The organism is Lactimicrobium sp. (assembly GCF_036453465.1).
In the GTDB taxonomy this organism is placed as follows: Bacteria; Bacillota_I; Bacilli_A; order Erysipelotrichales; family Erysipelotrichaceae; genus Bulleidia.
Genome location: NZ_JAZHUW010000008.1, coordinates 1 through 57,671 on the forward strand (window position 1 = coordinate 1; position 57,671 = coordinate 57,671).

At 47.9% G+C, this 57,671-nt stretch carries 55 protein-coding genes, 1 tRNA gene and 1 riboswitch (1 of these 57 running past the window's edge); of the genes, 16 read left to right on the forward strand and 40 right to left on the reverse strand.

Translation table 11 applies throughout. The annotated features are described in order from the left end of the window. On the forward strand, window positions 1-198 hold a 198-nt coding region (locus SOI44_RS03250; protein WP_331347807.1), incomplete at its 5' end, for a hypothetical protein. Between the two features lie 151 nt (window positions 199-349). On the opposite strand, the gene SOI44_RS03255 is transcribed toward SOI44_RS03250, so the two are convergent. The 7 genes from SOI44_RS03255 to SOI44_RS03285 form a co-directional block, all read right to left on the reverse strand. Next, a complete protein-coding gene (locus tag SOI44_RS03255; RefSeq protein ID WP_331347808.1) occupies window positions 350-1,561 on the reverse strand; it encodes a MalY/PatB family protein in 1,212 nt (403 codons plus the stop codon). Window positions 1,562-1,672: 111 nt separating this feature from the next. Continuing rightward, on the reverse strand, window positions 1,673-2,605 hold the full coding sequence (locus tag SOI44_RS03260) for a lactonase family protein (protein ID WP_331347809.1): 933 nt from the start codon (window positions 2,603-2,605) through the stop codon (window positions 1,673-1,675). Between the two features lie 16 nt (window positions 2,606-2,621). Then, window positions 2,622-3,320, reverse strand: coding sequence for a CBS domain-containing protein (locus tag SOI44_RS03265; RefSeq protein ID WP_331347810.1), 699 nt, complete (start codon window positions 3,318-3,320; stop codon window positions 2,622-2,624). Continuing rightward, window positions 3,307-4,137: a haloacid dehalogenase-like hydrolase gene (locus SOI44_RS03270; protein WP_331347811.1), complete on the reverse strand. Its 831-nt coding sequence runs from the start codon at window positions 4,135-4,137 to the stop codon at window positions 3,307-3,309. The genes SOI44_RS03265 and SOI44_RS03270 overlap by 14 nt, the downstream gene beginning before the upstream one ends. Before the next feature lie 99 nt (window positions 4,138-4,236). After that, a complete protein-coding gene (locus tag SOI44_RS03275; protein ID WP_331347812.1) occupies window positions 4,237-5,598 on the reverse strand; it encodes a Sapep family Mn(2+)-dependent dipeptidase in 1,362 nt (453 codons plus the stop codon). A gap of 45 nt (window positions 5,599-5,643) precedes the next feature. Continuing rightward, window positions 5,644-6,399, reverse strand: a complete 756-nt coding sequence (locus tag SOI44_RS03280; RefSeq protein WP_331347864.1) for an exodeoxyribonuclease III — start codon at window positions 6,397-6,399, stop codon at window positions 5,644-5,646. Next, window positions 6,396-8,192: an aminopeptidase P family protein gene (locus tag SOI44_RS03285; protein WP_331347813.1), complete on the reverse strand. Its 1,797-nt coding sequence runs from the start codon at window positions 8,190-8,192 to the stop codon at window positions 6,396-6,398. The genes SOI44_RS03280 and SOI44_RS03285 overlap by 4 nt, the downstream gene beginning before the upstream one ends. A 118-nt stretch (window positions 8,193-8,310) precedes the next feature. On the opposite strand from SOI44_RS03285, the gene SOI44_RS03290 reads away from it, so the two are divergent. The 4 genes from SOI44_RS03290 to SOI44_RS03305 all read left to right on the forward strand — a co-directional run bounded on the left by SOI44_RS03290 (window position 8,311) and on the right by SOI44_RS03305 (window position 13,565). After that, window positions 8,311-10,362 (forward strand): P-type ATPase, encoded by a 2,052-nt coding sequence (locus SOI44_RS03290; RefSeq protein WP_331347814.1) that lies wholly within the window; start codon window positions 8,311-8,313, stop codon window positions 10,360-10,362. A 185-nt stretch (window positions 10,363-10,547) separates the two neighbouring features. Beyond that, entirely contained in the window at window positions 10,548-10,880 is a 333-nt protein-coding gene (locus SOI44_RS03295; RefSeq protein WP_331347815.1) for a hypothetical protein, read from the forward strand. A 565-nt stretch (window positions 10,881-11,445) separates the two neighbouring features. Next, window positions 11,446-12,252, forward strand: coding sequence for an NAD(+) diphosphatase (locus SOI44_RS03300; protein ID WP_331347816.1), 807 nt, complete (start codon window positions 11,446-11,448; stop codon window positions 12,250-12,252). Between the two features lie 2 nt (window positions 12,253-12,254). After that, window positions 12,255-13,565 carry an alpha-amylase family glycosyl hydrolase gene (locus SOI44_RS03305; RefSeq protein WP_331347817.1) on the forward strand — a complete coding sequence of 437 codons (1,311 nt, stop codon included), beginning with the start codon at window positions 12,255-12,257 and terminating at the stop codon, window positions 13,563-13,565. Window positions 13,566-13,574: 9 nt separating this feature from the next. On the opposite strand, the gene SOI44_RS03310 is transcribed toward SOI44_RS03305, so the two are convergent. The 15 genes from SOI44_RS03310 to SOI44_RS03380 all read right to left on the reverse strand — a co-directional run bounded on the left by SOI44_RS03310 (window position 13,575) and on the right by SOI44_RS03380 (window position 30,085). Further along, window positions 13,575-14,453, reverse strand: a complete 879-nt coding sequence (locus tag SOI44_RS03310) for an RluA family pseudouridine synthase (RefSeq protein WP_331347818.1) — start codon at window positions 14,451-14,453, stop codon at window positions 13,575-13,577. 1 nt (window position 14,454) lies between these two features. Next, a protein-coding gene (gene prfB / locus SOI44_RS03315) for a peptide chain release factor 2 (protein ID WP_277009949.1) occupies window positions 14,455-15,562 on the reverse strand; the annotation gives its coding sequence in 2 pieces (ribosomal slippage) (window positions 14,455-15,495 and window positions 15,497-15,562; 1,107 coding nt in all). Beyond that, window positions 15,562-17,931 carry a preprotein translocase subunit SecA gene (gene secA, locus SOI44_RS03320; RefSeq protein WP_331347819.1) on the reverse strand — a complete coding sequence of 790 codons (2,370 nt, stop codon included), beginning with the start codon at window positions 17,929-17,931 and terminating at the stop codon, window positions 15,562-15,564. The genes prfB and secA overlap by 1 nt, the downstream gene beginning before the upstream one ends. Window positions 17,932-18,000: 69 nt before the next feature. Next, entirely contained in the window at window positions 18,001-18,636 is a 636-nt protein-coding gene (locus SOI44_RS03325) for a ComF family protein (protein ID WP_331347820.1), read from the reverse strand. Further along, window positions 18,614-19,765 carry a helicase-related protein gene (locus tag SOI44_RS03330; RefSeq protein WP_331347821.1) on the reverse strand — a complete coding sequence of 384 codons (1,152 nt, stop codon included), beginning with the start codon at window positions 19,763-19,765 and terminating at the stop codon, window positions 18,614-18,616. Before SOI44_RS03330 ends, SOI44_RS03325 begins: the two co-directional genes overlap by 23 nt. Before the next feature lie 83 nt (window positions 19,766-19,848). Further along, window positions 19,849-20,490 carry a 2-C-methyl-D-erythritol 4-phosphate cytidylyltransferase gene (ispD, locus tag SOI44_RS03335; RefSeq protein ID WP_331347822.1) on the reverse strand — a complete coding sequence of 214 codons (642 nt, stop codon included), beginning with the start codon at window positions 20,488-20,490 and terminating at the stop codon, window positions 19,849-19,851. Window positions 20,491-20,556: 66 nt separating this feature from the next. Next, the gene (locus SOI44_RS03340) at window positions 20,557-20,841 is read right to left on the reverse strand and encodes a hypothetical protein (protein WP_331347823.1); all 285 of its coding nucleotides are present in this window, start codon (window positions 20,839-20,841) and stop codon (window positions 20,557-20,559) included. 3 nt (window positions 20,842-20,844) lie between these two features. Continuing rightward, the gene (locus tag SOI44_RS03345; RefSeq protein WP_331347824.1) at window positions 20,845-21,852 is read right to left on the reverse strand and encodes an ABC transporter ATP-binding protein; all 1,008 of its coding nucleotides are present in this window, start codon (window positions 21,850-21,852) and stop codon (window positions 20,845-20,847) included. After that, a complete protein-coding gene (locus SOI44_RS03350) occupies window positions 21,849-22,841 on the reverse strand; it encodes an ABC transporter ATP-binding protein (protein ID WP_331347825.1) in 993 nt (330 codons plus the stop codon). Before SOI44_RS03350 ends, SOI44_RS03345 begins: the two co-directional genes overlap by 4 nt. Window positions 22,842-22,856: 15 nt before the next feature. Continuing rightward, entirely contained in the window at window positions 22,857-23,759 is a 903-nt protein-coding gene (gene opp4C / locus SOI44_RS03355; protein WP_108775165.1) for an oligopeptide ABC transporter permease, read from the reverse strand. A gap of 10 nt (window positions 23,760-23,769) precedes the next feature. Beyond that, a complete protein-coding gene (locus SOI44_RS03360) occupies window positions 23,770-24,735 on the reverse strand; it encodes an ABC transporter permease (RefSeq protein ID WP_277645671.1) in 966 nt (321 codons plus the stop codon). Window positions 24,736-24,897: 162 nt separating this feature from the next. After that, window positions 24,898-26,547 (reverse strand): ABC transporter substrate-binding protein, encoded by a 1,650-nt coding sequence (locus SOI44_RS03365; protein WP_331347826.1) that lies wholly within the window; start codon window positions 26,545-26,547, stop codon window positions 24,898-24,900. Between the two features lie 297 nt (window positions 26,548-26,844). Beyond that, window positions 26,845-28,257, reverse strand: a complete 1,413-nt coding sequence (locus SOI44_RS03370) for a glycoside hydrolase family 1 protein (protein WP_331347827.1) — start codon at window positions 28,255-28,257, stop codon at window positions 26,845-26,847. A gap of 15 nt (window positions 28,258-28,272) precedes the next feature. Then, the gene (locus SOI44_RS03375) at window positions 28,273-28,929 is read right to left on the reverse strand and encodes an HAD-IA family hydrolase (protein ID WP_331347828.1); all 657 of its coding nucleotides are present in this window, start codon (window positions 28,927-28,929) and stop codon (window positions 28,273-28,275) included. Next, window positions 28,922-30,085, reverse strand: a complete 1,164-nt coding sequence (locus tag SOI44_RS03380; protein ID WP_331347829.1) for an alanyl-tRNA editing protein — start codon at window positions 30,083-30,085, stop codon at window positions 28,922-28,924. The genes SOI44_RS03375 and SOI44_RS03380 overlap by 8 nt, the downstream gene beginning before the upstream one ends. A gap of 44 nt (window positions 30,086-30,129) precedes the next feature. Here SOI44_RS03380 and SOI44_RS03385 point away from each other — a divergent pair, with 44 nt between their 5' ends. Further along, on the forward strand, window positions 30,130-30,441 hold the full coding sequence (locus SOI44_RS03385; RefSeq protein ID WP_331347830.1) for a holo-ACP synthase: 312 nt from the start codon (window positions 30,130-30,132) through the stop codon (window positions 30,439-30,441). On the opposite strand, the gene SOI44_RS03390 is transcribed toward SOI44_RS03385, so the two are convergent. The 5 genes from SOI44_RS03390 to SOI44_RS03410 form a co-directional block, all read right to left on the reverse strand. After that, window positions 30,428-31,537: a GGDEF domain-containing protein gene (locus SOI44_RS03390; RefSeq protein WP_331347831.1), complete on the reverse strand. Its 1,110-nt coding sequence runs from the start codon at window positions 31,535-31,537 to the stop codon at window positions 30,428-30,430. The two genes, SOI44_RS03385 and SOI44_RS03390, sit on opposite strands and share 14 nt — an antisense overlap. A 57-nt stretch (window positions 31,538-31,594) precedes the next feature. Further along, a riboswitch (cyclic di-GMP riboswitch) is annotated at window positions 31,595-31,670 on the reverse strand. A 92-nt stretch (window positions 31,671-31,762) separates the two neighbouring features. Continuing rightward, window positions 31,763-32,173, reverse strand: a complete 411-nt coding sequence (locus SOI44_RS03395; RefSeq protein ID WP_331347832.1) for a peptide deformylase — start codon at window positions 32,171-32,173, stop codon at window positions 31,763-31,765. A gap of 46 nt (window positions 32,174-32,219) precedes the next feature. Beyond that, window positions 32,220-32,951, reverse strand: coding sequence for an acyl-[acyl-carrier-protein] thioesterase (locus tag SOI44_RS03400; RefSeq protein WP_331347833.1), 732 nt, complete (start codon window positions 32,949-32,951; stop codon window positions 32,220-32,222). Further along, window positions 32,944-33,198 (reverse strand): acyl carrier protein, encoded by a 255-nt coding sequence (locus SOI44_RS03405; RefSeq protein WP_331347834.1) that lies wholly within the window; start codon window positions 33,196-33,198, stop codon window positions 32,944-32,946. The genes SOI44_RS03400 and SOI44_RS03405 overlap by 8 nt, the downstream gene beginning before the upstream one ends. After that, the gene (locus SOI44_RS03410) at window positions 33,195-34,532 is read right to left on the reverse strand and encodes a class I adenylate-forming enzyme family protein (protein WP_331347835.1); all 1,338 of its coding nucleotides are present in this window, start codon (window positions 34,530-34,532) and stop codon (window positions 33,195-33,197) included. The genes SOI44_RS03405 and SOI44_RS03410 overlap by 4 nt, the downstream gene beginning before the upstream one ends. Window positions 34,533-34,628: 96 nt before the next feature. On the opposite strand from SOI44_RS03410, the gene SOI44_RS03415 reads away from it, so the two are divergent. Further along, the gene (locus SOI44_RS03415; RefSeq protein WP_331347836.1) at window positions 34,629-35,984 is read left to right on the forward strand and encodes an FAD-dependent oxidoreductase; all 1,356 of its coding nucleotides are present in this window, start codon (window positions 34,629-34,631) and stop codon (window positions 35,982-35,984) included. A gap of 3 nt (window positions 35,985-35,987) precedes the next feature. Here the strand turns inward: SOI44_RS03415 and SOI44_RS03420 are convergent, their stop codons facing one another. Both SOI44_RS03420 and SOI44_RS03425 read right to left on the reverse strand, forming a co-directional pair. After that, complete coding sequence (locus tag SOI44_RS03420; RefSeq protein WP_331347837.1) at window positions 35,988-36,638, reverse strand: phosphatase PAP2 family protein; 651 nt, start codon at window positions 36,636-36,638, stop codon at window positions 35,988-35,990. Window positions 36,639-36,696: 58 nt separating this feature from the next. Beyond that, window positions 36,697-37,707, reverse strand: a complete 1,011-nt coding sequence (locus SOI44_RS03425; RefSeq protein ID WP_331347838.1) for a sigma-70 family RNA polymerase sigma factor — start codon at window positions 37,705-37,707, stop codon at window positions 36,697-36,699. A 230-nt stretch (window positions 37,708-37,937) separates the two neighbouring features. Here SOI44_RS03425 and SOI44_RS03430 point away from each other — a divergent pair. From SOI44_RS03430 to SOI44_RS03440, 3 genes are all read left to right on the forward strand, one after another. Further along, a tRNA-Pro gene (locus tag SOI44_RS03430) sits at window positions 37,938-38,011 on the forward strand. A gap of 76 nt (window positions 38,012-38,087) precedes the next feature. After that, entirely contained in the window at window positions 38,088-38,582 is a 495-nt protein-coding gene (locus SOI44_RS03435) for a VanZ family protein (RefSeq protein WP_331347839.1), read from the forward strand. 22 nt (window positions 38,583-38,604) lie between these two features. After that, window positions 38,605-39,465, forward strand: a complete 861-nt coding sequence (locus tag SOI44_RS03440; protein WP_331347840.1) for a PPK2 family polyphosphate kinase — start codon at window positions 38,605-38,607, stop codon at window positions 39,463-39,465. A gap of 31 nt (window positions 39,466-39,496) precedes the next feature. Here the strand turns inward: SOI44_RS03440 and SOI44_RS03445 are convergent, their stop codons facing one another. From SOI44_RS03445 to SOI44_RS03460, 4 genes are read right to left on the reverse strand one after another with little or no spacing between them, the layout of a single operon-like run. Further along, window positions 39,497-39,805: a PTS lactose/cellobiose transporter subunit IIA gene (locus tag SOI44_RS03445; RefSeq protein WP_331347841.1), complete on the reverse strand. Its 309-nt coding sequence runs from the start codon at window positions 39,803-39,805 to the stop codon at window positions 39,497-39,499. After that, window positions 39,786-41,264 (reverse strand): family 1 glycosylhydrolase, encoded by a 1,479-nt coding sequence (locus SOI44_RS03450; protein ID WP_331347842.1) that lies wholly within the window; start codon window positions 41,262-41,264, stop codon window positions 39,786-39,788. The genes SOI44_RS03445 and SOI44_RS03450 overlap by 20 nt, the downstream gene beginning before the upstream one ends. Next, window positions 41,264-42,580 carry a PTS sugar transporter subunit IIC gene (locus SOI44_RS03455; protein ID WP_331347843.1) on the reverse strand — a complete coding sequence of 439 codons (1,317 nt, stop codon included), beginning with the start codon at window positions 42,578-42,580 and terminating at the stop codon, window positions 41,264-41,266. Before SOI44_RS03455 ends, SOI44_RS03450 begins: the two co-directional genes overlap by 1 nt. A gap of 16 nt (window positions 42,581-42,596) precedes the next feature. Beyond that, entirely contained in the window at window positions 42,597-42,881 is a 285-nt protein-coding gene (locus tag SOI44_RS03460; protein ID WP_331347865.1) for a PTS sugar transporter subunit IIB, read from the reverse strand. Between the two features lie 283 nt (window positions 42,882-43,164). Here SOI44_RS03460 and SOI44_RS03465 point away from each other — a divergent pair, with 283 nt between their 5' ends. Beyond that, window positions 43,165-43,674, forward strand: a complete 510-nt coding sequence (locus SOI44_RS03465) for a DUF3284 domain-containing protein (protein ID WP_331347844.1) — start codon at window positions 43,165-43,167, stop codon at window positions 43,672-43,674. Window positions 43,675-43,681: 7 nt separating this feature from the next. Here the strand turns inward: SOI44_RS03465 and SOI44_RS03470 are convergent, their stop codons facing one another. The 4 genes from SOI44_RS03470 to SOI44_RS03485 are packed head-to-tail and all read right to left on the reverse strand — an operon-like array spanning window position 43,682 to window position 50,409. Next, a complete protein-coding gene (locus tag SOI44_RS03470; protein ID WP_331347845.1) occupies window positions 43,682-46,132 on the reverse strand; it encodes a PRD domain-containing protein in 2,451 nt (816 codons plus the stop codon). A 53-nt stretch (window positions 46,133-46,185) separates the two neighbouring features. Beyond that, the gene (locus SOI44_RS03475) at window positions 46,186-47,844 is read right to left on the reverse strand and encodes a hypothetical protein (protein WP_331347846.1); all 1,659 of its coding nucleotides are present in this window, start codon (window positions 47,842-47,844) and stop codon (window positions 46,186-46,188) included. Between the two features lie 2 nt (window positions 47,845-47,846). After that, complete coding sequence (gene ppk1, locus SOI44_RS03480; protein ID WP_331347847.1) at window positions 47,847-49,973, reverse strand: polyphosphate kinase 1; 2,127 nt, start codon at window positions 49,971-49,973, stop codon at window positions 47,847-47,849. A 4-nt stretch (window positions 49,974-49,977) separates the two neighbouring features. Beyond that, entirely contained in the window at window positions 49,978-50,409 is a 432-nt protein-coding gene (locus SOI44_RS03485; RefSeq protein ID WP_331347848.1) for a GNAT family N-acetyltransferase, read from the reverse strand. 95 nt (window positions 50,410-50,504) lie between these two features. On the opposite strand from SOI44_RS03485, the gene SOI44_RS03490 reads away from it, so the two are divergent. Continuing rightward, complete coding sequence (locus tag SOI44_RS03490) at window positions 50,505-51,344, forward strand: pyridoxamine kinase (RefSeq protein WP_331347849.1); 840 nt, start codon at window positions 50,505-50,507, stop codon at window positions 51,342-51,344. Window positions 51,345-51,346: 2 nt separating this feature from the next. Then, window positions 51,347-51,757 (forward strand): hypothetical protein, encoded by a 411-nt coding sequence (locus SOI44_RS03495; protein WP_331347850.1) that lies wholly within the window; start codon window positions 51,347-51,349, stop codon window positions 51,755-51,757. A 41-nt stretch (window positions 51,758-51,798) separates the two neighbouring features. On the opposite strand, the gene SOI44_RS03500 is transcribed toward SOI44_RS03495, so the two are convergent. Continuing rightward, window positions 51,799-53,034, reverse strand: coding sequence for an ATP-binding protein (locus SOI44_RS03500; protein WP_331347851.1), 1,236 nt, complete (start codon window positions 53,032-53,034; stop codon window positions 51,799-51,801). A 239-nt stretch (window positions 53,035-53,273) separates the two neighbouring features. On the opposite strand from SOI44_RS03500, the gene SOI44_RS03505 reads away from it, so the two are divergent. After that, window positions 53,274-53,807: a hypothetical protein gene (locus SOI44_RS03505; RefSeq protein ID WP_331347852.1), complete on the forward strand. Its 534-nt coding sequence runs from the start codon at window positions 53,274-53,276 to the stop codon at window positions 53,805-53,807. Between the two features lie 3 nt (window positions 53,808-53,810). Here SOI44_RS03505 and ilvD read toward each other — a convergent pair whose 3' ends face one another. Together ilvD and SOI44_RS03515 are read right to left on the reverse strand one after the other, a co-directional pair. Then, complete coding sequence (gene ilvD / locus SOI44_RS03510; protein WP_331347853.1) at window positions 53,811-55,568, reverse strand: dihydroxy-acid dehydratase; 1,758 nt, start codon at window positions 55,566-55,568, stop codon at window positions 53,811-53,813. Between the two features lie 20 nt (window positions 55,569-55,588). Beyond that, a complete protein-coding gene (locus tag SOI44_RS03515; RefSeq protein ID WP_331347854.1) occupies window positions 55,589-56,275 on the reverse strand; it encodes a FadR/GntR family transcriptional regulator in 687 nt (228 codons plus the stop codon). A 157-nt stretch (window positions 56,276-56,432) separates the two neighbouring features. Between SOI44_RS03515 and SOI44_RS03520 the strand changes: the two genes are divergently transcribed. Continuing rightward, complete coding sequence (locus SOI44_RS03520; protein ID WP_331347855.1) at window positions 56,433-56,738, forward strand: hypothetical protein; 306 nt, start codon at window positions 56,433-56,435, stop codon at window positions 56,736-56,738. A 33-nt stretch (window positions 56,739-56,771) separates the two neighbouring features. After that, window positions 56,772-57,671, forward strand: partial view of a PTS sugar transporter subunit IIC gene (locus tag SOI44_RS03525; RefSeq protein ID WP_331347866.1) — the 5' portion only. Its footprint extends 78 nt past the window's final position; the window shows 900 of its 978 coding nt (coding positions 1-900); its start codon is at window positions 56,772-56,774; the stop codon falls past the right edge of the window.

The following is a 57,671-nucleotide window of genomic DNA, read 5'->3' on the forward strand; positions in this document are numbered from 1 at the left end:
CAAGTATGTGATGAATCAAAGAAAGAATACGTTATCATGGCTGGAAGTGAATCAACTGGTGAAAAACCATCATTACACTATCATCTATGCAAGGAGCTAAAATTCACTGATTTGTTAATATGCCCATTACGAAAAGTTAATATTCCAGCACACAGAAAACCGATTAATCGTTTTAAAGGGATTGTGCTAACCGCATGATCCCGATTTTTTGTAACAGGCATAAAATATTTTCAAGGCATCCTTATCAACGGGAAAACCCGTCAGAAGACTGACGGGTTCTGCCTGCATCACAGAGATGCTATCTGCATTCAAAATAATACTTGAATTGCGGATTTTTTCAATGCTTTTCTTACTTTGTAAACACGTACTTCTGCAGACGGTTAAATGCTTCCTGTACGCGTGAAAGAGGAAGTGCCAGGTTCATTCTGATGCCGTATTCCCCATGGAAAGGTCTGCCATCCTGCCATGTCACACCTACATCCCAGCCTCTGTGCAATACTACACCAACATCAATGCCATGAGCTTTGCAGTATTCACTGCAGTCCAGGAAAAGCATGTAAGTGCCTTCCGGCTTGGCAACGGAAACACCCGGGAAGTTCCTATTGATGAAATCAACGGCATAGTCGACATTGCCGGTCAGTACCTGACGCAGTTCATCCACCCATTCCTGTCCTTCTGGCTTGTAGGCACCGATCAAAGCATGCATGGACAGCACATTCATGCTGTTGTAATGACAGAGAGATGCCTCTTTGAGCTCACGGTCACGCAGCCAGTCATTGTAAATGATGTGGTAGGAACCAATCAGGCCGGCAAGATTGAATGTCTTGCTTGGTGCATAGAATGCAGCCACATGCTGGCGGGCCCATTCATTGACAGACTGGGTTGGTGTATGATGATGGCCTTCCAGAATCAGATCAGACCAGATTTCATCCGAGATGACCCAGACATCATGATCCGCATAGACCTGCATAGCCTTTTCAATTTCTTCTTTGGTCCAGACACGGCCGCACGGGTTGTGAGGAGAGCAGAAAATAGCCGCATGAATATGATTTTCTTCAATCTTTCTGGCCATATCCTCATAATCCATCCGCCAGATGCCATCCTTGTCACGGTACAAAGGACTGTGAACAATATGATAGCCAGAATTGGTCAGAGAACCTGTAAAGCCAATATAGGTCGGAGAGTGCAACAGAACATTATCGCCTCTGGAACAGATGACATTCAATACCGAAATCACACCTCCAAGCACACCATTTTCATAACCGATATGCTTTGGTTCAAGTCCTTCAACACCATTACGCTGCTTCTGCCAGTTGATGATGCTGTTGTAGTATTCATCCGTCGGCTTGAAATAGCCATATGCCGGATGCTGGATCCGCTTTTCAAGCTCAGCAGTGATGGAAGGTGCAGTCGGGAAGTTCATATCCGCAACCCACATCGGAATGGCATCAAAGCCATCTTTCGGGCCAGCCGGAGCACCTTTGCCATCTTTGGAAAGACCATCTACTGCAATGGCATCCTTGCCATGACGGTCCATAATCGAAGTAAAATCATATTTCATAGCATTTTCCTCCACATAAGGCCTAGTATAGAAACACAAATCCTGAATTCAAATAGAAAAAGACAGAATTTCATCAAAAACTCAGAGAAAATTCTGTCCTTGCGAAGTTTTTCAGAAAACCAGGGACACTGCCTCAGGCACCTGCAGACGGCTTGTTTCAACACCCAATGTGCCATCTTCCTGAATTCTGAAGCATACCAGCTCATTGGAATACCGGTTGGCAGAAATCAGATATCCATCGCACAGATTGATATCACGGGGATGCTTACCGCCGCAGGAAACAACCTGCTTCAATACCGGCACATGATCCTTCAAAGCAATCACAGAAATGACATCCTTGGTGCGGGTTGACACATACAGATACTTTTCATCATCCGACATGCGGATGGCAGCCGTATCCCGTACATGCATTTCACCATTTGCCAATACCGGAATACGGTATTGCACTTTCCAGCTGTCACAGTCAATCACAAACAGCTCATTGGAAAGTTCTGAAACAAGATAGAGATATTTACCATCTTTGGTAAACACACCATGTCTGGGCCCGGTGCCCTGATCAAAACGGATAGATCCCTTTGGATCCAGGGTTACTTTGTCATACATCATGACCCTGTCCAGAAACAGACATGGGACAAGAATCGTATCGCCATGAACAAGCACCTGGTGGCAGCCTGCTCCATCGCGGATCAATACAGTATCAACCAGTTTCAGGCGGTTGTTGATGATCTGTAATACAGAGAATGTACCGGCATGGTAATTTGCCGTATACAGACGGTCGCCATCACACGTAATAAAGCATGATGTCCTGTCTTCATAGCTGATCGCATCCAGCTGGCGGCCTGCTTCATCAAACAGAGCCACACCGGAACCATTGGGGAAATCTCCCACACTGGCAATGCCATCTGCCCATCTTGTTACATATTTCGGATTCTCAATCTTCGCAAACAATTCTGCATCCTGCAGAATTCCGTCATTCAGCACAAAGGAATAAATTCCCTGTGCACCGGCACTTGTATATGTGCCTGCATAACCTTTTCTTTTCATGACTCTATTATAGCGCTTACACAAGCTCCCTGAGCATTTTCGGCAGATCCTGCACCGTCACAATGCCAAGCGGCTGCTGATCCCTTTCCCCATTTTCCGTAACGATGATCGCCATCGCCGCAGCACCAAGACGCAAAGCCTTCTCAAAGGAAGCCATGGCATCCATCACCTTTGCCCCACGGTTTAAAAACACAACCCGTTCCTTACGGCTGATCGAAAGAACATCCTTCACCTGCAGCGAAGCATCCCTGCCATCCATTGCCCAGGCACAGATCTCCTCCATCTGCAGAAGTCCTCTGTAGACACCATTTTCATAGACCGGCACCTTGGAAGAACCAAGCTGCTTCATCAGTGTATAGGCAGCCGGAATGGTATCCTGCAAAGAAACGGTTTTCACAGGTTTGCTGGCATATTGCAGCAGGGAATCATCACCCGTTAACAGCTTTGCCAGCCGCTCAATATCCTGTACCGCCTGATCGGTTGGCTGGGCAATGATCTCATTGCGGCTGTCACGCAGATGCACAATGGCATTGCGCAGCTCATTGAACTCCCGCAGCTCCTCCTGATGATGAGAAACAACCCAGCTGTGCTTTGCACACATCGATAACAGCTGTGAAAACGGAATATATTTCGTCTCTTTGGCAAGCGTACTCAATTCATGCTCGATCGTGGCATAGGCATCCAGAAAACGCCTGGCATTATCATTCTGAGGCATGGATTTCCTCTCTTTCCTTCAGCACATCATCGGCCTTCATGTGATCAATAATCATCTTCATCAGCCGCTCCATATCACCACCCTCACGGTAATCCGCATGGGCCATGAAATTCACCCGGCCATCATGAATCAGCTTATCAGCAACGCTCTTACTCTTGTCATACACGGCAATCGACTTGCCGCCATACAGCTTCACCAGCCGCATACATGGCACATCCGTAAAACCGTCTGCCACATATACCATTCTTTCAAACGGCACCGGTCTGACCCGGGGATCCAGATAATCATTCAGATCCGCATCATTGCTTTCATCCAGCACCTGCTTGTTAATACGGAAAATATACTGTGTCTTGGTCGTATAGTTCACAATTCTTGCCGGCCACTTGGCATCCCCATGTTCATCATAGTAATACCGGCAGGCATAAATACGCGTAAACCGATCCGCAATCGGCAGTGCCTCAATGATCTCACTCATGCCTGAGCTGATGATGTAATGCTCAATCTGAAAGCCAGCCTGCTTTCCATAATCATTGATCCGTTCAAACCAGGTCTCAACCCCCGGAAACAAGACCACATCTTTGCCAAGAGAAAGGAAATTTTCCTTCCGCAGCGGCATGCCTTCTTCCTCATATTTGCGTTTCAAAAGATACAGATAAGCAGAAATCGCATCCATGCGGTTGTTGATGGCAAGACGGGTTACTTCCGCCCAAAAATCCCGGGGATGATCATAGCCAAGCCGCGGAATCAGAGAATATTCCTCCATGTCCCGCGGAGACAGTGTTTTATCAAAATCGTATAAAATTGCAGCTTTTTTCATATGCTCTTCCTTTCCCTTCATCATACAAAAGGAAACGCAGAAAGAAAAGCCACAAAAAAAGAAGACCACAATGATGCGGTCTTCGATTAACGGTATATCTTACAGAGCTAACAGCTTGATGATAGCTGTGGCATAAATCTCTGCCTGTTTCAGCAATTCATCAATGCGCACCCATTCATTGGTATTGTGAATGCGGTAATCCTCATGCGGGAATGCACAGCCAAAGGCAATCGTATTATCAATACCCTTGGCATATGTGCCGCCGCCAATGACCAGCGGCTGGCTCTCGGTATCACCTGTGACTTCACGATACGCATCCAGCAGAGTTGTCACCAGCGGTGAATCCACCGGGAAGAACAGCGGCTCCACGGTATGCTTGATCTCAATCACACCATTTTCATCTTCCAGATGCTCACTCCACTGCTTGACAACCTGCTTGGCATTGAAAGTAACCGGGAAACGGATATCAATCGTTCCTTCAATCACACCATCCTTCATGCCAATGACACCATTGTTCAGTGTCAAAGCACCATATTCATCCTGGCAGGCAGCACCGGCTGAAGTACCATCTGTCTCCAGTCCGAAGTGGTCACAATAGAATTCCACAAACGGATCCTGGCATCCGGCTGCACGCAGCCCGCACATCAGATAGGAGATGGCATTGCGGCCAAGCTCCGGTGTGCTGGCATGGGCAGCCACACCAGTCACACTGATGCGGACATTGTCGCCCTCTTCATTCATCTCATAGGCAATCGAATTATTGTTGAAATAATCTTCCAGTGCCTTCTTGGAGAAGGTGCACTTCTTCAGAAGAATCATGCAGTTCTTGCATACAATATTGGAAACTGTACCGCCCTTGATATCCAGAATATCTGTCTTCTTAGAACGGTACACGGCACCAACCATGCCCTTTTCACCATAGACAAGCGGAAATTCACCATCCGGTGTAAAGCCATAATCCACACTGCCTTCCTTCTTGACATAGTAGGCAAGACCCTTGGATCCAGACTCTTCATTGGTACCCATGATCAGGCGGACACGCTTGTTCATAGGAATGCCAAGATCACGCACAGCCTTCATGGCAATCATGCTGGCCACAACCGCACCCTTGTCATCAGAAACACCGCGGCCATACAGTGTGCCATCTTTCTCTGTCATTACAAACGGCTCTGTATCCCAGCCATCACTTTTCGCAGCCGGAACAACATCCAGGTGGCCGACAATGCCAATCAGCTTCTCACCCTCGCCCATTTCCGCATATCCAATGTAATTATCCAGGTTGACTGTTTTAAAGCCATCTTCCTGCATAAAAGCAAGAGCTGTTTCCAGTGCTTTCTTTGGACCCGGCCCAAACGGTGCCCCATCTTCCGGTGTACCCATGGCAGAATTCACTGCCACAAGACTCCCCAGACGGCTCACCAGTTCATCGCGGTAACCCTCTATGACTGACTTTACGTCCATAACTTTTCCTCCAGAAAATACCCGTATATTATATGCAAGATGTTTCTAAAACTCAATTTGCAGGCCGATCGGGCAGTGGTCAGAGCCCGTGACAGTATCATAGATCACAGAATCTCTGACATTTGAGGCAATCCGGTTGGACACAAGGAAATAGTCAATCCGCCAGCCGGCATTCCTCTCTCTTGCCTTGAACCGATAGCTCCACCAGGAATACTTCACCGTATCCGGATACAGATGCCGGAACGTATCCGTAAACCCAGCCTCCAGCAGCTCGCTCATCTTGGCACGCTCTTCATCCGAGAAACCGGCATTATGATGATTGGAAGCCGGATTCTTGATATCAATCTCTTCATGGGCCACATTGAGATCACCGGTATAAATCACCGGTTTTGTTTGATCGAGCTTTAAAAGATGCGCTTTCAGATATCCTTCCCATTCCATGCGGTAATCCAGCCGGGCAAGCTGTTCCTTGGAATTGGGAACATAGGCACATACAAACCAGAAATCCGGATATTCCAGTGTAATCACACGTCCTTCTTTCGTCGTATCGCCATCGATATCATAAATCACCTGCAGCGGTTCCTTCTTTGCATACACCATCGTACCGGAATAGCCTTTGCGCTCAGCACTGTTCATATAGCGGAAATAACCGTCAAATGACATCGAATCATCGACCTGTTCCGGCTGCATCTTGGTTTCCTGAATTGCAAACAGATCTGCATCTGCCTGGGCAAAGAAGTCAGAAAAGCCCTTCTTCATGCAGGAACGCAGGCCATTCACATTCCAGGAGACCAGCTTCACAGTTCTCTTGTCTGTTTCTGAAGCCATTGTTTTTCCTCCTCATTCAAATATGGAGAAAGCGTATCATACACATGCTTATGATACACATTGATTTGCTCAGTTTCCTTACGATCCAGCAGACTGACATCTATAGCCTCACGGTCATACGGACATAAAGTCAGATCCTCAAAGTACAGCCACTGACCATAGAAGTTGTGTGTGCCTTTGCGCACCAGCAGCTCATTTTCAATCCGGATGCCAACCTTGTGCGGCAGATAGACACCTGGCTCATCCGTCACCACCATGCCATCTTCCAGAACAGCCGAAGGACGGGCAGCACTTGGCACACCCCAGCGCACGGCCTGGGGTCCTTCATGCACACCAAGCACATGGCCAACCCCATGGCCAGTGCCGCACTGATAGTCAATATCCTCATCCCACAGAGGTCCTCTGGCAAGAATATCCAGGTTGTTGCCGCAGGTGCCATACAGGAAGCGGGCACGTGCCAAAGCCAGATGCCCCTTCAGTACCAGCGTATACAGCTTCTTTTCCTCATCACTCAGTTTACCCAATGAAATCGTACGGGTAATATCCGTTGATCCATCACGATATGTACCGCCGCTGTCTACCAGCAAAAAACCTTGTGGCTTACATACCGCATACTGTTTTTCTGTGGCTACATAATGCATTATGGCACCATTTGCCTGATAGGCAGAGATCGTCGGAAAGCTTGGCTTCAGATAGTCCGGCTGTTCAGCACGCAAAGTATACAGATGATCCTGGGCAGACAGCTCACTCAGCATACCGGAAGCGGCATTGTCCTTCACCCATTTGACAAACTTCACCATGGCAATGCCATCTTTCAGATGAGCATGATGGATATTGGCAATTTCCACCTCATTCTTCATTGCCCTGAATAATTCGATAGGAGAATGCTGATTAAGGATGCGGTTATGGCCGGCACTCAGGGCATCATACAATTCCGCATTCAATGTGGAAAGATCTGCCCAGACAACCTGATTGGACAAGGATGAAAGATCAGACTGCAGATTTCCGTATGGCTTAACAGTGACACCCCAGCCGGCAAGATATGCAGAGACTTCAACACTGACTGCCTTTTCAGCCACATAGTAAGAAGCCTTATCCTTTTCAATCAGGACAAAAGCATATGGCACCGGTGTACACGGAATATCATCCCCGCGCACGTTCAATACCCAGCAGGGATCTTCCAATGCCGTCAGAACTAGCACATCAGCCCCATTGTCAGCCATTGCCTTTCTGACTCTTTCAAGACGTACACCGGCACTTTCACCAGTATATTTTTCATCCATGATAAATAACGGCTTTTCCGGCATGGCAGGACGGTCTTTCCAGATCATGCCAACCAGATCTTCACTCATATGCAAGGAGGCATGCCGGGGTGCCAGTGCTCTGCTTAAGGCAAGGGCAGCCTGCGCCGAAACCACATGGCCGTCAAAGCCAAGAATGCCATTTTCCGGTGTATTCTGCATCAGAAAGTCCAGCGGATTGGGCACGCCTTCCTGGCGCAGCCGCATCAATGTCACACCCGTGCCAGCCAGCTCCATCTCGGCCTGGGTAAAGTATCGGCCATCGGTCCAGAGTCCGGCAAAATCTTTTGTCACAATGGCACAGCCGGCATCACCGGTAAAGCCGGTCAGCCATGACTTGCACTTGAAATGATCTGCCGTATATTCCTGAGACAAGTGATCATCTTCATTTGGCACATAATACACATCAATGTTTCTTGCCTGCATCAAAGCACGCAGGGACGCAATTCTTTCTTGTATTTCCATTTTCATTTCAACCTCTAACGCCTTCCATTATATGCAAAACAAAGCAGAAGGAACATCACACAGCCATTGTCACGCCATCCAAAACAGCATATGATAAGGAACGCAAAGGAGAACACACGTGTCATCCTGTACAATAACATTCGCAGTTAATGCACTGTCCGTATCCGCCAGTGCCGATACGATACAAACACATCTCAACAAAGTAACAGGCATCCAGAAGGTAACAGTATCCACTGCCATCCGTACCATGGATGTCACTTTTGACGATGCCGTTATTGATCCTGATGGCATTATCAAAGCCATCCAGGCATGCGGCTATGATGCCTGCCTGCTGCATGAAGAAATACCAGACACTCTCAAAACAGAAAAGAAAACCGATTTGAAAACAATGCTGTCACTCAGTATTGCTTTAGCAGCACCACTGGCACACTTCCTTCCCCACAGCACTCTTTTTGTGATGGTCATCCTGGCTGTACTGCTCTGTCTGCAGAAAGAACAGGTTATCAACTGTCTAAAACATCTCAGGCAAAAACAATGGGATGACGCATCTGCAACTGCCATCCTTCTGCTGGCCTTTCTTCCTGTGATGCTCATTCTTTTCATCATCAAACAGCCTGTGAGCTCCCTATCCACCGCATGGACAGCTGTCCTTGGCATCCGTCTTTCCACGATGCATGTATTCCTTGATGCAGAAGAAAAAGAACAGGAAGCCTTCAAGCCGGAACCCCTGCATCAAAAAATCCATCTGTACAAAGACGGCCATGAAATCACCATCCATCCCGACAATCTCAAAGAGGGTGAGATCATCATTCTGCGGAATCACGATGTCATTCCTGCTGACAGTACAATTACAGAAGGCACCATCCGGATTGTACATATGCAGGAAACCTCGGAGAAACACACTGGTGATAAATTGTATGCCGGTGATACTGTCAGCCATGGCTATTGCACATGCAAGGTAGAAAAAACCGGCCGTGACACTGCCATTGCAAAACTCTGGCAAAAGACCAGAGACAATGGTGAAACCATCCCTGAAACAAGCCATTCCCTGCAGAAAAAGATCATTTACATAAGTACAGGAATGCTGTTGATTATCTTCCTTGTTTCACTGCTGGTCACAAAGCAGCTGGCAATCGCACTGACCGCATCCCTGGCAATAGCAGCCGGCATCTGTCCCTGTGCACTTTCCAAAGCAGTCCGGAAGACATATCTTTCCACAAGTCTGACTGCTGCAGAAAACAATCTCTTTTTCAAGTCAGCGCGCAGCCTGCAGAATGCAAACATCCAGACCATCTTTCTGGAACAGGATGATATTATCACGTCTCATCAATTGACAATCACAGACTTCATCCCAGGCAGGGATATTGATCAGAATATTATGGAAATGGATGCCGGGGATGCCATTTCTCATTGCCATGACAGCTTTGCAAAGGCACTGCAGGCCTATCTGCGCACCCAGAAACTGACAGCTGCCAGTGCCGGTGCTTTCTGCAGAATCAAAAAAGAAGGCAGTGAAAAAACCATTCGTCTCGATACACCTGCCGCAGTCAAAAAAGCACATATTGATACCAGTGTCTGGAATACACAGATTGACACATTGATCATAGACGGCAAAGATGTACGCCTGCTGCAGGATGGCAGCCATATCATCAGCATCATCGCCGCCAGAAAACAGATCCTGCCCCATGCAAAAGAAGCCATTTCATCCCTGCAGTCACAGGGCATGCACGTTGTTCTCTTTGTCCATGGCAGTCATGACTTTGCAAAGTACCTGCAGAAAGAAACAGGTGTGGATGAAGTACACTGCCAGTACAGCTGGATTCAGAAAGAACAGGCCATGACAGAAGAAAAAGAGCATGGGAAAGCATGTGCTTATGTATACAGTATTCCTCTTGCCAGACATAATGCAGATCTGTTGATCCGCATGCATGGCATGCAGGATGAAAGCAGCGATCTTATTATCCCAGGCAATGATCCTGCTGTTCTTCCTGAAATCTTTCAATACCAGAAACAGATGCAGCAGACCATTGAGAAAAAGCAGAAAGCTATTCTGTATTACCATGGCATCATCATAGCAGTCGGCCTGTTCTCTGCTATCTTTGTACACAGCCTTTTTGTGCCATACCTTCTCAGTATTGCCAATGCCATCTTCTTATCAACAAAACAATAAACACGCTGCGCGCTGATAAATATATGACAAGTATTAATGGAAACAGACATGCTTCTGAAGTAATGAATTATTTATTGTGCAAATAAAAGAATGCTTATCGGTATTTAACAAACATATGGCAAAATATCTACGATCTTTCCTAACTCCGACCAGTCAAAAGTATTAAAGAAAAGGAGATCATTACGATGTCAAAACTTGCAAATGAATATTCGCAGTTTCTTGAACAAAGAAAAAAAATTGAAGGGGATATCGACTATGATACCGATCCCGTTATTGGAAATATTGTATCGTTGATGACCTCTGATGTTCCTGCAACTATTAACTTTTTAAAAAACGAATGTACAGAAGAACAGTTTATCTGGCTCAGTGAAGTCTTTGATGAAATTGTCCAAAAAACGCAAAGCAAAGAAATGATTCAAGTTCTTCGCCAGCTCACAGAGAAATATCCTGCCGCTTCAAAAAAATATAATATTAAGTTTTTTATAGATAGTGCAGCAGATCATATTGAAAAGAAATAATAATATTCTTCGGATTAATTCCAGTCCTTAGAACAAATATCAATCATCAGAAACATTTGAAAAGACCCGCATCACACAATGCAGGTCTTTGTTAATCTGGAATGATGTAGAAGACGGTTTTCTGTATCCGCAGAAGAATATTCTTCTGATTTTCATCTGTGCAGCCGCTTTCGATCTCAGCCTTGATCTGCCTGCTGTCACACTGATTGTTTGCTAATCTCAGTCACTCATGACACATTGCGTGCCACTCTAACAAATGCATCAATTGTCAGACGAACCTGTCCATCGGTCTGTCCTCATGCAGACTTTCACTTTCTTTCATCCGGCTTATCCGGTCCATGATACCCGTATTCCGAAACCTTTCTGCACTGTTTCGAAATACTCGGACTAATATTCGAGGAGCACCTTCTTCATAAGCATTACCTCCGTTTCGATTGGGAATCCTGCTTTGATTTCTCTTGGTACTTATATAATAGCTTTCACCCCTCCTATTACCAGTCTTGTTTTGAAATTTTTGATCGTCTATTATATATATGTTGGCAGTATATAAGAGATGGAGGCATGAATGATACAGGATATCGCTCCGCACGTCATGCATAATGAATACAAGCCCCAAGATTCCCGGGCAGAAGACTATGTCTTTTCCTTTGATGGCAATAATGTCCATCTCAACCATGACAATCTTTTCTTCCAGGTAAAGGATCTGCCGGATCAGCGGCATCTGGACTATCTGTTCCGGATTGATGATACGGCCTTTTTTCTGGCTGACCTGCATGATCTGGCAGTATCTTCCATCAACACCTATAACCTGCGCACCATGGAACCAAAATGGCTTTCCTTTGCGGCCATCACCGGATGGCAGATCTATTCCTGGATGCAGATCAATAAAAGATGCGGCAGATGCGGCCACCTGATGGTCAAGGATACCAAAGAGCGTGCCATGCGCTGCCCCAGCTGCGGCAATCTTGTCTATCCCCGCATCATGCCGGCGGTTATTGTCGCTGTCATCAATGACAAAGGCGAGCTGCTGGTGACCAAGTATGCCCACGGCCGCTATCAGAAATATGCACTGGTAGCCGGCTACAACGAGATCGGAGAAAGCATTGAACAGACTGCCATCCGGGAAGTCAAGGAAGAAACCGGCCTGGATGTCGGCTCACTTACCTACTACAAATCACAGCCATGGGGTTTCACTTCCACATTGCTGTTTGGCTTTTATGCCCATGTCATTGGCAGTGATGCCATCACCATGGACACAAATGAGCTGCGGGTAGCGAGATGGGCAAAGCCGGATGATGAGATTGACACCGGCGGAGATGCCTCCCTCACCAGCGAAATGATTCATAACTTTATTTATGGAAAGGTCGGATGAATATGGATTTCAATCAGATTTTCTATCAGATCTACCCTCTTGGACTCTGCAATTGTCCTCATGAAAATGATGGTATTGTTTCCCACCGCATCCTGCATGTACTCGACTTTGTCCCCCATCTGCAGAAGCTGGGTGTTACGGCCGTCTGGTTTGCGCCGGTTTTTGATTCTGACAGACACGGCTATGATACCCGTGACTATCGTAAGATTGATGTGCGTCTTGGCACCAATGAAGACTTCAAACAGGTATGTGATACCCTGCACCAGGCCGGCATCAAGGTTGTGCTGGATGGCGTGTTCAACCATGTTGGCAGAGGTTTCTGGGCTTTCAAAGATGTGCAGGAAAAGAAGTGGGAAAGTCCATATTCCAACTGGTTCTGCATCAACTATAACGACACCTGGGCAAAAGATGGCTTCACCTATCAGAACTGGGAAGGCCATGATGAACTCGTCAAGCTCAACCTGCAGAACCCGGAAGTATGTCAATATCTGCTGGACAGTGTCGATCTGTGGGAAAAGGAATTCGGCATTGACGGCTTAAGACTGGACGTTGCCTACATGGTTGACCGCGGCTTTCTCAACCAGCTTCATGAACATGTGCAGCACTATGGCAAAGACTTCATGTTACTGGGTGAAATGATCGGCGGCGACTACAACGTCCTGCTTAATGACTGCCATCTGGATTCCGTGACCAACTATGAATGCCGCAAAGGCATATATTCTTCTTTGAACAGCCACAACTTGTTCGAAATTGCCTACTCCTACAACCGCCAGTTCGGCAATGATCCCTGGACACTGTACAGAGGCAGGCATCTGCTGTCCTTTGTGGACAACCACGATGTGGACCGCATTGCCTCTGTACTGCAGGATCCCCGTGATCTGCCGCTTGCCTATGCCCTAGTCTATGCCATGCCGGGTATGCCATGTATCTACTATGGCTCAGAGTGGGGTGCCCAGGGAAAGAAGACAAATTACAGTGATGATCCGCTGCGGCCATCCTTTGACAAGCCGGAGTGGAATGCATTAACAGATACCATCGCTGCCATGTCAAAGATGCGCCTGTCACACCGTGTCTTCTGTGATGGCGATTACAAGCAGATTCTTGTCAAGAATGAACAGCTCATCTTTGCAAGACATTCTGATGAAGGACAGCTCACCTTTGCCATTAACATATCTGATGCTCCGATCCATCTGGATGCAGGCTTCGGTGTCAGTGATGGCACGGAACTTCTGACAAACAAAAAGATCAGCTTCCAGAACGGAGTTGATCTTGATGGCAAATCTGCTTATTTCTGGTTTACACCAAACAACTGAGAACGCTGATCAGCGTTCTTTTTTGTTTAACAAAGCTTCCATGTCAGAGCGCAATGGTGCTTCCACATGAATCTCTTTGTGCGTAAAAGGCTGCTGTAAATCAATGCTGGCACAATGCAGTGCCGGAAAAGAAAGCAGCTGTGCTCCCCCATACAGTCTGTCTCCTACCAATGGATGATCAATCCAGGCAAAGCCAGCCCGGATCTGATGGGTTCTGCCGGTTAAAAGATGCACTTTCACAAGACTGAAATCTTCTGTTTCCTGAACCACTTCATAACATGTCTGACAAAGCTGGCCATCTGCAGAGATCACTCTGTCCTTGCGGCCTTCCACCTTCTTCAGCCGGTATTCCAGCATGCCCTGCTTCTTTTCCAGGTGTCCCTGAATGATGGCCAGATATTCCTTATGCAGAATATCCTGCTCTCTTTGTCTGGATAGACGGGCAGCTGCGGGCTGGCTGCGGGCATAGACCATAACACCTGACACATCCTTGTCCAGCCGGCCGATGGCACGGATTGTAAACCTGCCATGGTACCAGCTCTGCAATAGCGTTCCCATATCATCATCCAGATGTTCATGAGAAGGATGGGCCGGCATGCCGGCAGGCTTGTTTACGATGACAAGATCCTCATCTTCATACAGAATATCTGGTCTGCCAAGGATTCTTTCGGCATGAGCCGTATCTTTCTCTGCAAAGATCAGATGCACGATATCTCCTGTTTTCACAGGCTGTGTCACCCGGCAGGAGGCATCGTTGAGAAACAGGCCATTGGTAAACTTGAGGCGGGAAATTTCTCTTCTGGAAAGATGAAGAGATTTAGATAAAACGGTCTTGACTGCAAGACCGTTTTCTTTATCTGTAATGGTATACGTAAGCTCTTTGCTCATATCAGTCACTGGTGATCTGAGAGCGCAGATAGCTGTCAATGAAACCGTCCAGATCGCCATCCATGACACTCTGGATATTGCCGGTTTCATAGCCTGTGCGCAGATCCTTGACCATTGTATATGGTGCAAAGACATAGGAGCGGATCTGAGAACCCCACTCATTGGCTTTGACTTCACCGCGCACTGCCGCAGCACGCTCTGCATTTTCCTTGATACGCAGCTGCAGCAGCTTGGATTTCAGCATATTCAGGCAGGCTTCACGGTTCTGCAGCTGAGATCTCTGGGTCTGACAGAACACCGTGATACCGGTTGGCTTATGGGTCATACGCACAGCCGAGTCTGTCTTGTTGATGTGCTGGCCGCCGGCACCGGAAGAACGCATGGTGATGACTTCCAGATCATTGGGATCAATCTCAATTTCCAGATCATCCTCAAATTCCGGCATGATATCCACACTGGCAAAGCTCGTATGTCTTCTGGCATTGGCATCAAACGGGGAAATACGCACCAATCTGTGCACGCCGGCTTCTCCCTTAAGATAACCATAAGCCATATGTCCTTCAATCTTCAAAGTGACGGACTTCACACCAGCTTCTTCGCCTTCTTCATAGTCCAGCAGAGTCAGCTTATAACCCTTCTTTTCAGCATAGCGGGTATACATGCGGTACAGCATGCCGGCCCAATCCATCGCCTCTGTGCCGCCGGCACCTGGATGAATTTCCAGAATGACATTGTGATCATCATAAGGTCCGGAAAGCAGCACCTGGATTTCAAAGTCAGAAAACTTCTTCATGACATCCTGGTATTCTTCCTGAATGAGGTCGTTCATATCCGGGTCAAAGGAAGAGGAAAGCTCATCCACACCTTCGGCCAGATCGGCAAGTTCATTGGAGATCGCGGTATGCGTATCTACCAGTGATTTCATATTGTTTGTTTCACGAATCAGCTTCTGTGCCTTCTTCTGGTCATTCCAGAAATCCGGTGCCTCCATCAGCTGATTATTCTCTTTGATTTTCTCCTGCTTAGACGCGAGGTCAAAGAGAGGAGCCGAGCTGCTCCATTTTTGCTCGGCTTTGGGCAATGCCCTGCTTCATCTCAAATAATTCCATCAGGCTTTCTTCTCCTCTTCGCTCTTATTACGGTTGTCAATGACTCTTACATTCATGCAGAAAGCCACAATTTCCTGGGCAATCGTCTGCATCATATCCTGGAACAATGTATAGCCCTCTTCAATGTAGGCCTGCAGCGGATTGGCCGATGCATATCCACGTAAACCGATACCTGTGCGCAGCTTCTCCATCGTATCAATATGATTGGACCATGCACGATCAATCGTACGTAAGGACACTTCCTTTTCCACCGGCTTGATCTGCTCCTTCACCGGGGCAATCTTGTTTTCATAATAGGTCCAGGCCTTGTCTACCACAAAACTGGTCATCTCTTCCTGATCCATCTCACCAAGATCTTCTTCCTTGACCATATTCTTGAAGCCAATGTTATTCAAAGCCTCAACAACGGCCTTCTTATCAACAGCACCCTTGTTGTCAGAATCCTGATGGGCACCGATGATATCGGAAATGACACGTTTGAACATGTCCTGGATGACCTCATGCACATCCTCATTCTCCAGAATGAAGTTGCGCTGCTGGTACATCACCTCACGCTGCTGCCGCATGACATCATCATATTGCAGCAGCTGCTTACGGGCATCAAAGTTCACACCCTCAACTCTGCGCTGGGCACTGGAAATTGCCTTGGATACTGCCTTGGACTCCACGGCCTGATCACCAAGGGAGGCAAACAGACCCTCCATGCGCTCAGATCCGAATCTGACCATCAGATCATCCTGTACAGAGACATAGAAACGGGACATACCCGGATCGCCCTGACGGCCGGCACGTCCACGCAGCTGGTTATCAATACGTCTGGATTCATGGCGTTCAGAACCAAGCACACACAGACCGCCAAGTTCACGCACACCTTCGCCAAGCTTGATATCGGTACCACGTCCAGCCATGTTGGTCGCAATCGTCACAGCACCCTTCTGGCCTGCCTTGGCAATGATCTGTGCTTCACGCGCATGGTTCTTTGCATTCAGAACTTCATGGGGAATATGGCGTTCCTTCAGATACTTGGAAATGAGTTCTGATGTTTCAACGGCAATCGTGCCAACCAGTACCGGCTGTCCTTTGGCATGACGCTCAGCAACCTCATCCACCAATGCAGCAAACTTTGCCTTCTTGGTGCCAAAGACCGCATCCGGATAATCCACACGGATGACCGGCTTATTAGTCGGAATCTCAAACACATACATGTTATAGATTTCAAGGAACTCTTCTTCCTCAGTCTTGGCGGTACCGGTCATACCGGACAGGCGGTTATACAGACGGAAGAAGTTCTGGTAGGTAATCGTAGCCAGCGTAGCTGTTTCCTGCTTGATGGAGATGCCTTCCTTGGCTTCCACAGCCTGATGGAGACCGTCAGACCACTGTCTGCCCTTCATCAGACGGCCGGTATTCGGATCGACGATCACAATCTCATCATCCTGCTCATCCACGACATAGTCCACATCACGGGCCATGACATAGTTGGCCTTCAAAGCAGTATTGATATGATGCAGCAGAGCAGTATGCTGAAGGTTGTAGAGGTTCTCAACCCGGAATACCTTCTCAGCCTTGGCAATGCCCTGCTCGGTCAGCTGTACGGTACGGGTCTTGAGATCCACTTCATAATCCTCATCTGCCTTGAGTTTCTTGACGAAACGGTCTGCCTGCAGATACAGGTTGGCAGTCTGTTTCTGGCCGCCGGAAATGATCAGAGGTGTACGGGATTCATCGATCAGGATGGAGTCGACCTCATCGATCAAAGCATAGTTCAGTCCACGCATGACACGGTCTTCCACACGGGTGACCATGTTGTCACGCAGATAGTCAAAGCCAAGCTCACTGTTGGTTGTATAGGTAATATCACAGGCATAGGCAGCCTTCTTCTGGGCACGGGTCAGCTGGCGAAGATTCAAGCCAACCGTCAATCCAAGCCACTTGTGAATCTGTCCCATCCACTCGGCATCACGCTGTGACAGGTATTCATTGACCGTAACAACATGCACGCCCTTGCCGCTTAAAGCATTCAGATAAACGGCCATGACAGAAGTCAGAGTCTTACCTTCACCAGTCTTCATCTCGGCAATATCACCGCCGCACATCACCGCCGCGCCCATCAGCTGCACCTTGTACGGGAATTCACCGATCACACGACGGCAGGCTTCACGTGCTGTGGCAAAAGCCTCGGCAAAGATATCATCCTCACTGGCACCATCCGCCAGTCTCTGTTTCAGCTTGGGAGTCTCAGCCTTGAGCTCCTCATCACTCATATTTTTGTATTTTTCTTCCAGATCCAGCACCGGCTGAATCTTCTTTTCAATCTGTCTCAGCTTTCTGGCATCCTCATTGAAGAGTTTCGAAATAAAATTAGCCATGGAAACCTCTCTTTCTGTCATTTTTACAGCCAGTACATTATATTATTCCAACTGTCAAAAGTCCACGCATCATGGCGTTCCCGGCCATTTTCCCATCCTCTTCCCATGATCTTTCACAAACCGGTGATTCGCTGATGCACACAATATTTCCACATGGCGGCCAGGCCCAAGGGCACAAAGTGCACCGCGCAGTGTTGCCCCGGTTGTGACCGTATCATCCACCAGCAGGATTTTCTTCTTGGAATCAAGATTTTCCTGCAGGAAAAGATTGGATGCCATTCGTTCTCTTTCCATACCTTTTGCCTTCTGATCCATCTGCTGCTTCATGCCAAACGGATCATGGACATCACCCAGCCAGTCATACATCAAAGCAAGGTGTGAAAAGCCGCGCATACTGCGCTTTCTCTGGGAACTTGGCATTGCACATACACAAAAGTTCTTATACTTTCTTCTCAGTTTCTTTTTATCCAGCTGGAAAAACACTGGTGAAAGCGCCTCATCTCCTGCCTCCTTATACTGAATCAAAGCATGGGAAAAGTTCTCTTCATACAGCCATGGCGCATAAGCCTTTACGCCTTCAATCTGAAAATGCAGATCAATCCGCTGCCAGCTTTTCCGGCAGGAAGAACAAAGCACATCCTCTGAAACAAGCAGATCATACAGGCTGTCAGAGCCGATTTCCTTATGACAAAGCAGACATTGCATTGGCATTCTCCAGTGTTTTCCTGCAGGCAATCGCAGCAGCACTTTTCTGTGTGCAGAGAAACAGGATATCCCCATATGGATTGAAGAAATTTCTTCCCGCCCGGCCTGCCATCTGGATCAGGCTGCTTTCATCAAACACACCATGATCTGCCTGAAAGACACACACATCCACATCCGGAAAGGTTACCCCACGCTCCAGGACGGTTGTGGCAATGATTAATTCAGCTTTCTGATTTCGAAACTTCTCAATCACCGCATCCCGGTTTTCAGTTTTGCTTGTCAGAACAAAGCATTGCTCTCTAAGGGAAAGCAGACGGCCAAGCCATCCGGCCATGGAAATGGTCGGCACAAAAACCATGCGGCCATGACTTGCATGATCCTTCAGCCAGTGCAGCAGGATCAAAACAGACACAAACAGCGGTGCCACAACAATCTTCGGCACTGGAATGGGTTTGCCATGGGGACGGGTATACAGCTGCAGGTGTACCAGAGATCCTTCTTTGACACGCTTTTTCAGCTCTGCATCCGGGGTGGCACTGAGATAGATCACATGGCCCCTGCAGCTGTTGGCTGCAATGCTGTGCAGCACCGGATCCCCACGGTAGGGAAAGGCATCCGGCTCATCCAGAATCAAAAGATCAAAAACACGTGGATAGCGGAACAGCTGGTGGGTTGTACACACAATCAGATCGCCATCCAGATCATCTGTATGTCCTCCGCACACAGCCGCAACCTTTGCCTGTACAAAGTACTGTGACAGTCTATCTGCCACTTCCAGTACAACCTGTCTTCGGGCAATGGCAAAGCACACTCTTTTTCCCAGCGCCAAAGCATCGGAGATTGCACCAACAACCAGCTCTGTCTTGCCTGCCCCGCACACACAGTCAAGCAGTACATCATGATGCAAAATCTGCCGGCGGCACTGCTCTGACAGCTTCTGCTGCCATGGCGTCAAAGCATGCTTCAATACATATTCCTGCGCGCCTATATGGCTTTCATGGATCATACTCTCTGCCTGTTCCTCTTCCATTGCCATCCTGCCAAAGCCAATACACTTCCGGCAGTACCAACCCTTGTGACCATGATAAAACCAGGCTGGATCCTCATTTCCACATCTTGGACATTTCATAAGACATACCTCCACCTGTATATGCCCCTGAAACATGTCAATTCCCCGAACAAAAAAGCAGGCATTTCAGCCTGCAGATGAAATTATTTCAGATCTTCCGGGGTTGTGATCTTGAGATTGGCATAATCGCCCATCACAGCCTTAATGCGGATACTGCTGTATTTTTCCACCAGCGAGCAGTCATCCGTGCCCGTATAGCCTTCCGCAATGGCTTTATGCATACAGGCAAGAATGTCTTTTGTATGGAATACCTGCGGTGTCTGGGCTGCCATCAGCGTTTCCCTTGGCAGGGTTTCCTGAATATAGCCATCTTTGACAACCTTGATGGTGTCCTTGCAAGGCACCATCAAACAGGCTGCCTGCTCTGTTTCCATTGCCTGTTTTAATGTGGAAAGAGAGGAAGAAGAAAGGAACGGCCTTGCCCCGTCATGAATCATGACAATATCGCAAAGCATTGCCTCAAGGCCATTGCATACACTTTCCTGCCGTGTACTGCCGCCGCAGGCAAGCGTGATGCGGCCGCATTCCGGCAGTTTCAGCTGTTTGCAGTACTGACCGGGATCCGTGACGACGACAATCTGTTCGCAATCCGGATCCGAAAGGAAAATCTGCACGGAATGTTCAAGGATGGAACATCCATCTTTGAGATCCGCAAATACTTTGTTAAACCCCAGGTGCATGCGGCTGCCTTTTCCTGCCGCAACGATGACTGCCCCATATTTCATATCAGCTCCTCCGTTTTTCTTTTGATTATAAGTCACGCACATACAAAAAAGGAGACTTTCGTCTCCTCAATGGCTTCCCATATATACAAAGTACAAGACAACCAGTGCCGCAACGGCAAACATGATCAGAAAGACCGGCAGCAGGATCTGGAACACGGCAATTGACATTGCCACAACATCCTTTGCCGTAAAATCCTTGACAGCCTCATCATGCTGGCGGCGGTCTTCCTCCTTTGCCTTCTCTTCAGCCTGTATTTCCTGGGCAAGCTTCTCAGGATTGGCCTCAGCCAGTGTATACTGGCGGATCTTCTCTACATCCTCATCAACCTGTTTGCGGTGTACAAAGAACATGAATCAGAAACCTTTCTTGGCGTAATCCATGGCAAAGTGGCAGCGGACCTCATGACCCGGCTCCACCTCATAAATCTTCGGCACTTCCTTGGCACACCGCTCCGTTGCATACGGACAGCGTGTATGGAAGCGGCATCCACTCGGAGGATTTGCCGGAGAAGGCAGATCACCCTGCAGAATAATGCGTTTGTCGTTATTGCGCTTGCGCGGATCAAACGACGGTGCAGCAGACAGCAGCGCCTGCGTATACGGATGACAGAAGTGATCAAAGATCTGTTCCTTGGAACCAATCTCAACCAGCTCACCCAGATACATGACACCAACCTCATCGGAAATAAACTTCACGACGGAAAGGTCATGCGAGATGAACAGGTATGTCAGATTGTACTCATCCTGCAGATCCTTCAGCAGGTTGATGATCTGTGACTGAATGGAAACATCCAGTGCGGATACAGCCTCATCACAGATAACAAACTCAGGATTGACCGCCAGTGCTCTGGCAATGCAGATACGCTGTCTCTGGCCGCCGGAGAACTGATGCGGATAACGTCCTGCCTGTTCCGGGAACAGACCGCACTTATCCATCAGCTCAAATACCTTGGACATCATTTCCTGCTTGTTGGCAACAATATGATGTTCCAGCATAGCCTCACCAATGATGTCATAGACCGGCAGACGCGGATTCAGCGAAGAATACGGATCCTGGAATACAATCTGCATCTTGGTTCTGTATTTGCGCATTTCAGCCGGCTTGAGCTTGTAAATATCCACACCGCGGTAAAGCAGTTCGCCAGAAGTTGGCTTGATCAGATTCAGCATCGTTCTGCCTGTTGTACTCTTGCCGCAGCCGGATTCACCGACAAGACCCATGACCTTTCCTTCCGGAATCGTAAAGGATACGTCATCCACAGCCTTGACAGAACCTACCTGGCGTGAGAACACGCCGCCTTTGATCGGGAAGTATTTCTTCAAATGGCGGACTTCAATCAAAGTCTTGTTTTCTTCAGTCATTTCTTACCTCCCGGGAAATAGCAGCGCACCCAGTGCTTCGGCTCAACCTCAACCAGCTCAGGCATAGCCTGCTGGCACTTATGCTCACAGAATGCACAGCGCGGTCCGAAGGAGCAGCCCTCCGGCAGTTCGGAAAGATCCGGTACATTGCCCGGAATCACCGTCAGACGCTTGGAATTGGTATGCAGATCAGGACGGGAGCCAATCAGGCCCTGCGTATACGGATGCAGCGGACGTTCAAAGATCGTATTGACATCCGCAATCTCAACTACCTTGCCGGCATACATAACCATGACCCGGTCTGCCATTTCTGCAATAACACTCAGATCATGCGTAATAAAGATAATCGAAGTATGAAGCTCCTTCTTCAGCTGGTTCATCAGATCCAGAACCTGGGCCTGAATCGTAACGTCCAGAGCCGTCGTCGGCTCATCCGCAACGAGCAGCTGCGGCGTGCAGGCCAGAGCCATGGCAATCATGACACGCTGGCGCATACCGCCGGAAAGCTCAAATGGATACTCATTGACAATACGCTCCGGATTTGGAATTCTCACCTTATCCAGCGCTTCAATGGAAGCCTGCCATGCCTGCTTCTTATCCATGCCGCGGTGCAGACGGAGCACCTCAGAAATCTGATATCCAATCTTGAAGACAGGGTTCAGCGAAGTCATCGGCTCCTGGAAGATATAGGAGATCTTATTGCCACGCATATGGCGCAGCTCCTCATCCGAAATCTTGAGCATATCCTTGCCATCCAGCAGGATTTCACCGCCCTCGTACTTTCCCGGAGGGCACTCTACCAGACGGGCGAGAGACATACATGTCATCGATTTGCCGCATCCCGACTCACCGACGATGCCAAGCGTCTCTCCCTGATACACCTCAAACGATACATCATTTACCGCTTTGACTGTCGTTCCATTGGAATGGAAGTAAGTCTTCAGATGCTTCACCTGCAGAAGCGGCTCATTCTTGTTTACTTCAGTCATCAGTCAGCCACCTCCTTATTTCTGCATCTTCGGATCGATGGCATCACGCAGACCATCGCCAAGCATATTAAAGAACAAAATCGAAAGGAAAATCATCACTCCAGGCGGTACCCAGTACCACCACTTCTGCTGAAGAATGTACAGGTTGCGCGCTTCCTGGATCAGATTGCCCCAGGTCGGAGTCGGCGGATTGACGCCAAGTCCAAGGAACGACAGGGATGTCTCAGTCAGAATAACATTTGCCATGGACATTGTGACATAGACAATGACATAGGCCAGAACGTTCGGGAACAGATGAATAAAGATCTGTCTTGTATTGGAAATGCCCAGTGCCCGGCAGGCTTCCATGTAGTCCATTTCACGCAGAGAGAGGATCTGACCGCGAACGATACGACAGATGGAAGGCCAGGAAAGAACGGCCAGAATCACGATGAGTGTCCGGATCGAATTTCCAAATACGGCCTGCAGCGTGATGCAGATCATCAGGAACGGGAAGCACATGAAGATTTCCGAAATACGCATGATAACTGTATCAACAAAGCCGCCAAAGAATCCGGAGATCGAACCAAGCACAACGCCGATCACGCACTCAAGAGCAGTTACCGACAGAGCAACACCCAGTGATACACGGCCGCCGGCAAACAGTCTGACCCACAGGTCACGGCCAATCTTATCCGTGCCGAGCCAGTGAGCTGCACTCGGAGGCATATTTGCCTCTGCACTGTTGGTCTGTGAAATCGTATATTTGGAGAACATCGGCACAAAGATGCAAAGCAGAACAATGATGATCAGACCCACCAGAGAGATCATTGCCATCTTGTTCTTTCTCAGCCGGCTCCACACACCGCCCCAGTAGGAGTACTTCTTGGCGGCCCGCTTGATTTCTTCTTCACGGGAAAGCTGTTTTTCTTCCGTCATTTTTTCCTCCTTACTCATACTTGATACGCGGATCCACAGCCGCATACAGCAGATCAGCAACAAGCGTTGACAGCAGGGTTACAATACTCAGAATCGCATTGATGCCCAGCAGCAGCGGATAGTCACGGTTGGTAACACAGTCAACTGAAATCTTGCCGACACCAGGCAGAGAGAAGATTGTCTCTGTCATGACAGCACCGGAAATCAGACCTGGAATCTGGAAGCCCAGCAGCGTCACAATCGGAATCATGGCGTTGCGGAATGCATGCTTATAGATAACGACCTTCTCGGACAGACCCTTGGCACGGGCTGTACGGATATAATCAGAACGGATTACCTCAAGCATACTGGAACGCGTATAACGCATGAAGCTTGCCGTCTGGGCAAGACCAAGCACAATCGCCGGCAGAACCAGATGATATGCTTCATTCATTACCTTGGCAAAGCCGCTGCTGAAATGACGGGTAGAATCTACCAGGCCAAATACAGGGAACCAGCCAAGATCTACAGCAAATACCTTCAGAAGCAGAAGACCAAAGAAGAAAGTTGGCAGCGCAAGTCCAATCAGGCAGAATACGGTCAGAAAGTTATCAAGAGCAGAATACTGCTTGGTTGCACTGACGATGCCGCACGGAATGCCAATCAGCATCGAAATAATCAGAGCACTCAGTGAAAGAGCAAACGTACAGCCAATGTTCTCCCCGATCACCTGAATTACCGGTTTGTACTGCTTGTAGGAATAGCCGAGATTGCCTTTCAGCGCTTCCCCGATCCAGTTGAAGAACTTCACATAGATCGGCAGATCCGGATCAAGCTTCTCCTGCAGAGCCGCCTTCATTTCCGCAGTCATTTTCGGGTTTACCATTGTACTGGTAATACTGCCAGGCGCGTGGTCAATAATGACGAACAAAATCAGCAGTATGCCCAGAAAGACCGGGATAATCTGAAGGAGTCTCCGGATGATATAGTTTTTCATAATACTCCTTTCATACACATTCTCCCGCCAGCCTGCGCACTTCAGAATAACGGAAGGAAAAAAGCAAATATCGGCAGTGCACTTTGTATCTGCAGGTGCACTGCCGATATGCCAGTCAATTTTAGTACGTAACCGTACTGAAGTCTAATGGAACCTTGACAATCAGGCCTGATCGAGTGATACGTCGAAGATCAGCTTTGTAAAATCCATGTAAGCGGACAGATCATCGAGACCCTTGACTCTGTTGGCAACGCCCCAGATTTCATTTCTGTAAGCAACCACAGCAGTCGCCAGCAGATCATTCTGACGAACAGCCCACTCCTTGTAAATATCAGCTCTCTTTGTCTGATCGAACTCAGTTACACCTTCATGCAGCAGTTCCTGAGAACGCTCATCATACAGTCCGGAAGAGTCATATCCACCGGCTCCGCCTGCATCAGCATCGAAGATGCCGCCCGTAGGATCCGGATCAATATCAACCTGCCATCCCATCGTATAGATATCGAAGTCCTTTGCACCCGGTTCAGGATCCTGAACAGTGGACGCAACAGTTGCGAAATCCATCTGAACAACATTCAGCTTAACGCCAATCTGTCCCCAGGAATCAATTGCCATGGAGGCCAGTGTTCCAGGCCATGTGGAATCCGTATAAACGAGCCAGTTGAGTTCAAGCTTGTCGCCATCCTTGTCACGGATGCCATCACCGTCTGTATCAGTCCAGCCAGCCTCATCAAGCAGAGACTTTGCCTTGTCAAGATCATAATCATACGCATTCAGCTCAGAGCTGTCCGGGAAAGCCCAGGAGATCGGAGAGAACGGTGCCATACCAACAGAAGCGAGTTCATCAGAACCATATTCATTCTTGATGAATGTCTTTCTGTCCAGCGCATACATCAGAGCCTGACGTACCTTCTGATCCTGCAGAGCACCTGTATGATGATACTGCGTATCCGGATTAGCCGGTGTGCAGTTGAACTGCATATATGTATAGCCATTGCCGATATAGGAAATCAGATGTGCATTGTCCATTCCGTTGATGCCATCAACGTTTTCCTTCTTGGCAGCAGGCTGGCAGAGATCAATCTCACCAGACTGCAGTGCAGACAGAATTGTATCCTCAGTGACGTTCGTCATAGAGACACCATCGATCTGCAGCTTCTTGCTGGAATCCCAGTAATTCTCATTCTTCTTCAGATTTGTATACTGGTTTGCAGCATAGCTGTCCAGAACAAGCGGTCCGGAACCAACCGGATCCGTATTCAGCGCTGTCAGAGCATCCCAGCTGTCATGCTCATAATGGCTCTTCTCCAGAATGCCATAGCCGGCAATTTTGGAAATGTTGACAGGAGAAGCTTCCGTAAATGTGAAAGCAACAGTCTTGTCATCGATGACATCAATCTTGTCAATCGCAGCAGCCAGATCGCCGCGAGGACCAGCATAGTCATCTTCCTTTGTCAGATTGAAGGAATACGCAACATCATCTGCAGTCATGGCATTGCCATCAGAGAACTTGATGCCATCCTTCAGTGTGAAGGTATAGGTCTTCTCATCATCAGATACCGTCCAGTCTGCCAGATAAGGAACGAAGTTGCCATCCTTGTCATTTGTAACCAGCGGTTCGAAAATCAGGCTGCATACCCAGTTGTCATAAACCGTGCTGGAAATGAACGGGTTGTAAGTGCCAGTGAGTCCAGACAGGCCGAATCTCAGAATATTCTTGTTTTCTGAAGTGCCTGCTGAGGAAGATCCGCCGCATCCCACCAGGGAAAGCGCCAGAACTGCCGTCATAGCTGTTGAAGCAAGCTTTTTCATTTTCTTTCTCCTCTCTAGAAAGTATGTGCTCATTATAACTGCAAATTTCATGAAATGGGGTCTTTAATTTCACAATTTCTTCACTTTTTTCATTTTCGTATACATTATTTTTGAAAACTTTTGCATTCTGTTTTCCACGTATTTTCCTGTTTGATCTTTACAAAAGGGCCTTCCACTTATATGCATGCATAGCTTTGTATAATCTAACTAACTTTTCTTCCACAAAGTATCTATTCTTTCCTGTACCCTGCAGACAAAAAAGATGGAGCATCACACTCCATCCCTTTCAGCCATCACTCAGTCGAGATCCTCACCATTGGACGCAATGACCTTCTTGTACCAGAAGAACGAATCCTTGCGATAGCGCTTCATGGTCTTCAGGTCGAACTCATCACGGTCAACATACACAAAGCCATAGCGCTTGCGCATGCCCTCATGTGTTGAAATCAGATCAATTGCTGACCACGGGCAGTAACCCATCATCTCCACACCATCCGTAATGGCAAGACGCATCTGCTTGATATGCTCACGCAGATAATTGATACGATACGTATCATGAATCTTTCCATCCTCGCCAAGCGTATCATACGCACCAAGACCATTCTCGGTAATGATAATCGGCAGATGATAGCGGGAATATACCTCTCTCAGCGTATTGCGGAAACCAACTGGATCAATCTCCCAGTTGAACTCTGTTCTTGGCAGGTTTGGATTCTTGACCGTCTTATAGACACCTGGAATACCGCCGGCACTCTGCTGGTCGCCATCTTTCAGTGCCTCAGAACCATCACTATAGGCAACCGTAGCTGTGGAATAATAGTTGAAGCCAATGAAGTCCGGATGGCCATTGGCCAGTGCTTCTTCATCACCCGGTGCAAATTCCGGCAAGGCATCATTTTCTTCCAGATAGCTCCAGACCAGATTGTTATAGCGGCCATATACTGCCATATCCAGATACAGCCAGTTGCGGATCGCATTGAAGTTCTGGGAAGCCAGCACATCCTCAGGCTTGCAGGATGCCGCATATACCAAAGAAATATTCGGAGCCGGACCAATCTTGGCATCCGGAATCATCTTGTGGCAAAGTGCCATGGCCTTGGCCTGTGCTACCAGCATGCGGTGATTCTGCTGATAGGTCTCCTTCAGCACATTCGTTGTTCCTGCAGGAATATGCAATGTACCAATCACCGGTCCCACCAGTGTTAACATATTCTGCTCATTGATCGTCAGCCAGTACTTCACCCGATCACCAAAGTTTTCAAACATGACCTTGGCAAAGTTGACAAACCAGTCCACCGAATCCGGATTGGACCAGCTGCCACGCTCATCCAGCGCAGCCGGCATATCAAAGTGGAACATTGTCACCAGCGGTACGATGTTGTACTTCAGGCACTCATTGATCAGATTGTTGTAATAGGCAATGCCCTTGGGATTAACCTCACCGGTACCCTGCGGAATAATCCGTGACCAGCTGATGGAGAAGCGGTATACCTTGAAGCCCATCTCGGCAAACAAAGCAATGTCTTCCTTATAATGATGGTACTCATCCGCACATACCTTCAGATCAGAAGTCCCTGCCGGCACTTCCTTGACATCCTGGCAGGAAGGTCCCTTGCCATCTTCCAGACTGGCACCCTCTACCTGATACGCACTCGTTGATGCACCCCAGAGGAAATTCTCAGGAAAAGCTTTCAATTTCTTATGCAGCATATTCTCGCTCCTTTATTATCTGTTTTCAGTGTAACCGGCCAGCAGAATCTTTTCAAGCTGAACAGGCGTATCCACAATGATGTTCATGCCTGCCTGTTTCATTGCATCAAGATCTCCAAAACCCCAGCTCACACCAATCGCATCCATGCCAAAGTCACGGGCACCAACGGCATCATAAGCCGTATCCCCCACCAGCACACATCTGTGATATTTCATACTTGCAAGGGCATACTGCAGCACGGAAAGCTTGCTGTCACGGCTGCCATCCAGACTTGCCCCGGCAATCAAAACAAAATACTTTGCAAGATCAAACCGGTTCAGGATCTCAACAGCAAGATCCTGCGGCTTGCTTGTCGCAACACCCAGCTGTATGCCGGCAGCACACAAAGAAGAAAGCAGTGGTGCAATGCCGTCATACGGTGCATTGTCAAACTTGCCAAAGGCATTGTAATTCTGCCGGAACACAGCAACTGCCTCCTCAACATCATCCTCTTTCACGCCGAAACGGGGGAACATTTCCCGCAAGGGAGGACCCACAAACACAGTCAGATCCTTCTGTTCATAATGTATGCCAAAATGTGCCAGTGCTTTCTGCACACAGGCCGTGATGCCAGGCGCAGAATTGGTTAACGTACCATCCAGATCAAACAGCACAGTATCATACTTAACCATGCAGCACCTCTTTCAGTACGGTAACAATCTCTTCCTGTTCTTTTAGGAAAGTACCCTGGATCAATTCATCTGAACCGCCGCCCCTGCCATCTAAAAGCTGATTCAGCTGTTTTCCCAATGTGCGCAAAGGCAGACACTCACTCATGATCAGATAGCTGTAACTGCTGTTGTCTTCCTTTGAACAGATCGCAATCGTCTTCACTTCTTCCTGTAACAGTGCCTGCTTGGCACAATGGCGCAGATCATTGCGGCTTACTCCCTCACCAAACAGGATCATCAGGCCGTTTTCCACTCTGGCATTCTGCACTTTCTGCAAAAGATTATCCCGGACATACTGCTGCAGTTTCCCATCTGCAGCCGTCTTTTCTTTCTGCAGTTTTTCAACAGACGATGCCAGTTGCTCCATCGGTGCTGATAAAAGATGAGAAATCTTCTGCCCCTGTTCAAACAGCATCGATACATATGCATATGCCTTTGATCCTGCCAGCATGGTCAGCCGGGTGCCGCCTTTATGTTTCTCACATGTCAGCACCTTGAAAAGACCAATCTCACCGGTACTTTGAACATGCGTACCGCAGCAGGCACACACATCCTCTTTGCCAACACAGACGATGCGGATCTTTCCCTGCAGCTCCTTCTTGGAGCGGTAATCCAGCTCTGATAATGTTTTTTCATCAGGATACTGGATAATGACAGGCTCATTGCGCCAGATGGCCTGATTGGCAAGCAGTTCCACTTTATTCACATCCTGCCAGGAAAGCGGGCCATTGAAATCCACCTGAATGACTTCACCCATATGGAAGCCGACATTGTCATATCCATACAGATGGTGGACAAGGCCGGAAAACAGATGTTCCCCGGTATGTGCCTGCATATTGTCAAACCGCCTGTCCCAGTCAATCCTGCCATGCACAACTGTTCCCACAGCAATCGACTCTTTGCAAAGATGCACCACCAGATCCTCTATGCGCTTTGTGTCCGTTACTTTCACATCATTGAGATATCCTGTATCTCCCGGCTGACCGCCTCCCTCAGGATAAAAAGCCGTATCATCCAGCACAATGCCATAGCCATCCTTCATCTTTTCACAGGAAACCACCACACCATCAAATTCCTTCACGTAGGCATCCCTGTAAAACAGCTCATTCATTTCCATATTTCTTCCCCGCTTTTTCCTTTGGCATTGTATCATGGAACCATATGACCGGTATTGATATTGTCCAGCTTTCCCGCATCCGCCTGGATCCACCTTTCATCGATAAAATCCTGACCCAGGAAGAACAGATAGAATACAAAAAGATCGAGACAGACAAGCGGCGCATTGAATACCTCGGCGTGCATTTTGCCGCCAAAGAAGCTGTCTTTAAGGCATTAAATGATCCACACTGGCTTTCCTATTCTATTCTCCATGAAAAAAATGGCAGGCCGTATATCCTGAACCATCCAGACTGGGAAATATCCATTGCCCATGATGGGGATTATGCCATTGCCATTGTCATCATTCATTCGTGATAAAAGCACCACACTGCACAGCACCTTTGCCGGATTCCTTGACCTGATACAGTTTACGGTCAGCCTGACGGATAAAGTCCGGCAGATCCACCTCCGATAAACATCTGCCATAGACAAAGCCCATGGAAGTACTGATCGGACCAATCTGATCATTTTCTGCCTTTTCACGCATCTTTTCCTGTGCTTTTTTTGCCATTTCCAGAAACTGCAGCGGCGGCATATCCGAGACCACCAGAAATTCATCGCCGCCATATCGATAACATGCCGCATCACCAAAGCTATCAATCAGAACATTCGCAAACCGTTTCAGCACCATATCGCCGGCCTCATGGCCATAGGCATCATTATAATGCTTGAAATTATCCACATCCGCCATCATCACACAGATCGGTCTTCCCCGCCACAGCACAGAATTGCGGTTCAAACCATACCGATTGAAAAGCCCGGTCAGAGAATCACGCACACTGGCATTGCGCCATGTCTCATTATCCTGCTGCAATATCGTATTGGCATCCGCCATATTGCCTTCCTGCACAAAGTTGGACAGTGATGTATACCAGCCCACCAGGGAAACAAGCTCGACCATGGCCAGAAACACAATGTAGGAAAAACGGAAATGTGTCGCCCATAGATTATAGTTGTGTGCCACATACATCAAAGCACAGTGGAGAATGCCAACCGCGCCAAGTGAAACAATCGGCCGGATCCGGAACAGGCACAAGCCGCCGACCACCGTCGTCAGTAAGATCATGAAATGATCACCTGTATTCATGCGGGCAACACTGGTAGCCATGCCAAAGATGACTGTCTCAAAAAGACAGAACTGGCCGTAAACCTGCGTGACGCGCGGATGGTCAAACGTACCGCGCACAGTCTTAACACATATCACCAGTGATGCCGCAATCGTGAGGATATACAGAACACTGAATATTCTGCCGATCCAGCCGCCTCTTCCTGTCACAAATTCACCGATGGCATACAGAATCATGGCAATGGCACAGCCAATGCCGCAAAGCGCATTATGTCTGGTAATCTTCCTATATATATCAGGACTGATATGTTCCAGTCCAAGCAGATGCCGGATTTCTCTTTCCATTACGCCTCCCCAATGTATTTTCCCGAATACCCGTCTGCGCACAAAAAAAGATGCGGATCTTGCAGCTGGCTGCCATTTCAGGCCCTCTTAGCTTTGCGACGCCGGGTTTCCCTCGGTTATGCTCATTCATTTTTGAGTTGCCTGTGTACCATATACCGAATCAGCACATTCGTCAAGCCCTGTGCATCATGACAGGGGGAGAAGAATTTCTCCCCCATCATGTACTCAGATCAGGATACCCTGCAGATGATCACACTCATGCTGGATGACTTCGGCCGTAAAGCCATTGTATGTCATCGTATGCCACTGCATATACATATCCTGAAAACGCAGCGTAATCTTCTGATACCGCTTTGCCTTGCGCAGGCCATCCAGGCTCAGACAGCCCTCCATCGCCTCATACGGATCCTTTTTCGCAATGATCTGTGGATTGAAGAACAATGTGCACACCGAGCCGATCATCACACAGATGATCGCCACATTCTCACCAACCATGTTCGCTGCAATACCAGCACAATTCTCACGATTGGCATCCAGCGTATCGGCCATATCACAAGCCAATGCAATATCATTGGATGTCGCCTTGCGTGCCTTCATCTGCAGCAGTAATTCATCCCGGACAATGGTTCTGATCATCTAAGCCACCTCCCCTTACACAAAACCATGGTTCTCTCTGCTTTCATCATAAACTGTTTTTCCTTCTGGTTCCATGGTCATATGCAAGAAGAATGCGGCAGATGCACCTTTCATGATTCAGCTGTACATAGGCATGATCTTCATCCTCATTCCAGGCAGCCTCAATCTGCTGATGCAGCCTTGCCTCAGAACGATATTCACATGAAATCTCCATTGGTATGATCCCTTTCTGCAGATGTACTAAAAGATCATCACCCAGATCCAGATAGCGCGCATTATTCATATGCCCGTTCATGTCACACCACGAAAAAGGCACAGTAAAACTTTGCTTCTTTCCTGTCTCTTCTGCCTTCAGCTGCACCGGCAATGGCGCCTGAGACTGCCGTTCTTCAGCAGGCACAACAATATGTCTTCTCTCCGGAAAAACAACTTTCCGTGTTTCTGCATCCATCAATGCCCACAGCGCACTTCCTTTGACCAGCACATTGCCATGATCATCCTTCATTTCATAATAACGGGGAAACAGGACATGTACACACGTACCCGGCCATGATGAAAGAAGGACATGCTCACCATACTTTGGCAGCCGGGCAATCTGAACCCTCTGCTGCACAACAACCCACAGAATACCATGATCCCGGGTCACCTTTTCACCAGCCCCAAGCTGTTCAGTATCCAGAATCGAAATCTCCTGCAGATATTCATACAGACGGGATAAACGCATGATGGAAAACATGTTTACATCTTTGTTCTGCAGTGTCAGCTGTTTTTCAATCATTTTGATCCATATGCCTCAGAATGGCATCCGCCGCATCCCCGACAGACAGAATCCGATCCCATTCCTTGTCCGGAATCTTCACCCCATACATACCTTCCAGCTTTGTCATCACCAGAATGAAGCCCATCGAATCCATATTTGTCTCCGTATTCAGCCGCGTACCGGCATCCATTGTACCACTGACAAGATCCGGCACATTCTCCTGCACAACCCGGATCACCTGCGACACTACCTCATCCCTTGTCATTCCACTTCCTCCTGTAATACATATCTTCTGATTTTGCCATTGGCAGTGCGGGGCAGCACATGCCCCAGCATCACAACATCCTGAATGCGGTGAGAATAGGCCACCTGGCGCATCACATGTTCCAGAACCTCATCCACTTCCATCCTGGTTCTGTTACCACCATACACAAGCACCAGCCGGCCATCCTTCACCATCACAGCTGCCTCCTGATCCCCCAGGGCATCACAAAGCATCTTCTCATACTCCGGCAGAAAGATCTTGGTGCCATCATTCAGCACAAGCATCTCCTTCTTTCTCCCGGTAATATGCAGCCGGCCAAGATCATCAAAAAAGCCTAGATCTCCCGTATGCAGCACCCCATGCCGCAATACCTGTTCCGTAGCATCAGGCTGCTGGTAATACCCCTGCATCATACAGGCATCACTGCGGATCAAGATCTCACCATCCGATGCAATCTGAATCTCATCCTCAATGCATACCGACATTGCCAGCATATCCCCGCTCACACTGATTGCTGCCCCGGAGCTTGTCTCACTCAGGCCATAGCCAAAAGCCACATGGAAGCCAAGCTGCTGTGCATGGCGCATCAATACAGGATCACATGAAGCACCACCGATCAGGATCTGCCTCAGCTCTTTGTTAAACAAACGATGTTTCATCAAAAAGCCAAACAAAGCCGGCACAAGTGATACAGCCGTCGCATGGAAATACATGCCATCATCCCCATAGTGCCGCCTGCCCCTGCCTAGCGCCACCGCAGCCCCGCAGTTCAACCCCCACAGCATACCGCATACAAAGCCAAATACATGATCCAGCGGCAAAAGGCAAAGCAGAACATCATCCTGTGATAACGGCAGGCTGTAAGATCCATTCCAGGCTGCTTTGACAAGCGAAGTGCCAGTCAATACCACTGCCCGCGAGGAAGACGTTGTTCCCGAGGTAAAAAACAGAATGCGGTCTCTGCCATCTGATACGCCTTTGCCAAGCACAAAATCTCCTTCACAGCCATAGATGCAGTCCATATCCATCTGTGTGATCAAAGACTGGATTTGTTCAATCCCAAGATTTTCTGAAAGCATGACAATCTGCATGCCGGCAAGGTTTGCCGCAAAGATTTCCACAATCGTCTCATAGCAAAGGTGGCAGACAATCCCGATGCACGTATGGCCATAAAAGGCAAGCTTTGCTGCCCGGTTTTGAACATCAGATGCGAACGAGCCATAGGAATGACGGACAAACTTGCCGTTTTCTTCACACAGAAAAGCTGTGTGTGTTCCCAGATACCCCGACATTTTTGCCACCATGTCGGATAAATTGGCATATTGAATGATCATGATCTTGTTTCCATCCTGAAAGTACTATAACATATATTTGTGGATTTTTTAACAAGCATTGCTTGTAAGCCCTATCATGGGCAGGGAGAAAAAACAATGGATCATAACATTCGCATTGCCATCATTGGCGGCGGACCTGCCGGTCTTTCGGCAGGCATGTATCTCGAGAAGAAGGGATACACCAACTACACGATTCTCGAACGCAGCGATCATGTCGGCGGCAAGTGCCATTCCCCGCACTACGGGGACAAGCGCTATGAGATGGGTGCCATCATGGGCGTCCCCACCTACTATGCCGTGCATGATGTCGAAGAATTCTGCGGCATCACGCATGATGGGCCAAACCTCATCCGTGAGTACAAAAACAAAAACGGCAAGACAATTGAGCCTTTCAACCCCAAGAAGAACCCGCTGCAGATTCCGCATCTGCTGGCGATGAAAAAGGCCGTCAAGACACTGGGTGAACTGCTGGAGACAAAGTACAAGGGCTATGACCTCAACGGCCACCGCGGTGTATCTCAGGGACGCTATGACGGCTATGAAGTCACCCGTGAAAGAAAGCATATTTCCGGCACCAATGAGAATCTGAAAGATCTGTGTCTGCCGTTTACGCAGTTCTGTGCCCTCAACCACATTGAACCGGTCATGGATATCTGGATCGGCCCGTTCACATCCTTCGGCTATGGCTACTTCGATGAGATCCCGGCAGCCTATGTTCTGAAATATCTGGATTTCCGCACGACCATGGACTTTGTCAAACTCAATCTCTGGACATGGAAAGATGGCACCCAGTCCATCTGGGAACATCTCAATGACAAGCTCATGCACCAGGCAAGACTGAACACAAGCATCACCAAGGTGGAAAGAAGAGATGGTAAAGTCTACCTCACCATTGATGGAAAAGAGGAAGCGTATGACAAGCTCATTGTTACCTCACCTCTGGATCAGTTTGTGCAGTATGCCGATGCCAGAGAAGATGAAACAAGCCACTTTGAAAAGATTATCCATGAAGAATACGATGTACTGGCTGTTGAGACAAAGCCTGAGGATCAGCCGGTCATGTCCTATTATGTGTTTGAAAACATGGTCAAGGAACGCCTCGGCCATCTGATGGTTCTCTACAGAAGATGGCGTGATGATGTCAATCAGCCATTGACAACCTATGCCCTGCGCAATCATACCGATATGCGCGAAGTACCTTACGATGTATGCAAAAAGACGGTGCTGGCAGATCTTGTGACCATGCACACACCGGCAGAGAATATTATCAAAGAAGAAGACTGGTATTACTTCCCGCATGTTTCCAGCAAGGATTACAGTGATGGCTGGTATGAGGAAGTTGAAGCCATGCAGGATAAATACAACACCTTCTATGCTGGTGAAGTCATGTCCTTCGGCGACATGGATGAAACCTCAGAATATTCAAAGGAACTGGTCGACAGATTCTTCTGATGATTACAGGGAAGAGCGCTGCTCTTCCTTTTCTTTTGCGGCAAGATGATGATCAATGGCAAGCACAATCAGCGCCACCACAATACCCCCGAGCACGTCCAGCACACTATGCTGTTTGACAAACATCGTTGCAAGACAAATCAGAATAGCAATGATATGAGATACCCATTTCACCCAGGGATATGTTTTGGCAGACGCAGAAGCCTGCCAGAAACCATCAATGATCAAAGTAATAAAGACATGGATGCTGGGAAATACATTTTCCTGTGTATCCGCCGCCCAGATGGCTCTCATGATCTGCATAGACAAAGATTGATCCGTAACATCTGAAGGACGGATATCGGTGCCATTTGGCACAAGACAATAGAACAATAAGGTAAGCATCATGGAAATGATGCAGGACAAAGAAAGCCGCCAGAAAGAGGAACGGTCTTCCTTTTTCAAAAACCAGAACAGTGTCAGAGCAATATAGGGAAACCAGAGAACATAGAACCAGATCATCTGCGGCACAAAGGGAATGGCATCATCCAGAGCACAGTGCATGATGAGCTTTGGCACGGTTACATATTTCTCCACTCTGGTGAAACAGAAGTAATAGAAGCCCCACAGAGCCAGATTGACAAGAATCGGATGTTTCTTCAGTTTTTCACGCATGTCTGGATTGTATCATACTGCCCAAAAGAAAAATTCCTGCAAATGCAGGAATTTGTAGTTATGCATCAGCGGAATCCATGAACGGCTGCAGATGACGGGATCTGGTCGCATGCTTGAGCTTGGTCAAACCCTTCTTCTCAATCTGACGGATGCGCTCTCTTGTCACATCCATCTCACGGCCAACCTCTTCCAAAGTCATCGGCTCATTGCCATCCAGACCGAACCGCTTGATCAGCACTGTCTTTTCACGGTCAGTCAGCGTATCCAGCAACATGAAAATCTGATCATGCAGGGCATTGGCCTCAGCATACTGAGAAGGTGTCATTGTATGCTCATCCCGGATCAGATCCCCAAGAGAAGTATCATTCTCTTCACCAATCGGTGTCTCCAGAGAAACGGTATCACTGGCCATCTTCTCAATTTCGGCAATCTTCTCTGCTGTCATATCATCCATCTTGGCCGCAATCTCTTCCAGAGAAGGCTCACGTCCAAGCTCCTGGGACAGCTGTCTTCTTGTCTTATGAATCTTATGCAGAGTCTCATTGACATGCACAGGAATACGGATATTGCGGGAATGATCCGCAATAGCACGGGTAATCGCCTGACGGATCCACCATGTTGCATAGGTAGAAAGCTTGAAGCCCTTCGTATAATCAAACTTGGAAACTGCCTTCATCAGGCCGATATTGCCCTCCTGAATCAGATCCATGAACGACATATTAAAGCCGCTGTAACGCTTGGCAACCGAAACCACCAGACGCAGATTCGATGTTACCAGCATATCACGGGCAGCCTCATCACCATTGGCAGCCTTGATGGCCAGATCCTGCTCCTGTTCCGGCGTCAACAGAGGAATCGTACCAATCCGCTTCAGATAATTATGCACGGCATCCGTACTGTTCAGTGTGATATCCGCACTTGAACTCTCCAGATCCAGCTGCTGGCCTTCCTCCTCATCAGAATCCTCACCATCGTTCAGATCTTCATCATTGGAGGCATCATCCTCATCAAAATTCAGATCCTCATCTTCAACTTCTGCTTCTTCGTTTTCGTTCTTCTCTTCGTCCATCACAACATCGTCCTCGTTTCAAAAAGGGAGGCTGCGCTTCCCTTTATTACTAATATCGCGACACAATCTTTTGTATCCTGTAGTAGTATAATGATTTTCCAAACGTTGTAAATGCAAAAAATCCTGAATTTAACACGAATTTTCGTGTAAACGCATTCATGCCCGGAATGAGGAATTTCAAATTCATGGTAGCTTTTTGTAAAACCCCTTGGTATAATGAATGTCGCGATCGGGATTTAGCGCAGTTTGGTAGCGCGCTTCGTTCGGGACGAAGAGGTCATGGGTTCGAATCCCGTAATCCCGACCTGAAGGGAAGTTCACACGAACTTCCCTTTTCTTTTTTGCAAGTACTCCACAAACGGAATAGAATCGAGACTGCTATGTACACTGCTGTCAAAGTCATCGACTGTCTGATTCTGCTTGGCCTCTACCTGTTTTTCTTTCTGGGCAGGCTGAAAGGACAGCCAAAACTGACAATCTGCCTGAAATCCCTGTACTACCTTTACCTTTGTACAGTCTTTTACTGCACCCTTGTCCCCATCATCCCCACCTTTGATGCCCCAAGCATCAATCTCATCCCCTTCCGTGATTATTTCTTTGCCTATGGCGACTATCACCGCCAGATCATTCTCAATATTCTGCTGTTTATGCCCATGGGCTTCTTCATGGCCTGGCACCGCAGAAGATCCATCTTTTCGACAACCCTCACCTGTGCCTGCATCTCATTTGCCATTGAAGTATTGCAGCCATGGATCACCATCGGCAGAGTCTGCGATATCACGGATCTGATCACCAATACCATCGGGGCACTGTTGGGCTGTCTGATCTATCGCGCCTTTCACCGCTTCATTGACAAGCTGAACGTGCTATCATGAGCTAAGAAAGGATGTGAAACAAATGCTATCTCAATATTGCTTTGATGGCAGTAGACATTTCAATATCAAAGAGGCTTCCACCAGTGAAACCCATATGTGCAAAGACAAGGAAGAGGCAGCTCTGAAACTGGATAAAAACAACAAGAAGATTGATGAACTCCAGCAGAAACTATATGCTGAAAAGAAAGAAGGCGTCATCTTCCTGTTCCAGGCCATGGACGCTGCCGGTAAGGATGGCACCATCCGTGCGGTGCTGCAGTGTCTGTCGCCACACGGTGTCTTTGAAGCAGCCTTCAAGCAGCCTTCTTCCAATGAACTGGCCCATGATTTTCTGTGGCGTGTTGAACAGCAGGTACCAGCCAAAGGTGAAATTGCCATCTTCAACCGTTCCCAGTATGAGGATGTACTGATTGGCAAAGTCAAGAAGCTGTATGAAACACAGGCACATGCAGACCGCATCAAGAGTGAAGATGTCATCAAGGACCGCTACGAAGACATATGCCACTTTGAAAAGTATCTGTACCATAACAGCGTGCGTACCGTGAAGTTCTTCCTGCATGTCTCCAAAGAAGAACAAGCAAAGCGCTTTCTGGACAGGCTGGATGAGCCTGAGAAGAACTGGAAGTTCTCGGCAGGCGACTATGCAGAAAGACAGTACTGGGATGCCTACCAGAGTGCCTTTGAGGATGCCATCAATGCCACCGCCACCAAAGACTGCCCATGGTATGTCATTCCGGCAGACCACAAATGGTATATGAGATATCTTGTCTCAGAGATTATCCTGAAAACACTCAAAGACATGGATCCCCACTATCCAGAGGTCACAAAGGAACGGGAAGCAGAATTTGCCCGTTACCGCAAAGAACTCGAGCAGGAAATCTGAATCAAGTCAAAAAAGCCTCGGTGTGAAGTGATCACACCGAGACTTTTCCTTTTTCAGCAGCTTTGATAAAACGGGCAGCCATCACTGTAAACAGTTCTGCACTCATGAGCAGATCTTCCGCATGCACAACGGCAAGATCCACATCCTGATCCTCACTTGCCAGCATCGCCGCATGGATACGGTGTGCCTGTATAAACTGCCGCATACCATCATCCAGCAGATGCTGTGCCTTTTGATACTGGCCACACAGGCTGGCATCGATCGAAGCCAGACATAACTGCCTGGCTTCATGCAGAAGCGCAGTCAGCTCTGAAATCGAGTCAGTCGAGATCTTCGCCATCGCTGGCAATCACTTTCTGATACCAGCCAAACGAATCCTTCTTACTTCTGGCCAGAGTGCCCTGTCCCTTGTCATCACGATCGACATAGACAAAGCCATAGCGCTTTCTCATCTCACCTGTACCAGCCGAGACAAGATCAATGCATCCCCACATCGTATATCCCATCAGCGGAATACCATCCAGACATACCGCATCACGCATCGAGGCAATATTCTGACGCAGATAGTCAATCCGGTAGCTGTCATGCACCGAACCATCTGCCTCTTTAACATCATTCCAGCCAATGCCGTTCTCTACAACCCATAATGGCTTATGGTAGCGGTCATACAGCGTATTCAAAGCAATCCGCAGACAGTCAGGATCTGTCTCCCAGCCCCAGGCATTGCTCTGCAGATAAGGATTCTTGACAGAACCAGGCATCATATTGCCAGCACCTTCTGCTTCCTTATGCGTTGTCATTGTCGTTGAGCCATAGCAGGAGAAGCTCAGGAAGTCTGCACTGTAATCATGCAGCAGCTGCAGATCACCAGGTTCCATCTGCACTTTCACACCTTCACGCTCATACTGCTTCAAACGCCATGCAGGATAGGCACCGCCGGTCTGTACATCAGAATAGAACAGCGTATTATGCTGCATTTCCATCACTTTCAGCTGATCCGCCGGATCACATGTATAGGCATAGTTTGGCTGATAGGCAAGCATCTGACCAACCTTGATTTCAGGATCAATCTCATGAGCAGCCTTTACCGTCAAAGCACTGGCCACAAACTGATTGTGGGCACCCTGGGCACGGGACTGCGGATCAGACTTGATCATGCCGCCGCCCATGAACGGCATCATATCCATGCAGTTGATCTCATTGAAGGTCAGATAATACTTCACTTTGCCCTTGTAGCGCTTCATGACTGTCGTGGCATATCTGACAAAGAAGTCAACCAGGCGGCGGTCAATCCAGCCGCCATAGGCAATGGTCAGATGCAGCGGTGTCTCATAATGGCTCAATGTTACAAGCGGCTCAATGCCATACTTCTTGCATTCATCAAACACATTGTCATAAAACTGCAGACCTTCTTCATTAGGCTGCTCATCATCCCCATTGGGGAAGATTCTTGCCCAGTTCATGGACAAACGGAAACATCTGAAGCCCATCTCACCCATCAGGGCAATATCTTCTTTGTAATGATGATAGAAATCCGTGGCAGTGTGGCTGGGATAGTATTCCCCATCGATAACAGCCGGAACTGCACCTTCCGGGAACTCCATTCTGCCGCCAAAGGAAAGCGGAACACTGCCGGTTTCGCCATCAGCCTTGCGCCAGGTAATCCGGCGCGGTGTCGTATGGGAACCGTTGGTAATCACATCAGCAGTATTGAGACCTTTACCGCCTTCATCCCAGGCTCCTTCATACTGGTTGGCAGCCGTAGCGCCGCCCCACAGGAAATCCTTCGGGAACTTCATCACGCAGCCGCCTTCTCAGCTTCCGCAGCTTTCTGTTCCTGCTCGTACAGCTGTTTGTCATACACCTTCATAAACGGAATCCAGATCAGTGCATCCGGGATCAGCATCAGATAATCCCAGATGAAGTTATGCCAGCTCAAAGAACTCAGGAAGCCGCCAAAGCCCATCGGCAGCAGTGACATGATGGCAATATGGCCTGGAACAAGGAATCCTGTTCTCCAGCCCAGGAAGTATGTAATCAGCATATTGACCGGAATGGTCAGAATGTATGGAATACCAAGGACAGGGTTATACATTACCGGGAAGCCGAACGTGACAGGCTCATTGATGCCAAACCAGCCCGGCACCAGAGCAATCTTCGAAACTGCCTGTATCTGCTTGGACTTTGCTTTGCGTGCACCCCAGAGAACAGCCGGCCATGTATTGCCGGTACCACCACAGGTAGCCATACATCCAAAGAGGAAGGACGCATTGAAGGCATTCTGGAAAGTCAGCTTGGTGCCGGCTGCATACAGAGCTTCGTTTGCTGCAAAAGCCTGAATCATCGGTGCCATCAGTACGGAAACAAGAATCATCGTGCCATGGATACCAAACAGCCACATCAGGCCGGCGAGCAGGCCGAGCACGATCATGCCAGGCACGGAAACAAGAGCGCCAAGCGGGTAGGACAGGATGAACATGAAGCCTGCGCACAGTCCCATGGAACCTCCGGAAACTGCCTTGATAAGGATATCGACAAGATAGCATGGCAGAACTGCAAACAGCAGCGGGAGGATAGCAGAGAAACCATTGACCAGAGCCGGCGGACATACATCCGGCATCTTGATGCGCACATTGTGATCAACGCAGAACTTTTCAACCCGGATCGTCACCCAGCAGATCAGGAAGCCGATGAACATGCCCTGGGCGCCCAGATATGTCATATCCATGACAGATGTACCAGCCTCAGTTGTGGAAACAGAGGAAGCAACAATCAGGAATACAACAGCGGAATCAATGCCGGACATCACCGGTGATTTCAGGCCGCAGTTTTTCGCATAATTGTAGCCAAGCAGGAAGACAAGCCAGATGGAAATCGTATTCATCGTAAATTCATACGGCTTGTAAATTGTTGCGTAGATAGTGGAATCGGCTGCCCACCAGTGGAACATGTTGCAGCCAATTGCATCAATGATAGTGAAGATAGCGCCAACCATAATCGGTGCCATCATTGACATCATTGCAGACTGAAGCGCAGAGACAAACGGATTGGTTGCCAGCTTCTGGCCGCCATTCTGCAGCGCCTGCATAAATTTAGAATTAAAGAAACCGTCCATGAAGAACTCCTTTCACTTACTCAGACATGATTCTTTGAATCAGATTTGCAATATGAGAACAATTCGCTGTGGCATAATCAAACGCATCCAGCACAGCACACGGTACATCGGCTTTCTTTCTGACATCATTCAGAAGATAGCCAACCTGAGGTGCAATCAAAACAGCATCAGCATGATCACGTTCATCATACACAAACACTGTCTCTGCCTGAATCTCCCAGTCTAATCCATGGCTTTCACTGTATAGATTCATTTTCTTCACCAGCAGACCGCTTGACATACCGGCTGCACACAGGATCATGATCTTCACAAGCGTCTCACTCCCATTCACATGTATGGATTGTATACGCTTTCATCAATGTGACAACATCATAAAACATTCACAGAAAATATTTTTTATACACTATTTTTAAACTTTTTTGTCAGGTTTACCAGTTTCTATCGTACATTCTAATTTGTGTATGCATTTTGTAACGGTTTTATCAATTTGTGTATAATTTATTTATTCTTCGTATTCTCACCAGAACAATTTGTACTGTTTCTGACATCTGGAATCTATCAGAAATTCTTATTACAATAGGCCTATGAAACTAATCAGAACCTGGGATATCAGCAGCGATGCCTTCTTTGATTATCTGGAAAAGAAAGTTTCTGCAGAGATCAAGGAATGCACAGGAAGAACAATCAAGCCTTCGTCATTCAGCGGCTTCAAATACTGTAAGAAGAATCCCTCCAGCGGACCGGATACCAATATTACAATTGAAAAATATGTGCGTGGCAGCATTTATCAGGTAACTGCACGCAGTCTGCAGCAGACCATAACCAACACATTTGAAACAAAGGGAGAAGACGGAAAGCTGGAAGTGACGATGACATCTGTCATCAGCGAATATGATAGGAAGAAAGATGCAATGTCACCGTTGAAGCGCACTTTCTATTCCTTTGCCTGGCATTCCCGTATGGCAAGGGTCATGGGGAATATGTATGAGGATCTACTGCGTGAAAAAAATCATGTACCGGAGCCAAAACCAATACCTGGCACAAAGGGAATGAAACATTTGTCGAAAAAGCTGTCAGGGCATGTTGATGCCTGACAGCTTTTTATATGCGCTTTAACATGATTACCAGCGTCACCAGATCATCATCCGCAAAAACCATATGGAACCCTTTTTCCAGACGGCGGACAATTCTCGCCACATTATTGAGATCATCCCGGCATGCCCGCCAGACTTTTTCTTTCTGACTTTTTTCAACAGATGGTGCTGGTTTGCCAGCCAGAATTCGTTCAATCGCACAGGCAATGTGAATGAATATGCCATCTTCCTGCTGATCATTCAAGCCATAATCTCTGCGTAAAGCATCTACAACACCTGGCAATAACTCCTTGAGCCTGGGAATAGACGTATAATGGAACTCACCCTGCAGGAATTCATATACCTGATTGTAGTTTTTCCCACTTGTACGCACCGGCGCAAATGTCAGCACCTGGTCCAGTACCTCTTTAGGATTGGCAAAGATGCGGGATACCGGAATAAATGGAATACCAAACATATGTGGATTGAATGTCCCGACAAATGCATGGATACGGCTTGTCCGCCGCAGCATATCCATTCTTCTGGCTAATTGTTCACGGTTATCAATCGACATTGCAACAGTTGGAATACCAAGATGGGAATATTGATCGATATAGCGTTTCAGCTCCATTGCACCACCTTCACCCGTCTGGCATAAGGTCACGATCACCGGCTGTTTCTTTTCTGGATCTGATTTCAATTCCCTGTTTTCGAGCATGAAACTATGATACACATCATCTGCACCGGTTTCCTTTGCACACATTCTGGCAAGATCCAATCCCCACAGCGTCACCGGCATATAGATGCTCCGTATCGGAATATGGGTTCTGGCAGAAATATTTTCCAACATAGTTTGAAATGAACCCATGTCATACATGGCAACAATACCAGCGTCATGATCAAAGCTTTTTACCATTTCTTCCAGATCTTGTTCTGCCTTTACCGGGTCCGTATCCAGATCCATATCAAACCCATATGCATTATTAAGATGAGTTAATGCATTAGTCGCGTCAGCCAGCGCTCTGGCAGCACCGGAACCATGAAATGCATACAAGAATACGGGATGATGATTCTCTGTTTTCTGCGTGAGAAGATATTCGGACAAAACAGCTATTTCACCCGTATTCAATTCCAGTCCAAGCGCATCATATAATTCTCTGGCAAGTGAAAATGCACATTGATATTCTTTGGGATGATTTTCCACAATATCATGCATTTTCTCATCCGAAAGCACCACTGGCTTAAATGGCCGGCTGGCAAAGGCATTCAGGTGCAGGCAGATGCCATAAAAAATCTGCGGTGGAAAACTATGCTGCAGCGTTTCCCTGGTTTTCTCCAGCCAGACAGAAACAATCTGAATCAAGCGGGGATCTACCACCTTGGCCAATTCTCCAGTATCGGTTACATTCTCATTATCAGCCGCAGGACATTTCTCATCTTCTTGTCTTACAACTGCAAGCATATCCTTCTGCAAGGCATCAAAACTCAGAAAACCCTTTTCATGGTCAAACTGTAATACATCACTTGAAATCAGCGCATTTAACTGACGCATTTTCCCACGTGCTGAAACTGCGTACTCTCGTACAGAGGTTGAAAGATCATCCAGCACAACATGCATTTGCGGATGGGCATCATCAGCAATACGCCGATATGCCATGGCACAGGCTGCCCGCATCTCATTCTGCAGTGTTTGTAATCCAGCCTTTTCTTCAAACAAGACAAAGGAAAGAAAGGCTTCCCGGGAAATATCCAGATCACAGCCCGCCTGCTTCACTTCCTCTGACAGCATCTCTTCGCCAATCTGCAGACGTTCTCTGATGCCAAACGCAGATAAGCCTGGAAGCTCAATTCTCTGTGCTTTTCCAAAATCACCAGCGAAAACAGAAAGAGAAATAATCCAGATCCGTTCTTTCCGATCTGTTTCATCCGCAATCAAACGGGCAAGTTCCTGATTTGGAAGCAGTGACGCTCTTTCCACCAGCACCATACCAGTCTTGTCTTTTACTGCGTCTTCCAGCTGATGGGCTGTTCTGCCAAGGAAAGTAACGTCAAGAATCTGACAAGATGTTCCTTTAGAGAAAACTTGTTTCTGGCAGGCAAATTGATACATGCGCCGGGCAAAGCCAAGTCCAACCGTTTCATCTGGGCTGATCAGCAGTACGACACCAGAGCGATTGGGATATAAAAGGTAGGCTTGTGCTTCTGCAATTGGCTTGGCAAAGACAGTATCCGCGCCAATCAGATTATCAAAGTCAGAGGCATCGCTGTTCTGGTTTTCCGTTGGCAGTCCATAGATCACCGGCCGCTGCTTGGACTTAACCAGTCTCCCCTCCTTAACAAGATCATTCAAGGCACTGGAAACATTGGAACGCTGCATATGCATTGCCGCAGCAATCTGTTCCGTTGTCAAACGATTGCTGCGATCTGCCAGAATGGTTTGCTGCACATAGGTATATATTTCTTCCTGTTTGCGTTTCATAAGACCCATTCTACCAGAATGCGGCAAGAAAAAACCCGGGTATCATACCCGGGTCAGTCAACCAGAATGGAACCACCGATAAATTCACGCAGAATGGAATTGTTGGCCACACAGGCATCATCCGGCATTTCCACAAAGAATTTCAGGAAATCAATCATTCTCTGTGCTTCCGGATATTCATCACTGCTTGGATCAATCTGCTTCAGCAGCGGATCGGCATATTTCTTCAACGCCGCAATTTCATAGACAAGCGAAGAATTAAAGAAGGCATCAGCCGTGTCATTGTACGGGAAGATCCACTTCTCTTCACCACGGCGCACACTCGCCCAGTCATGCAGGGTAATGGCAGCGGAGCGATTGCGGGTTCTGGCATCACGCACCATTCTGCGTAACATTCTTGCATCGGTGGTAGGCACCCGGTGATGGGGATCAATCGAAATCGAAGTCAGCGGTGAAATATAGATCCGGAACTTTTCTTTTTCCGGAATACCGCCAGTCAGGGCAGGATTCAGACCATGAATGCCCTCAATCACAATCGGCTGGCTGCTTTCAATAGATGTGATGCGGCTGCCATACATCTTCTTTCCGGTAATGAAATCAAACGTTGGCAGATCCACTTTCTTACCAGCCAGCAGATCATTCATCTGTGAAGTAAAAAGACCAGTATCCAGGGCAGACAGGGATTCAAAGTCCAGATTGCCATTTTCATCCGGAATCAATTCATCCCGGTTTTTAAAGTAGTCATCCGTGCCCAGATACAGCGGCCTTAACCCGCATACCCGCAGCTGAATGCAAAGCCGTCTGGCAAAGGAAGTCTTGCCAGAGGAAGAAGGCCCGGCAATCAGAATAATTCTCTTCTTCTCCTGGGTAATCCTCTGGGCAATCTCGCCGATCTTCTTCTCATGCAGAGCTTCTGAAAGCATCACTACTTCCTGATAGTCGCCCTTCATGCAGGCATTGAGATCACCGGCATAATCAATGGAAAGCAGATGTTCCCAATGCGTCTCCTCGGCAAAAGCATCATAGAGCAGTCTCTGTTCCACAAACGGTTCAATGACATCAGGATTTGACTGCAATGGAAAACGCAGCAGCACACCATTGCGGTAACGTCTTAGCTCAAACGGCACACAATAGCGGCTCGATGGCAGAAGATGCACATAGAACAAGTCTTCGCAATCCGCAAACCGGCAGAGACTGGCACTGTCCAGAGAATCACTTGTCTGCATCAGCCGCAGTCTTCTGCCTGTCGAATGCGGCAGCTGTGCCAGATGATCCATCATCTGCTGTTTACTAAGCTTTTCTTCCTGAAACGGCAGATCCTGACGAACCAGATCCTGCATGACTTTCTCAATGTCAGCCACGTTCTCATTGGTTAAAGAAGCACGGATCGTTGTATACAGGCCCTTGCTCAAAGAATTCAGCACCGTGATATGCGCGTCTTTGCCAAGCACTCTGTGCACTGCCTCCATGTACAGGAAAATCAAGGAAGACTGAAAGGACATGTTAGCATAGTTATCCCTCAGATCCAAGAGATCCAGATGGCAGCTCTTTGTCAGCACAGTATCCAGCCTCATATTGACATTATTGATACGGCAGGAAAGGATGGCATGAGGATAGTTTCCCATCGCAATGACCGCAGGCACACTGGTGCCCTCCTTCACCTGCAGGAAATGCTCATGCCCATCCGGGTCCTTCAAAAACAAATCAATCATTTTTATTTCTTCTTTCCAAACCGGGTATCAAACACAACTGCCTGTCTTGTACCCTTATGATGATGCGGCTGATCCGGTGCACCCTTGGTCAGCTTCATGCACTCATCCTGACAGGACAGCGGCTGGGCAGCCGAATGAATCTTCCGATAGCGGCCTGTTGTACCCATCACCCTTGCCTTGACATTATCCTTCAGGCACAGATCCACATAAGCAAGAATTCTCTTCCGGATTTCAGCATCCTTGATCGGGCAGGCAATCTCCACTCTTCTCTCCGTATTCCGGGTCATGAAATCCGCAGATGAAATATACATGCGCTGGCTTCTGCCTGTGCCAAAGATATAAATGCGGGAATGTTCCAGATACCGTCCTACAATTGAGCGGATATGAATGTTCTCCGTCTTTCCTTTGATTCCCGGTAAAAGGCAGGAAATGCCGCGGATCACCATTTCAATCTTTACGCCTGCTTTGGATGCCTCAATCAAAGCACCAATGATATCTTCATCCGTCAGGCCATTGATCTTGACAAAGATATAGCCTTTCTCTCCCTTCTTCGTCTCACGCTCAATCAATTCCAGCAGAGTCGGCTTCAAAGATACCGGTGCTACCAGCAGAGACTTGTAGGTACCATCCAGCTTGCCGATCATCATGTTCTGGAAGAAGTTGACTGCATCCGCAATAATTGCTTTATCAGCTGTCAGAACGGCAAGGTCCGTATACTGCTTGGCCGTATTCTCATTGAAGTTGCCGGTTGCTACCAATGCGACATGCTCAGGCCTGCCGCCGGCATCCTTGCGGGTAATCAGGCAGATCTTGGAATGTACTTTATAATGCTCAAAGCCATAGAAGACATTGCAGCCGGAATCTTCCAGTTTCTGAGAATAATCAATGTTATTCTGCTCATCAAACCGTGCTTTCAGCTCAATCAGCACATCGACTTCCTTGCCATTTTCCGCAGCCTGGCACAGATATTCCACCAGACGTGCATGGGAAGCCAGACGATAAATCGTAATCTTGATAGCCACCACATTATCATCATCGGCGCTCTGCTTCACCAGGTTGAGGAACGGTGCCATGGACTCATAAGGGTAGGAAAGCAATACATCCTTCTTGAGAATCTGATCAAACAGCGGCTGATGATAATCAAAGGCAGGAGAAAGCTTTGGCTCATACGGCGGATACAGATACCGCTTCTGCTGCTCTTCATTCAGGCACTTGCCAAGTGAGAAGGCATATTTCATAGAGAACGGCACACTGCAGACAAACTGCATCTGCGGCGTTACATCCAGATGGCGGAACAGATACTTGCCAAGGGCACGGGAAGGACGGTCAGAGAGCACAATGCGGGTGACATGCATCTTGCGGCGCTCCTTGAGTACCTTGAGCATCTTCTTGCGATAATCATGAATATCATCAAAGGCTTCATCTTCCGGATCAATATAGGCAGAACGCGCAATCTTGAACTTCAAGGTCTCCTGAATCTGTGCATCCGGGAACAGAGAACCGGCATAATAGCGCACCAGATCCTCTGTATGGACAAAGCGCAGCTGCTGTTCATTAGGCAGAATGACAATATCACTCAGGCTCGGCGGAATTGCCACAAAGCCAAAGACACCATGTTTCTTGAGACGGATCACAGCCGCAATATAGATATGATCATTCAGAAGATTCGGGAAAGGATGATGTGTATCCACAATCTGGGCAGTCAGAACCGGCTCAACCATTGTCTTGTAATACTTCTTGAGATACTTCTGCTCATCCTTGGTCACTTCATCCATATCCAGATCAAAGATACCCTCTGCTGCCATCTGCTGCCGCAGCTGTGCATAGATCTTGTCACGCTTGTGGCAGCCGCGCTTGGCCGCAGGGTAGATCGCATCCAGCTGTCCTTTGGCAGTCAGGCCGGATTTATTATCAATGGCATTGAACTTGACCTTCTCCATATCATACAAAGAACCCACTCTGACCCGGAAAAACTCCGTCAGATTGGATGTATAGATGGAGACAAACTTCAGTCTTTCCAGCAGGGGTACGCTTTCATCCTTTGCCTCATTCAGCACCCGGTCATCAAAGCGCAGCCAGGAAATTTCACGGTTCTGTGTACAGCCCATTTCATACAAGTCTTTGATCATATCGTCACCACCCCACTTTAGCTATCTTACCAGCTGCTTGTAAATCTCTTGTAAAATACAGTACATTTTCATGTCTGTCGTTCATCTTAAAACCATTTGCTTTCAAAATGGCAATACTGGCGGCATTGTCTGCTTCCACTCTTGCCTTCATCTCTGTCACATTGTGCTGCAGAAACAGGGCAACACACTGCGTACCAAAGCCCTGTCCCCGCCATGCTTTTTTCATCCGGTAGCTGATCTCACCATGGTCCAGAGAAACCATGCCGATGCAGACATTGGACACAAAGAAAAGTTCATGAATGGCACCATCATGCAGGCATGACATCACAAACAGTCTGCAGGCATCCGCATGCATGCCAAAGTCAAACAAATCCTGTACCAGGATTTCATCACCTTCCTGCACGCTGCGCATTGTCAGGATCTTCTTCTCTTTCATTTCCGTATACTTTGTTATTTTACACCCAAACACACCGGTCAATGTGTCAGGATTGTGATTCCTGCTATAATGTCTTGGGTATCTGGAGGATTTTGATGAAAAAGATTCTTACCATGCAGGATCTCTCCTGTGTTGGCAAATGCTCTCTTACAGTGGCCCTGCCGGTCATTTCTGCCATGGGCATTGAATGCGCCGTGCTGCCCACTGCTGTACTGTCCACACATACTGCCTTTTCACACTTCACCTTTCTGGATCTGACCAGCGAACTGGAAAAAATCATGCACGTCTGGAAACAGGAGCACTTTACCTTTGATGCCATTTATACCGGCTATCTTGGCTCTCTGGACCAGATTGCCATTGCCAGAGAATTATTTGATCAGTTTGGCAAAGAACGCCTGCGGCTGGTCGATCCCTGCATGGCCGATGAAGGAAAACTGTATCCCGGCTTTGGCGGCGGTTTTGTCAAAGCGATGAAATCACTCTGTGCAAAAGCAGATGTGATCGTACCCAATGTATCAGAGGCATGCTTTCTGCTGGATCTGCCATATGATCCTGCCCCCAGTGAAGCACAGCTGGAACAGATGTGCAGACAGCTGTGCAAAGATGGGCCAGAGACAGTAATCATTACCGGTGTTTCACAAAGCAAAGGACAGCTTGGCGCCTGTGCTTACAGCAGAAAGGAAGACAGATTCTTCTTTGTCACCGCCCAGGAACAGCCTGCCCACTTCCATGGCACCGGCGATCTGTTTGCCTCCGTACTGGCTGCCGGCCTGACCAGAGGCATGGATATGGAAAAAGCACTGCAGCTTGCCTGTGAGTTCATCTCCCGCAGTATTGCGGCAACACTCAAAGAGTCCAGTCACAATGACTATGGCGTCAACTTTGAGCAGGTGCTGCCATGGCTTTGTGAGCAGTGCAGAGAGGTAGGAAAATAAGTATGGATAAGAAACATGAAAAGATGCTGGCCAAGGCACAGCAGTATGCGGCCGATGCCGTGATTACATATGAAGGCATTGCTAAAATGTTTGACAAGGATCCTTCCTTCTCTGAGCCATTGCTGAAAGCAGCCCGCAGCCGTCAGAAAACCATTGCGGCCCTGGCTGCCATCTCACAGAAAGAAGTTACCGGTACAGATTCCGATCTGAAATTTCTCAAGCGCTGGTCAATCCTGGGAAAGCGCAGGCTGTTTCTTGATATGGCCGGCAGTGAGAAAGAGCAGGGCGATGTCCTACGTGAACTTGCCAAAGAATATCCTGATCTGAAACCACATGCCCAGGATTATTACCTGCAGGCATCGGCTCTGAACAGAATGGCAGACCGCCTGAAACACAAGAAAAAGAAGAAATGAGCAAAGGAATGCAGGACAGCAGACTGTTCTGCATTCCATTTTTATGCGTCAATTGAAGGATCCAGCAGCCAGTCAACAGCGTTATCAACCTGGATACCGTTATAATTTCCCATGGTAAAACGGTCCAAGGTCAGAACAGTCTTAGGATAGTTATCATGGATTTTTTCAAATGGGCTCATTTCGCGCTCAAAGGTCCTTTGATCCGTAAGGCTTGCGGTAACCTGATAATAGTGGTAGACATCATCTTTTTTTGCCACAAAATCTACTTCATGTCTTTCAATCCTGCCGGTATTGACTTCAAAACCTCTTCTGATTAGTTCAAAATACACGACATTTTCCAAGGAAAAGCCAAGATCATAGTTCTGGCGGGGCAGAATGTAATTACGAAGGCCAAGATCTGCAATGTAGTACTTACATGGCGTATTCAACAATTGTTTACCCGAAACATTCATTGGCTGAACCGCATAGAAAATATACGGTTCACATAAAGCCTCGACATAATCTGCGACCGTTGAAGCCGATACCTTACGTCCTGTTGAAGTAATATAGCCTGCAATATTGTTCAAAGATACCGGACTGCCAACTGTACTGGCGAGATAACGGGAAATATTTTTCAGCAATATAACATCCGTGATTCTGCGTTTATTCGGATCCTTATGTTTTCTTTTTTCTCTTTCTTCAATATCTTTGATCAGAATTGTGTTATAGATTCCTTCCAGATACGTATGAATGCGATGGGCGTCATGCCCAAGCTGTGCAGCATATGGCATACCGCCAAATTTCAAATACTGCGCAAAAGTCTCATCCACATTCACACCATTTACCACGTTTCGATACTCCTGGAACGATAATGGCAGCATGTTAATCTCAATATATCTTCCTGAGAGTAGCGTAGCCAGATCGCCGGAAAGCAGAAATGCATTGGATCCCGTGATGTACACATCAATCTGATCTTTGATATACAGACTATCGACGACTTTTTCAAAATCAGGAACCCTCTGTATTTCATCCAGAAAAATATACATCTTCTGATCTGGCAGTATCTTTGAAAGAAGATATTGGTACAATTTGTGATAATCCAGCAGTTCTTCGTAGGCCAGGTCTTCAAAGTTAATGGAAATGATCTGCTCTTCTGATACGCCATTTCTGACAAGATATTCCTGATACTGCTGCAGAACCGTAGATTTTCCACATCTTCTGATACCAGTAATCACCTTGATGATTTTCTGATCCTGCCATTGTTCAATCTGTCTAAGATATGCTTCTCTGATCATCATCGTCTGCACCTCTTTCTTTTATCAGAATATAGCAGTTTCTTTGCCCTGGCACAATATACTATCCCGATACCGGTATATTTTATTATTTTACATATGTATTATCCCGATATCGGGATACTTTTCTGTCTTTCTTTAGATGCGAATCAGGATTTCATGTGAGCACATGCAGCTGCACTTATCCTGTCTTTTACAGGCGTTTAACAACGTTCCTGTATCATTATGTCATGAAGATTCTGTTCATGATCGTAATGCCCATTGCCGTCGTGATTCTGATCATTTCCCTGATCCTGAATATGACCATGATTTTCATGCCGCTATCAATCTCCGGCTATGCCTGGTACTTCGGCTGGCTGACACTGACATCCTCTCTGTTTATCATCTTTCTGGTTCTGATCATCCGCTTTCTGTACAAAGATTCCGATGAACCTGCAGGCAGAAAAAGCCGAAAAGGAATGATCTGGGGCGTCATATTCTTCCTGGCTCTGGATCTGCTTGCCTTTTCTTACATGCGGCCGCTGGTGCTGGACATTCCCTCCCTTTTCCATCCTGCCACCGTTTCGATCACAGATCCTGACTTTAATGTTTCTTCCGGCAATGAAGACAATTACTACTATCTTTCCGGAGCAGATGAAAACGGAGATTTCTATACCTTTCATCTTCCTTCTCAGCAGTACAAAGCCTGCCGGAATGCCTATGCGGCAAAAGAAAATGCTGTGATGGAAGTTACCTATCTTCCTCACAGCAAATATACACTTCAGATCGAAGTCAAATAACCGCTATTCTTTATTAATATGGTCATAATCCAGCCAGGCACCCTGCATTGGTGACGCTGCCAGCATGCCAAACAGCCGCAGCACACCCTTCTTGTATTTATGAGGATGCGGCACAAGCTTTGCTTTTCTCTCCTGCAGAACGGCATCTATTTCAGCTGCTGGTTTTCTTTCTCCATGGATGCCGACAATCTCCAGTTTTCTTTCAGGAATATCAATCTGGATCAGATCATTTTCCTCAACCAGTGCCAGCGGTCCGCCTGCCTGTGCCTCTGGTGAGACATGGCCGATCACAGGACCAGTGGATGCGCCGGAGAAGCGGCCATCGGTGATAAGGGCAATACTTTTTCCAAGTTCCGGATCCGAAGAAATTGCCTCAGTTGTATAGAACATCTCCGGCATGCCGGATCCCTGCGGCCCTTCATAACGAATGATCACGGCATCACCCGGCTGAATGCGATGATGCAGCACGGCATCCAAAGCATCCTCTTCACAGTCAAATGGCCTTGCCTTCAATACCGCATGAAACATCTCCTTCGGACAGGCAGTATGCTTGATCACAGCACCCATCGGGGCAAGATTGCCATGCAGCACCGCAATGGAGCCATCCGCATCAATCGGCTCACTGCCATCACGAATGATATCCTGCCTGCGCAGTGACAGATGATATCTCTGATTGGCTTTGTCCAGTTCCTCCTGACAGTGTGCATAGTAGCCATTCTGTTTTAATTCTTCCAGATTTTCACCAAGTGTTTTCCCGGTTACTGTCATCACATCCAGATGCAGTTCCTCTTTGATCTGTTCCATGACCATTGGCACACCGCCGGCATAATAGAAAAATTCCGCCGGATATTTCCCAGTTGGCCGGATATTGACAAGATACTTTGCTTTACGGTGCAGCCGGTCAAAGTCATCACCGGTGATCGTGATGCCAAGCTCATGGGCAATAGCAGGCAGATGCAGCAGGGCATTGGTGCTGCCAGAGATGGCTGCATGGACAAGAATGGCATTTTCAAAGCTCTTCATCGTTACGATATCAGATGGCCGCAGGCCTTCTCTGGCAAGCTGAACAGCACGCTTCCCTGCGGCAATTGAAGCTTGTTTCAGCATTTCACTGCCATACGGCAGCAATGCTGTTCCCGGCAGAGCCAGGCCAAGTGCCTCTGCCATGATCTGCATCGTGCATGCCGTTCCCAGAAAGGAACAGGCACCGCAGGAAGGGCAGGCATTCTCCTTTGCCCAGGCAAGCTGATCTGCACCAATCTCACCGCGTTCATACTTAGCACTGTAATAGCCAAGCTCATTCAGCGTCAAAAGCTGCGGTCCGGCCTTCATCACACCGCCGCAGACAACAAGAGAAGGAATATTCACACGGCACAGTCCCATCAGACTGCCGGGAAGTCCTTTGTCACAGGAAGAAATGTACACACCGCCGTCAAACGGTGTGGCATTGGCCTGAATCTCAATCATGTTGGCAATCATCTCACGGGAGGCAAGGGAATAATTGATGCCGTCAGTGCCCTGGCTTTCCCCATCGCACATATCTGTCACAAAGTATCTGGCCCCAAAACCGCCGGCTTCCTGCACACCATCCCGCACATCTTTGACAATCTGATCCAGTCCTGCCGATCCCGGATGAGAATCACCAAACGTACTCTCAATATAAATCTGCGGTTTTTCCAGATCTTCCTTCTTCCATCCACTGCCAAGCCGCAATGGATCCATCTCCGGGGCAATTTCTCTCATCTTCTGACTTTTCAGCATTTCTCTATCTTCCCTTCTGCTCACTTGTTTGCAAAGCACTGCTGTATCCAGCGCTGGTTCTCCTTCATATGTGCAAGCATGGCATCATAAGCCGCCTGTAGATCTTTATTTTCAATTGCCTGACAGATCTTCTCATGAATCATCAGCGTATAATCCAGCTGTTCCTGGATTGTATAGTCAAACAGAACAGCGACACCTTCATGAATGACGGGAATGACCCGCTGCATCACATCATTATGGGTGGCTGCCACAATCGCACCATGAAAGCTGACATCATCTTCGAAATGGATGCGGCCATTGCGGATATCATCCGCACAGGCATTACACCTCATCCGGATCAGTGCTCTTTCAGCATCATCTGCCCTTTCCGCCGCGAGTCTGGCAATCTCCGGCTCAGTAAGCAGGCGGAACTCACACAGATCATAGGCAAGTTTCTTCTTATCCGTATCAAAGGCAAAGCCAAGCGGATCATCCACCATACCAGGCTGTTTCTGCACATAGGTGCCATCCCCGCGCCGGATTTCCAGAATACCGCGGCTGACAAGCTGCTTGACTGCCTCCCTGACGGAACCTCTGCCAACATTGAGATCCGCCGCAATCTCAAACTCATTTTTGATCTTCTCTCCTGGCTTGATCTTTCCTGACTCAATGTCTGCCACAATGGTATCCGCAACCTGCTGGGCCACAGTTGTCCGTATCACTGCCATTGTTTCATCTCCCCTCCCGTTCATCATACTCATTTTTTCAGATTCTGATGCCATTAGTATAGCAAAAGATTTCATTGACATCATACGTATGACGTATCACATTTCTCTCATAAAGTAACCGCTTACACGTTTTTTACACAAAAGGAGATAAAACTTAATGAATGAGAAGTTTATGAATGGAATGTTAACGGTGGCTGGCAAGATTTCCAACAACCGCTGGCTTTCCTGCATCCGTGATGCCTTCACCGAACTGATGCCGATCATTATCGCCGGTTCCTTCTGCACCCTGTTTGCCAATGTTGTATGCAACACAACACCTGGCTATCTGTCCCTGGCAAATCTGCCCCACATGTCCTGGCTTGGCAATTTCAAGCCCCTGTTTACCGCTGCCATCTATGGCACCATGACCATGATGGCTGTCTCCATCGTCATCCTGCTGTCCATGCGGGTTGCGGACTCCTAGGACAACCATGACCGGGTTGTACCGATCACAGCCCTGGCATCCTTTATCTCACTTTGTGCCACATCAGTGACCGTCACCGCAGCGGTCTCTGGCGAAGAAGTCACCGTTTCCAACGTTCTTTCTTCCACCTACACAAGTGCCCAGGGATTATTTGTCGGCATGTTAACGGCAATCTTCTCCACCATTATTTACATCAAACTTGTCAATTCCCACAAGCTTGAAATCCATATGCCGGATTCCGTACCGCCCAACATTGCCAGATCCTTTGCCATCCTGTTCCCGTGCTCTTTGACGATTCTGATTATTTCAGCCGTAGGTCTGTTCTTCCAGCTTGCCTTCAAGATGACTCTGTTTGTGGCCATCACCAACTTCATCCAGGCGCCATTGACACATGTATTAACAGGTCTGCCGGGCTTCTGCCTGCTGATCTTCTGCTCTGTCATCCTCTGGTTCTTCGGTATCCATGGCACCCAGACACTGAAAGCCATCTATGAGCCGGCCCTGCTGGCTGCCTTTGCTGAGAACGAAGCTGCCTATGCGGCTGGTGAATCCATTCCCCATATCATCACCACACCGTTCATGTCCAACTTCTCTACAATCACAGGTGCCGGCATCACCGGCGGCCTGATCATCGCCATCATGCTGTTCTCCAAGCGGGAAGACTACAGAGCCATTGCCAAACTGGCCATTCCTTGCGGCATCTTCAATATCAATGAACCGCTGACCTTCGGCCTGCCGATTGTCATGAACCCGATCCTCGGCATTCCGTTTATGATCACACCGGTTGTCACCAGTATGTTCGGCTACTTCATGACCAAGATCGGCTTCTGTGCCAGATTTGTTGTCAATGCACCGTGGACAATGCCTCCGGGAATCATGGCCTTTGTTGCCTCGGCAGGTGATGTCGGTGCTGTCATTACCCAGCTGCTTTGC

Coding starts and splice junctions, on each gene's coding strand:
- SOI44_RS03410 (WP_331347835.1), bottom strand. CDS start 34,532: ATGATCATTCAATATGCCAATTTATCCGACATGGTGGCAAAAATGTCG.
- SOI44_RS03270 (WP_331347811.1), bottom strand. CDS start 4,137: ATGAAAAAAGCTGCAATTTTATACGATTTTGATAAAACACTGTCTCCG.
- SOI44_RS03440 (WP_331347840.1), top strand. CDS start 38,605: ATGCTATCTCAATATTGCTTTGATGGCAGTAGACATTTCAATATCAAA.
- SOI44_RS03380 (WP_331347829.1), bottom strand. CDS start 30,085: ATGGAAATGAATGAGCTGTTTTACAGGGATGCCTACGTGAAGGAATTT.
- SOI44_RS03505 (WP_331347852.1), top strand. CDS start 53,274: ATGATCGTAATGCCCATTGCCGTCGTGATTCTGATCATTTCCCTGATC.
- SOI44_RS03325 (WP_331347820.1), bottom strand. CDS start 18,636: ATGCAATGTCTGCTTTGTCATAAGGAAATCGGCTCTGACAGCCTGTAT.
- secA (WP_331347819.1), bottom strand. CDS start 17,931: ATGGCTAATTTTATTTCGAAACTCTTCAATGAGGATGCCAGAAAGCTG.
- SOI44_RS03310 (WP_331347818.1), bottom strand. CDS start 14,453: ATGAGCAAAGAGCTTACGTATACCATTACAGATAAAGAAAACGGTCTT.
- SOI44_RS03350 (WP_331347825.1), bottom strand. CDS start 22,841: ATGACTGAAGTAAACAAGAATGAGCCGCTTCTGCAGGTGAAGCATCTG.
- SOI44_RS03400 (WP_331347833.1), bottom strand. CDS start 32,951: ATGATTGAAAAACAGCTGACACTGCAGAACAAAGATGTAAACATGTTT.
- SOI44_RS03385 (WP_331347830.1), top strand. CDS start 30,130: ATGACCGGTATTGATATTGTCCAGCTTTCCCGCATCCGCCTGGATCCA.
- SOI44_RS03285 (WP_331347813.1), bottom strand. CDS start 8,192: ATGGAAATACAAGAAAGAATTGCGTCCCTGCGTGCTTTGATGCAGGCA.
- SOI44_RS03390 (WP_331347831.1), bottom strand. CDS start 31,537: ATGGAAAGAGAAATCCGGCATCTGCTTGGACTGGAACATATCAGTCCT.
- ppk1 (WP_331347847.1), bottom strand. CDS start 49,973: ATGATCAAAGACTTGTATGAAATGGGCTGTACACAGAACCGTGAAATT.
- SOI44_RS03265 (WP_331347810.1), bottom strand. CDS start 3,320: ATGCCTCAGAATGATAATGCCAGGCGTTTTCTGGATGCCTATGCCACG.
- SOI44_RS03365 (WP_331347826.1), bottom strand. CDS start 26,547: ATGAAAAAGCTTGCTTCAACAGCTATGACGGCAGTTCTGGCGCTTTCC.
- SOI44_RS03450 (WP_331347842.1), bottom strand. CDS start 41,264: ATGAAGTTCCCGAAGGATTTCCTGTGGGGCGGCGCTACGGCTGCCAAC.
- SOI44_RS03460 (WP_331347865.1), bottom strand. CDS start 42,881: ATGATCCTGTGTGCAGCCGGTATGTCAAGCGGTCTGCTGGTGAAGAAA.
- SOI44_RS03255 (WP_331347808.1), bottom strand. CDS start 1,561: ATGAAATATGATTTTACTTCGATTATGGACCGTCATGGCAAGGATGCC.
- SOI44_RS03420 (WP_331347837.1), bottom strand. CDS start 36,638: ATGCGTGAAAAACTGAAGAAACATCCGATTCTTGTCAATCTGGCTCTG.
- SOI44_RS03295 (WP_331347815.1), top strand. CDS start 10,548: ATGTCAAAACTTGCAAATGAATATTCGCAGTTTCTTGAACAAAGAAAA.
- SOI44_RS03425 (WP_331347838.1), bottom strand. CDS start 37,707: ATGGACGAAGAGAAGAACGAAAACGAAGAAGCAGAAGTTGAAGATGAG.
- SOI44_RS03455 (WP_331347843.1), bottom strand. CDS start 42,580: ATGGACGGTTTCTTTAATTCTAAATTTATGCAGGCGCTGCAGAATGGC.
- SOI44_RS03475 (WP_331347846.1), bottom strand. CDS start 47,844: ATGATTGATTTGTTTTTGAAGGACCCGGATGGGCATGAGCATTTCCTG.
- SOI44_RS03470 (WP_331347845.1), bottom strand. CDS start 46,132: ATGAAACGCAAACAGGAAGAAATATATACCTATGTGCAGCAAACCATT.
- SOI44_RS03260 (WP_331347809.1), bottom strand. CDS start 2,605: ATGAAAAGAAAAGGTTATGCAGGCACATATACAAGTGCCGGTGCACAG.
- SOI44_RS03395 (WP_331347832.1), bottom strand. CDS start 32,173: ATGATCAGAACCATTGTCCGGGATGAATTACTGCTGCAGATGAAGGCA.
- ispD (WP_331347822.1), bottom strand. CDS start 20,490: ATGAAATATGGGGCAGTCATCGTTGCGGCAGGAAAAGGCAGCCGCATG.
- SOI44_RS03435 (WP_331347839.1), top strand. CDS start 38,088: ATGTACACTGCTGTCAAAGTCATCGACTGTCTGATTCTGCTTGGCCTC.
- SOI44_RS03495 (WP_331347850.1), top strand. CDS start 51,347: ATGGATAAGAAACATGAAAAGATGCTGGCCAAGGCACAGCAGTATGCG.
- SOI44_RS03405 (WP_331347834.1), bottom strand. CDS start 33,198: ATGACAAGGGATGAGGTAGTGTCGCAGGTGATCCGGGTTGTGCAGGAG.
- opp4C (WP_108775165.1), bottom strand. CDS start 23,759: ATGACGGAAGAAAAACAGCTTTCCCGTGAAGAAGAAATCAAGCGGGCC.
- SOI44_RS03275 (WP_331347812.1), bottom strand. CDS start 5,598: ATGGACGTAAAGTCAGTCATAGAGGGTTACCGCGATGAACTGGTGAGC.
- SOI44_RS03465 (WP_331347844.1), top strand. CDS start 43,165: ATGAAACTAATCAGAACCTGGGATATCAGCAGCGATGCCTTCTTTGAT.
- SOI44_RS03305 (WP_331347817.1), top strand. CDS start 12,255: ATGGATTTCAATCAGATTTTCTATCAGATCTACCCTCTTGGACTCTGC.
- SOI44_RS03520 (WP_331347855.1), top strand. CDS start 56,433: ATGAATGAGAAGTTTATGAATGGAATGTTAACGGTGGCTGGCAAGATT.
- SOI44_RS03360 (WP_277645671.1), bottom strand. CDS start 24,735: ATGAAAAACTATATCATCCGGAGACTCCTTCAGATTATCCCGGTCTTT.
- SOI44_RS03340 (WP_331347823.1), bottom strand. CDS start 20,841: ATGTTCTTTGTACACCGCAAACAGGTTGATGAGGATGTAGAGAAGATC.
- SOI44_RS03415 (WP_331347836.1), top strand. CDS start 34,629: ATGGATCATAACATTCGCATTGCCATCATTGGCGGCGGACCTGCCGGT.
- SOI44_RS03370 (WP_331347827.1), bottom strand. CDS start 28,257: ATGCTGCATAAGAAATTGAAAGCTTTTCCTGAGAATTTCCTCTGGGGT.
- SOI44_RS03500 (WP_331347851.1), bottom strand. CDS start 53,034: ATGATGATCAGAGAAGCATATCTTAGACAGATTGAACAATGGCAGGAT.
- ilvD (WP_331347853.1), bottom strand. CDS start 55,568: ATGCTGAAAAGTCAGAAGATGAGAGAAATTGCCCCGGAGATGGATCCA.
- SOI44_RS03490 (WP_331347849.1), top strand. CDS start 50,505: ATGAAAAAGATTCTTACCATGCAGGATCTCTCCTGTGTTGGCAAATGC.
- SOI44_RS03300 (WP_331347816.1), top strand. CDS start 11,446: ATGATACAGGATATCGCTCCGCACGTCATGCATAATGAATACAAGCCC.
- SOI44_RS03485 (WP_331347848.1), bottom strand. CDS start 50,409: ATGAAAGAGAAGAAGATCCTGACAATGCGCAGCGTGCAGGAAGGTGAT.
- SOI44_RS03345 (WP_331347824.1), bottom strand. CDS start 21,852: ATGACTGAAGAAAACAAGACTTTGATTGAAGTCCGCCATTTGAAGAAA.
- SOI44_RS03445 (WP_331347841.1), bottom strand. CDS start 39,805: ATGGCGAAGATCTCGACTGACTCGATTTCAGAGCTGACTGCGCTTCTG.
- SOI44_RS03330 (WP_331347821.1), bottom strand. CDS start 19,765: ATGAAATGTCCAAGATGTGGAAATGAGGATCCAGCCTGGTTTTATCAT.
- SOI44_RS03515 (WP_331347854.1), bottom strand. CDS start 56,275: ATGGCAGTGATACGGACAACTGTGGCCCAGCAGGTTGCGGATACCATT.
- SOI44_RS03375 (WP_331347828.1), bottom strand. CDS start 28,929: ATGGTTAAGTATGATACTGTGCTGTTTGATCTGGATGGTACGTTAACC.